Below are 53433 nucleotides of genomic sequence, written 5' to 3' on the forward strand. Positions count from 1 at the left end.
CGGCAGCCGCCGTGGTGATGGTCTTCATCATGCTCCTCATCTCCCTGTACTACGTGCGCCAGACGCTCAAGGAGGACGACTGACCATGGCTGCCTCCACCCTCACCGCCGGACCCACGGCACCGGCGGCCCCCGTCGTCGTCACCACCAAGCGGCCGGTCCCGCCGGGCCGCATCGCGGCGAACGTCCTGTTCGGCGTCCTCGGCGCCGTCGTCTTCGTCTGTTCGGCGTTCCCCGTCTACTGGATGGTCTCCTCGTCGTTCCTGCCGACGAACCTCGTCCGGGCCACCGTCCCGACGTTCTTCCCCGGCTCCGACTTCACGGTCGACAACTACGTCCGGGCCGTCACCGACGACACCCGTGCGGACTTCCTGCCCGCGCTCCAGACCTCGCTCACGGTCACGTTCCTGACGCTGGTCGCGGCGCTGGTCATCGCGTTCCTCGCCTCGGTCGCCATCGGGCGGTACCGGTTCCGGGGACGCAAGCAGTTCATCGTGGCGATCCTCGTCGTGCAGATGATCCCCGGCGAGGCGATGCTGCTGACGTACTTCCAGCTCATCGACGGCTGGGGCATGCTCAACATGGTCTTCGGCCTGACCATCCTCTACGTCGCGATGGTGCTGCCCTTCACCGTCTGGACCCTGCGCGGGTTCGTGACGGCCGTGCCGGTGGAGCTCGAGGAGGCCGCCATGATCGACGGCTGCTCGCGCACCAGGGCGTTCTGGAAGGTCACCTTCCCGCTCCTCGCCCCGGGCCTCGTCTCGACCGGTGTGTTCGCCTTCATCCAGGCGTGGAACGAGTTCGTCCTCGCGCTGGTCATCATGTCGAGGCCGGAGTCGATGACGCTGCCCGTGTGGCTGCGCACGTTCCAGCAGGCCACCAAGGCGACGGACTACGGGGCCCTGATGGCAGGATCGGTGCTCGTCGCGATTCCCGTGATCGTCTTCTTCCTCTTCGTGCAGGGCCGCATGACCGGTGGACTGGTCTCGGGAGCGGTGAAGGGCTGACGTGAGCAACATCGCACCGGCGACACCGATGGTGTCGCCCCGCCTCAGCGTGGGCCTGGACATCGGGGGCACCAAGACCCTCGCCGTGCTGCTCGGCAGCGACGGCGAGGTGCTGGCCCAGTCCCGGCTGAGCACCACCCTCGGCCCCGTGGGCGTCGTCGACGGCGCAGCCCGGGCCGTGCAGGGCGTCGCCCGGCAGGCCGGCGTGGCGCTCGACGCCGTGACCGGCGTGGGGGTCGGGGTCCCCGGCCTCGTGGACGCCGACGTCGGCACGGTCCGGCACGCCGTCAACCTCGGGCTCGACGGTGCGGCGCTCGACCTCTCGGCCCTGCTCTCGGCACGTCTCGGGGGAGTCGGGGTGGCGGTGGAGAACGACCTCAACGTGGCCGCCGTCGGCGCCGCGCACCTGGTCGAGGCAGAGGGCGACAGCACGCCCGCCGACCTCGCGTTCCTGGCGCTCGGCACCGGTCTCGCGGCCGGCATCGTGCTCGACGGACGACTGCGGCGGGGGAGTCACAGCGCCGCCGGGGAGATCGGCCACGTCCCCGTCGACCCAGCGGGCCCGCCGTGCGCCTGCGGGCAGCGTGGCTGCCTGGAGCTGTACGCCTCCGGCTCGGCGGTGACGGCCCTGTGGCCGACGACCTCCGGCCGGCCGGCTCCGGTCGAGCTCTTCGAGGCGGCGGCCGCCGGTGACCCCGACGCCGTGGCGGCCCGCTCGACGTACGCGCGAGCCGTCGCCGCGGCGGTGCGCATGCTCGTGCTGACCGTCGACGTCCAGCACGTGGTGCTCGGTGGCGGCGTGTCCCAGCTCGGGCAGCCGCTGCTCGACGCGGTGCGCGACGCCCTGACCGACGAGTCGGCGGCGTCCGGCTTCCTGCGGTCGCTCGACCTGCCCGGACGGGTGCGGCTGGCCCCCGGCCGGGTCGCCGTCGGTGCGGTGGGCGCCGCCGTCGTCGGGCGGGGCACCGTCCTGCGGGCACGCGACCTCGCCGGCTGACGGCTCGGCCCAACCCTGCGTCACGACCGAGAGGAACCCCTGTGACCCGACGACGCGCCGTCGCCGCTCTGACGGCGGCCCTGGCCCTCGTGGCGCTGACCGCCTGCGGCACCGAAGAGGTCGTCCCCGAGACCTCCGAGGACATCGTCCTCTGGCTGGTCGGTGCCGACACCGGTGACGACCTGCGCGAGCACCTCGTGGCGACCTTCGAGGAGCGCAACCCGGGAGCGACGCTGACGATCGAGCAGAAGGAGTGGCCGACCCTCGTCGACGACCTCGAGGCCTCGCTCGGCGACCCGGCCCTGACCCCCGACGTGGTCGAGCTCGGGAACACCCAGGCCCCGACGTTCACGGGCTCCGGGGCGTTCCGCGAGATCTCCCCGGAGCTGTACCAGGAGCTCGGCGGCGACGACCTGCTGCCGTCGTTCGTGGAGGCCGGGTCGGTGGACGGCACGGTGTACGCCCTGCCGTACTACTTCGGGTCCCGCTACGTCTTCTACCGCAAGGACGTCTGGAAGGAGGCCGGCGCCGAGGTGCCGAAGACGCTCGACGAGTTCGGCGAGACCGTCAAGTCCCTCCGGGTCGGCAACCAGGCCGGGTTCGCGATGGGCGGGCAGGACTGGCGCAACGGCATCTCGTGGGTGTTCGCCCACGGCGGCGAGCTGGCGGTCAAGGAGGGCGACCGCTGGGTGTCGACCCTCTCGGACCCGAGCACGATCGCCGGTCTCGAGGCTTGGCAGGACGTCTACCAGAACGCCTCCTACCTGCCGGCCACCGAGGTCGACGTCGCCTACTGGGACTTCCTGAACGACGGGCTCGTGAACGGTGAGCCTGCCGCGGCCACCATCATGGCGCCGTCCTGGGCGCGGTGGTCCATCGGCGACCTCGTGCGCAACGAGGACAACGAGGAGGTGCGCGACGGCATGGCGGACTCCGACAGGTTCGGCATCTTCGCGCTGCCCGGCGTGGACGGCGGCGTCGCGCCGGTGTTCGCGGGCGGCTCCAACATGGCGATCTCCGCGCTCACGCGCAACGCGGACCTCTCCGAGGACCTGCTGCGTATCGTCTACTCCGACGAGTACCAGACGATGCTCGCCGAGTCGGGCCTCGGGCCGGCGAACACCCGGTTCACGCGGCTCATGACGGGGGACAAGTTCGGCCGGACCCTCGTGGCGACCGCGGAGGCATCCAAGCTGACGCCACCGGCGCCGGGCTGGGCGGACGTCGAGTCGCAGGGGATCTACGAGGAGCTGTTCAAGGAGATCGCCCGCGGTGGCAGCGTCCCCGCGCTGGCACAGAAGTACGACGCAATCATGACCCCCATGCTCGACGGCACCGTCGAGGACGAGTGACCAGTCGCCGTCGGGCCCGCCGACGGCGACGAACAGGAAGGAGACGACGATGGAGGTTGTCATCGCTCCGGCGCGGGAGCTGGCGGTGCTGGCGGCGGACGCGGTCGAGGTGCTGCTGCGTGGTGGGCAGGCGGTGCTGGGGCTGGCCACGGGGTCGAGTCCGTTGCAGGTGTACGACGAGCTGGTGCGGCGCCACGAGGTCGAGGGGTTGTCGTTCGCGCGGGCGCGGGGGTTCATGCTCGACGAGTACGTGGGGCTGGCGGGTGATCATCCGCAGCGTTACCGCAACGTGGTGGCCAGCGAGATCGCCGAGCGGGTCGAGTGGCCCGCCGATCAGGTGCACGGCCCGGACGGGCTGGCCGAGGACGTGGTGGCGGCGTGCGCCGCCTATGAGGAGGCGATCGCCGCGGCGGGGGGTGTGGACCTGCAGCTGCTGGGGATCGGGACCGACGGGCACATCGGGTTCAACGAGCCGGGTTCGTCGCTGGCCTCGCGGACCCGGATCAAGACGTTGACCGAGCAGACGCGGCTGGACAACGCGCGGTTCTTCGACGACGACGTGGCCCAGGTGCCGCGGCACTGCCTGACCCAGGGGTTGGGCACGATCATGGAGGCCCGCCACCTGGTGCTGCTGGCCACGGGTCGGCACAAGGCCGAGGCGGTGCACCAGCTCGTGGAGGGGCCGGTCTCGGCGATGTGGCCCGCCACGGTGATGCAGTGGCACCCGCACGCCACGGTCCTGGTCGACGAGGCCGCCGCCTCTCGCCTCCAGCTCGCCGGCTACTACCGCCAGACCTACGCCTCCAAGCCCACCTGGCAAGGGCTGTAGCGGTCGTGCGCGCCGTCGGTGTCGGTGGCCGGCACGTAGGATGGACGCCATGAGCGAGCCCCTCTCCTCCCCTCCCTCGCAGCCTGCCGCAGCGCCTTCGCAGGACACCGGATCGGGTACCAGCGTCCTCGAGCGCCCCGACACGCGGGAGCAGTCCGCGGAACCGGGCGACCACGAGCGCTTCGCGCACTACGTGCGCAAGGAGAAGATCATGCAGTCGGCGATGTCCGGCAAGCCGGTGATCGCCCTCTGCGGCAAGGTGTGGGTCCCGGGACGTGACCCCTCGAAGTTCCCCGTGTGCCCCATCTGCAAGGAGATCTACGACGGACTGCGGGAACCGCAGGACGGCGACGGCGACTCCGAGAAGTGAGCGCGCCGCTCCCCGAGCCCGAGTCCGTCGATCTCTTCGCAGCCGTCTCCGAACCGCAGGAGGCGGCCAAGCCGCTGCCGCAGTCGCCGTCGGTGGCGGCGGCGTCCCAGCTCAGCCCGGCGTTCCCGCGCCGGGCACCGTGGGGCACGGCGTCCAACCTGCGCGCCTGGCAGGCCGAGGCGCTCGAGCTGTACCACGAGCGTTCGCCCCGGGACTTCCTGGCGGTCGCGACCCCGGGAGCCGGCAAGACGACCTTCGCGCTGCGGGTCGCCACCGAGCTGCTGGACGCCGGGACCGTGCGCCGCGTGACCGTCGTCGCGCCCACCGAGCACCTCAAGCACCAGTGGGCGGACGCCGCCGCTCGCGTGGGCATCCGCATCGACCCGTCGTTCAAGAACTCCCAGGGCCGCCACGGGTCCCACTACGACGGCGTCGCGCTGACCTATGCCCAGGTGGCGGCCAAGCCGGCCCTGCACCGGGCGCGGACGCAGGCTGCCCGGACGCTCGTCATCCTGGACGAGGTGCACCACGGCGGCGACGCGCTGAGCTGGGGCGACGCCGTCCGGGACGCGTTCGAGGACGCCACCCGGCGCCTCGCGCTGACGGGCACGCCGTTCCGCAGCGACACCGCCTCGATCCCGTTCGTCACGTACGAGGCGGACCACGAGGGGATCCGGCGCTCCCGGGCGGACTACACCTACGGCTACGGCGAGGCGCTGCGGGACCACGTCGTGCGGCCGGTGCTGTTCATGACCTACTCGGGTGAGATGCGCTGGCGCACGCGGGCGGGCGACGAGGTCGCGGCGCGGCTCGGCGAGGCCATGACCAAGGACATGCACGCCCAGGCCTGGCGTACGGCGCTGGACCCGAACGGCGAGTGGATCCCGTCCGTGCTCGCCGCGGCGGACAAGCGCCTCACGGAGGTGCGCCGCGCGGTGCCCGACGCCGGGGGACTGGTCATCGCGTCCGACCAGACGGACGCCCGCGCGTACGCCGGGCACCTGGCCCGCGTGACGGGCCAGAGCCCGACCGTGGTGCTCAGCGACGACGACGGCGCGAGCGCGCGCATCGACGAGTTCGCGGCGGGCACGCAACGCTGGATGGTGGCGGTGCGGATGGTCTCGGAGGGCGTGGACGTGCCGCGCCTCGCCGTCGGCGTCTACGCCACCAGCACCTCGACGCCGCTGTTCTTCGCCCAGGCGGTGGGCCGGTTCGTCCGGGCCCGCAAGCGCGGCGAGACGGCGTCGATCTTCGTGCCCAGCGTGCCGCTGCTCCTCGAGCTGGCCAACGGCATGGAGATCGAGCGCGACCATGCGCTGGACCGCCCTCGGACCGCCGAGGAGCAGGGCATCGAGTACGACCCGGAGGCCGCGCTGCTCGCCGCGGCCAACTCCGAGGAGAAGGCCTCGGGGGAGCTCACGGGCTCCTTCGAGGCGCTCGAGGCGCAGGCCTCGTTCGACCGCGTCCTGTTCGACGGCGGCGAGTTCGGCACCGGCGGCGAGGTCGGGTCGGCGGCCGAGCAGGACTTCCTCGGCATCCCCGGTCTGCTCGACGCCGACCAGGTCACCACGCTGCTGCGCCAGCACCAGGCCGCCCAGGCGAGCGGACGCTCCGGGGCGCCGTCGTCCGAGGCGGCGCTGGAGCAGTCCGAGCAGGAGCACCGCCGCGCGGCCGCGCTGCGCAAGGAGCTGTCCAAGCTCGTCTCGGCGTGGGCGCGCAAGTCCGGGCGACCGCACGGGTCGGTGCACACCGAGCTCCGGCGTCGCTGCGGCGGGCCGGAGGTGCCCCTGGCGACGGCGGACCAGCTCACCGAGCGGGTCGAGATGGTGCGCGGCTGGTTCGTGGGCAAGAAGTAGGGTCGCCCGTCTCGATCCGCACTGCTGGGTGTAGGGCGGGCGCCGTGCCGGTCAGCCGAGCTGACGTCGCCGCCCGGCGCGCCCGTGGTGGACGGCGCCGCCCGCAGGAGCGCCGGAACGAGAGATCCGGCCTCAGATTGAACGTTAAACGATTCGGTTCTACCGGTCGCACCGGTCGTCGGGCAGGATGTTAGCGATCACAAAGTGGGGCCACGACGACGTCGCCCCGAACCAGGAGGAGTGAAGGATGAAGAGGTCCAGAGTCCGCCTCGCACTGGGAATGGCCGCCGCGCTGGCGCTGGCACCAGTGCTCGCGGCACAGACCGAGGCGCCCGCCGTCGCCGACGACGGTGGCAACCTCGTGAGCAACGGAGACATGGAGGACGGCACGAACGGCTGGACGTCCTTCGGCTCCGGATCCGTGGACCCGGGCTGGTACCCCGTCCACTCGGGAAGCATGGCCCTGCGGTACACGGGACGGACCGCGTCCTGGAACGGCCCGGCCCAGGACGTCACGGCCGCCGTGTCGAACGGCGCGACCTACTCCACGAGCGCCTGGATGCGCACGGAGACCGGGACCCCCGACGCCAAGGTGACGTTGAGCGTCACGGCCGGCGGCACCACCGACTACCTCACGCTCGCGCAGAGCACCGTCAGCCCCGGATCCTGGACGGAGCTCACCGGCGAGACCACCGTCTCCTGGACGGGAGCGCTCGAGTCCGCGACCCTCTACGTCGAGACGACCGGCGGCACCGACGACTTCCGCATCGACGACGTCGAGGTCCTCGGCGAGAGCGGCGACGGCAACGACGACGGCGGCTCCTCGTGCGACCTCCCGTCGTCGTACAGCTGGACGTCGTCAGGACCGCTCGCTCAGCCAGGCTCCGGGTGGGCGTCGCTCAAGGACTTCACCACCGCCCCGTACGACGGCGGTCACCTCGTCTACGCCACGACCCACGACTTCGGAGACTCGTGGGGATCGATGAACTTCGACGTCTTCGGTGACTGGTCCCAGATGGGGTCGGCGGGCCAGAACGGCATGCAGTCCTCGACCGTGGCGCCGTCGCTGTTCTACTTCGAGCCGGACGACACGTGGGTCCTCGCCTACCAGTGGGGCGCGTGGCCGTTCATCTACCGCACGTCGGACGACCCGACGAACGCCAACGGCTGGTCGCAACCGAGCGCCCTGTTCACCGGGTCCATCCAGAACTCCGGCACCGGGCCGATCGACCAGGCGCTGATCGCCGACGACACCCACATGTACCTGTTCTTCGCCGGCGACAACGGCAACATCTACCGCTCGCAGATGCCGATCGGTGACTTCCCGGGCAACTTCGGGTCGTCGTACGACGTCGTCATGAGCGACACCACGAACAACCTGTTCGAGGCCGTCCAGGTCTACAAGGTCGACGGCTCGGACCAGTACCTCATGATCGTCGAGGCGATCGGTGCGAACGGCCGCTACTTCCGCTCGTTCACGGCCGACAGCCTCGACGGGCAGTGGACGCCCCAGGCCGCGACGGAGTCCGACCCGTTCGCCGGGCGGGCGAACAGCGGCGCCACGTGGACCGACGACATCAGCCACGGCGAGCTCATCCGCACCAGCGCCGACCAGACGATGACGGTCGACCCGTGCAACCTGCAGCTGCTCTACCAGGGCCGTGACCCCGGCTCCGACGGTGTGGACTACGGGCTGCTCCCGTACCGCCCGGGCCTGCTGACGCTGCAGAACTGAGGTACTCGCGCCGCGCCGTGCCGGCCGGCCCCGCCCCGGTCCCGGACGCTCACCACCCAGGTGGGCGAGGGATCGGGGCGGGGGCTGCGCTCCGCCCGTTCGCGCACGGCCGCGGCTCAGAGCTGCCAGGTGACCGTCGGGACCGCCGCGTCGCCGTGGGACAGCCGCCGTGCCCCGCGCGGCAGCTCCGCGCGGGACGTCCGGTGCTGGGTGGCGGCGTTGGCCACGCCGTAGGCACCGACCCAGCGCGAGTCCACCGCGCCGTCGGTCACCAGCGGCACGTGCAGCCGCCGCAGCCGGCCGTCCTCGTCGCCGCCCTCGCTGCCGTCCGGCTCCCACGTGACGACCTCCTCGTCGCGGCCGGTGACCAGCACCTCCTCGACGGCGCGGCCGTCGCCGTCGAGCCGGCGTGCCGCGGCCTTGCGGCCGCCGCGGCTGGACTTGCTCGCCGAGGCCTTCTCCACCGGCTGCATCCGCCCCGCGCCGTCGGTACGAGCCACCAGCTTGTAGACCATGCCGCAGGTCGGGGCGCCCGAACCTGTCACCAGCGAGGTGCCGACGCCGTAGACGTCCACCGGCGCGGCAGCCAGGCCCGCGATCGCGTGCTCGTCCAGGTCCGACGTGACCACGATCTTGGTGTCCCGGGCGCCCAGGGCGTCGAGCTGCTCGCGCACCTCGACCGCGAGCGCCCCCAGGTCGCCGGAGTCGAGCCGGACGGCGCCGAGCCCCGTGCCCGCGGCCTCGATCGCACGGTCCACGCCGCGCGGCACGTCGTAGGTGTCGACCAGGAGCGTGGTGCCGGGTCCGAACGCCTCGACCTGGGAGGCGAAGGCCGCGACCTCGTCGTCGTGCAGCAGCGTGAAGGAGTGCGCGGCGGTACCGATGGTGTCGAGGCCGTAGCGGAAGCCGGCCTCGAGGTTGCTCGTGCCGGCGAACCCGGCGACGACGGCGGCGCGCGCGGCGGCGACGCCGGCCTGCTCGTGGGTGCGGCGCGAGCCCATCTCGAGCACGGGGCGGTCGACGGCGGCGCTCGTCATCCGCGACGCGGCCGAGGCGATGGCCGAGTCATGGTTGAGGATCGCCAGGACGAGGGTCTCCAGGAGCACCGCCTCGGCGAAGGTGCCCTCCACCTGCAGCACCGGCGACTGGGGGAAGAACGTCTCGCCCTCGGGGTAGCCCGTGATCGTCCCGGTGAAGCGGTACCCGCGCAGGAAGTCGAGGGTCCGGTCGTCGACGACGCCGGCGCGTTCGAGGTAGGCGAGCTCGGTCTCGCCGAACCGGAACGCGGGCAGCGCCTCGAGGACCCGGCCGGTGCCGGCGAGGACGCCGTACCGGCGGCCCGCGGGCAGGCGGCGCGTGAACACCTCGAAGACGCAGTGCCGGTGCGCCGTGCCGTCGGCGAGCGCCGCCTGCAGCATCGTCAGCTCGTACCGGTCGGTCAGGAGCGCGAGCGAGGGTCGCAGCGTCGGCAGCGGTGCGGCCGGCAGCGACAGCGGAGAGGCGAGGGACTCGGGCGCGGAGGCGCCGTTGCCCCGGTTCGCGTCGTTCATGCCCCTACCGTATGGTGCGGCGGGCTCGGGAGCAGCATGAGCACCTACGCTGGTGCCGTGGTGATGACGAGCGCGGCGACGCAGGAGGACACCCGCACCGAGGAGGCGTCCCGGCTGGCGGACCCGTGGGTGACGATCGTGTGGAACGACCCGGTCAACCTCATGAGCTACGTCGCCTACGTCTTCGAGAGCTACTTCGGCTATCCGGAGGCCAAGGCCCACCAGCTGATGATGCAGGTGCACTCCGAGGGTCGGGCGGTGGTCTCGACCGGTCCGCGGGAGCGGATGGAGGTGGACGTGCAGGCGATGCACGGCTTCGGGCTGTGGGCCACGCTGCAGCAGTCCGGCGCGCCGGGGGAGGGCGCATGACGCCGTTCCGCTCGACCCCGGCCGGGTTCGTCGCCCGCTGGGAGCCGGTCGAGCGTGAGGTGCTGGCGCGGGTCGCCCGGGACGTCGCCGGCCTGCTGCGTGCCGACGCCGGTCTCCCCGACGACGTGACGGACGCCGGCGTGGCGTTCACCGGGGTGGCTCGCGTCCCGCGGGACCCGGCGGTGCAGCGGCTCCTGCCGGACGCCCACCGCGAGGACGCGGACGTCGCCGCCGAGTTCCGCCACCTGACGCAGACGGACCTCGCGGCGGGGAAGGTCGCCCGCCTCCTCGCGTTCGCCGACGCGGTGGCCGACGACGGCGGTACGGACGACGCGCCGTCCGACGGTCAGGTGGTGGTCGCCCGCGAGGCGGCCCAGGACTTCGCCGGCGCGCTCACCGACGTCCGGCTGGTGCTCGGTGAACGGCTGGGGCTCGACGACGACGCCGACGTCGAGCACCTGCACCACGAGGTGCTCACGGGACTGGGGATCGTGGACGACGCGGACACCGCGGACCCGGACGAGACGGACGCCGCCGGCCTGGACGCCGAGCAGCGCTCCTACTGGGGCGGGGTGTTCGTGGCGGCCGGGTTCGCCCAGGAGTCCCTCATGGACGAGATGCTGGCCGAGCTGCGGGCCCGCGGCCGAGGCGCCGGCGAGTGACCCTGTGGCCCTCACCACGCGTGTCACGGGTCACGAACCCGGTGCTCAGCGCCCTGCGCGGTTAGGCTGCCAGCCGTGAACGACGCCCCCATCGGGATCTTCGACAGCGGGGTGGGCGGTCTGACGGTCGCCCGCTCGGTGCTCGACCAGCTCCCGCACGAGCAGCTGCACTACATCGGCGACACGGCCAACGGCCCGTACGGGCCCAAGCCGCTCGCCGCCGTGCGCGCGATGGCGCTCGCGGTCATGGACCGGCTCGTCGACGACGGCGTGAAGATGCTCGTCATCGCGTGCAACTCCGCCTCGGCGGTCGCGCTGCGCGACGCACGCGAGCGGTACACCGTGCGCCGCGGCATCCCCGTGGTCGAGGTGATCCTGCCGGCCGCCCGCCGCGCCGTCGTCGCCTCCCGCTCCGGACGCATCGGCGTCATCGGCACCAAGGCGACGGTGGACTCCCTGGCCTACGACGACGCGTTCGCCGTCACCCCGGGCCTGCAGCTCACGAGCAAGGCGTGCCCGGAGTTCGTCCGACTGGTCGAGGAGGGGACGACGTCCGGCCCCGAGGTGCTGGAGATCGCCGCGGAGTACCTCGGGCCCGTCAAGGCCGCCGGCGTGGACACCCTGGTGCTGGGCTGCACCCACTACCCGTTGCTGACGGGCCCGATCTCCTACGTCATGGGCCAGGACGTCACGCTGGTGTCCTCGGCGGAGGAGACCGCCATGGACGTCTACCGCAAGCTGGTGGAGCACGACCTGGAGCGTCCCCTCGACGCGCCGGCGCCCGTGCACCGGTTCGCCACCACGGGGCACCCGGAACAGTTCGAGCAGCTCGCCCGGCGGTTCCTCGGGCCGGAGGTCGCTCTCGTGGAGGCGGCATGAGGCTCGTACCCGTCGGGGTGTCCGGCTCCCTGCCCGGCCCGGAGTCGCCCGCCTCCTGCTACCTGGTCCAGGCGCACGACGGCGAGCGGTGGTGGAGCCTGGTGCTCGACCTCGGCTCGGGCGCGCTCGGCCCGCTGCAGCGTCACGTCGACCCGTTGGACGTGGACGCCGTCGGGATCTCGCACCTGCACCCCGACCACTGCGCCGACCTCTCCGGGCTGTACGTCTACCTGCGGTACCACCCCGAGCGGGGCTCGCACCGCACCGGCCGGCCGCGCCACCTGGTGGTCCACGGGCCGTCGACGACGCGCGAGCGTGCGGCGGCCATGTACGGCCTGGAGAGCGGCGAGACCATGGACGCCGAGTACGCGTTCCGGACGTGGCAGCCCGGCGTGCCGGTGCAGGTCGGCCCGCTGACGGTGGAGCCGTTCGTGGTCAACCACCCCGTCGAGGCGTACGGCATGCGGGTGACCGGCCCGTCGTCGGACCGCCCGGGGGAGCGGGCGACCCTCGTGTTCTCCGGGGACACGGACCACTGCGACCGGTTGGTCGAGGCCTCGCGCGGGGCCGACCTGCTGCTGTGCGAGGCGGCGTTCCTCGAGGGCCGGGACGACGGCGTCGACGGGATCCACCTGACCGGGCGGCGTGCCGGGAAGGTGGCGGCGAAGGCCGGGGCCGGACGCCTGCTGCTGACGCACCTGACGGTGTGGACCGACTCCGCGCAGACCCTGGCCGAGGCGCGCGAGGAGTACGACGGGCCGCTGGACGTGGCCCGCCCAGGAACGGTCTACGAGCTCTGATGCCGGTGCAGGAGCGCCGCGTCTGGCCCGCCGCCGTCGCCGACGCGGTGTGCGTGCTCGTGTTCGCCGTCGTGGGCACCGCGAACCACGCCTCGGGCGGGTCGGTGGCGCACCTGCTCGCCGTGGTGGCGCCGTTCGCCGTCGGCCTGGTGGTCGGCTGGGTGGCGAGTCGCGCCTGGCGCGCGCCGGCGCGGCTCTGGCCGACGGGGGTGGTGGTCTGGTTCGCGACCGTGGCGCTGGGGCTCGTGCTGCGACCGCTGGTGGTGGGCGGGTTCGCCTGGTCGTTCGCCCTGGTGACGGCGGGCTTCCTCGGCGCGACGATGCTCGGCTGGCGGCTGCTCGTCACTCTCGTCCAGCGCCGCTGAACGTCCAGCCCCACCGAAAGTTGTGGGCGCGATTTCTGGCCCGATGTGTCCCTTTTGACCAGGTATTCGGCCCAGAAATCGCGCCCACAACCGTCGCCGGTGCGGGTGGATCAGTGGGCGGCGGCGATCTGTGCGGCCAGTGCCCGGAACGCCTTGCCGCGATGGCTGATCGCGTTCTTCTCCTCCGGGCTCAGCTCGGCCGACGTGCGCGTGCCGGGCCGGCCGTCCGGCCCCGGGCCCTGCTCGGCCGGGACCAGGATCGGGTCGTAGCCGAACCCGTTGACGCCGCGGGGCTCGTGGACCAGCACGCCCGGCATCTCGCCGAGGCACACCTCCTCGCGGCCGTCCGGGGTGACCAGCGCCGCCGCACAGACGAACGCCGCGCCCCGGTGCGCGTCCCGGACGTCACCGAGCTGGGCGAGCAGCAGGCCGAGGTTGGCGACGTCGTCGCCGTGCCGGCCCGCCCACCGCGCCGAGAAGATGCCCGGGGCCCCGCCGAGCACGTCGACGCTCAGCCCCGAGTCGTCGGCCACGGCGGGCAGACCGGTCGCCGCGGCCAGCGCCCGCGCCTTGATCAGTGCGTTCTCCGCGAACGTCACCCCGTCCTCGACGGGCTCGGTTGCGCCGAGGTCGCCCGCGGTGACGACCGCGTCGTCCGGCAGGGCGTCGAGGCCGGGCTGCGCCCGCAGGATCGCGAGCAGCTCGCGCAGCTTCTTGCGGTTGTGGGTGGCCAGGACGATCCGGGCCGCCGGGGGGACGGCGACAGGGCTGGTCACCGTGCTCAGAGCTCCTGGGCGAGCGCCGCCTGCTGCAGCGCCGTCAGCTCGGCGGTGCCGGCCGTGGCGAGGTCGAGCAGAGCGTCCAGCTCGCCGCGGTGGAACGGGACGCCCTCGGCGGTGCCCTGGACCTCCACGAAGGAGCCGGACCCGGTGGTCACCACGTTCATGTCGGTCTCCGCGCGCACGTCCTCGACGTAGGGCAGGTCGAGCATGGGTACCCCGTCGATGATGCCGACGCTCACGGCCGCGACCGAGTCGGTGAGCACCTGCTTGCCGCCCTTGACGTGCCCGTGCCGGGTGCCCCAGGCGACGGCGTCGACCAGCGCGAGGTAGGCGCCCGTGATGGCTGCGGTGCGGGTCCCGCCGTCGGCCTGGAGCACGTCGCAGTCGAGCACGATGGTGTTCTCGCCCAGCGCCGTCACGTCGACGACGGCGCGCAGCGACCGGCCGATGAGGCGCGAGATCTCGTGGGTGCGCCCGCCGATCTTGCCCTTGACGGACTCGCGCTGGCTGCGGGAGTTGGTGGCGCGGGGGAGCATCGCGTACTCCGCGGTGACCCAGCCCTCGCCGGAGCCCTTCTTCCAGCGCGGCACGCCCTCGGTGAACGAGGCGGTGCACAGCACGCGGGTCTTGCCGAACTCCACGAGCACCGAGCCCTCGGCGTTCTCGCTCCATCCACGGGTGAAGGTCACGGGGCGGAGCTGGTCGGGCGTGCGGCCGTCAGAACGAGGGGAAGTCATGCGCCTCACCCTATCCGGGCCGCCGAATGTCGAGGTTCAGCCCGCAACGGGCCCGCAATACGGTCCGGACCATGACACTCGGCGACAGAGGGTCACATGCCGAAGCGGCGGCGCAGCTCGCGCGCGTGGCGCCGCGAGACCTCCACGCGCGAGCGCTGCCGATCCGCCATGACCACCACGAGAGCGCCCTGGAAGTCAGGGACCAGCTCACGCACGTGGTCGAGGTTCACCAGGTACGACCGGTGCGCCCGGAAGAAGTGCCCGCGCAGCCGACGCTCCAGCTCGTTGAGCGACATGGTCACCAGCAGTCGCTCCTCGGCAAGCTTCAGGTAGGAGTACCCGCGCGCCGCGCTGGCGTAGACGATCGAGCCGCCGTCGACCAGCACCGTGCGCCCGTCCTTCTGCACCGGGATGCGCACCAGCGGCTCGACGTCGCCCCGCGGCGCCGAGTCGGCGGTGCCGGCCGACCCCGCACCGGCCGCCGGGGCCACCGCACCCGGGCTCGCGCCGTCCGACGGCGGAGCGGACCCCGCGCTGGCAGGCGTGGCTCCCGCCGGTGTGCCGTCGTCGGGCCGCAGCGCGCGCTCCAGCGCACGCCGCAGCCGGTCCGCGTCGAACGGCTTGAGGAGGTAGTCCGCCGCGGCGAGGTCGAACGCGTCGACGGCATGGTCCGGGTAGGCCGTGGTGAAGATGACCTTCGGCGGGTCGGGTTGCCGGCGCAGCGCGGCGGCGACCTCCAGGCCGGACCCCCCGGGCATGCGGACGTCGAGCAGCACCAGGTCGTAGTCGAGCGACCCCAGGAGGAGCAGCGCCTCCTCGCCGTTGGTGGCCTCGCCCACCACCTGGACCTGCCCGACCTCCTCGAGCAGGAAGCGCAGCTCGGCCCGGGCCGGGGCCTCGTCGTCCACGATCAGTGCCTTGGGTCGCACGGGCGTCACCTTAGCGGGATCCGGAGATCCACGGTGGTCCCCTTGCCCGGCGTGGACGCGACGTCGAACGAGTACCGGTCCCCGAACAGGGAGTCGAGCCGCTGGGAGATGTTCCACAGGCCGACGCCGGAGTGCCGCGGGTCGGTGTCGCCCGGACGCTGACCGGCCAGCAGCCTGTCCAGGACCTCCGGGGCCATGCCCGCGCCGTCGTCGCTCACCCGGATCGACGTGGTGCGCGTCAACGGGTCCACGCGGGCACGCAGGTGCACCGTGCCGCCCGTGACCGAGTCCGCGATCCCGTGCTTGACGGCGTTCTCCACGATGGGCTGGATCACCAGCACGGGCACGCGCGACGTCAGCACCTGCGGATCGAGGTCGTAGCGCACCCGCAGGCGGTCGCCGAACCGCGCCTGCTCCAGCGAGACGTACGTCCGCACGAAGAAGTACTCCTGGCTGAACTCCGCGAAGTGACCGTCCTGGCGCACCGCGTAGCGGAAGAAGTCGCTCAGGCGCAGCAGCAGCTCGCGGGACTCCTCCGGGTCGGTGCGCGACTTCGAGGCGATCGTGTTGAGGATGTTGAACAGGAAGTGCGGGTTGATCTGCGCCCGCAGGGCGTCCAGCTTGGCGTCCGACGCGAGGTGGCGCTCGCGGTCCATCTCCGCGAGCTCGAGGTGCAGCGAGAGCATCGAGGCCATGTCGTCGACGAGCACGCGCGGCGCCGGCTCGTCGTGGACCCGGTAGACCTTCAGCGTGCCGACCACGCGATCAGCCACGGCCAGCGGGGCGACGACGGCGGTACGCAGGGGGCAGCCCGGCTCGGGGCAGCCGATCCCGTCCCGGGCGTGCACGACGACGGTGCGCTTCTTGCCGAGCGCGAGGCGCGAGACCCGGGTCTGCAGCGTCCCGCCCACGTGATGGTGGTCGGATCCCGGCCCGACGAACGCCAGCACCTGCGCCGTGTCCGTGATGGCGATGGCGTCGCCGCCCAGCAGCGGGCGGATCAGCTGGGCGGTGCGTCGGGCGGCGTCGGGCGTGAGGCCGTTGCGCAGGGGCATCGACCGGCCCGCGGCGGCGATGGTGAGCCCGTCGCGCACCCCCCGAGGGTCCTGGGGCCGGCGGGCGGGACGCCACGACCGGCCGTGGGCGGCGGGGCCGGCGAGCGAGCCGCCACGGGGCCCGCGCAGCGCGGACGGGTAGCCGAGAACGACGACGGTGCTCACCACGAGGCCGGACGCCAGGGTCGGCAGGACGCCGAGCGGGGGAGCGACGAGCACCTGCGTGACCAGGTAGACCGCCGCCCACGCCGCGACGAGCACGCCCGCCAGCAGCCGGCTACCCCCGCGCACGTCGGGTCCTCCGTGCGCCGCGCCGGCGCCGGTTCTCGGCCACGACGAGCCGGGCCAGCCGCTCGGCGTGCCGGTCGGCGGCCGTGCCGTGCATGATGACCCACGACTTCTCCACGTCCGGCGGCGGCGTGGTGCGCAGGGAGACCAGCACGGTGACGGCGGCGGCCAGCGGGGCCGCGACGAGCGTCGGGGTGACCAGCGCGTCCCGCAGCAGGCCGCCGTCCGCGAACAGTCCCGCGGCCAGCATCCCCACCGCGACGGTCATGCCCGTGAGCATGCCGGAGACTGCGCCGCGCGCGGTCGTGCGCGGCCACCAGATCGCCAGCAGGAAGACGGGCGTCAGCGCCGAACCCGCCACGGCGAACGCCCACGTGACCATGGTCGCGACGATCGAGGGCGTGGCGGCCACGAAGGTCTCGGGGCGCAGCGCCAGGCCCAGGCAGGCGGCGGCGCAGGCCGTGAGCAGCGTGGTGATCCGCCCGGCCAGGACGGCCTGACGCTGCGTGGCCCGCGGGTTGATGTGCCGCTCGTAGACGTCGTGGCCCCAGGACGCTGCGGCGGCCAGGAGAAGCCCCGCGATGGTCGACATGACCGCGATGAGCGCTCCCGCGGCGACCACGCCCAGCCCTGCGTCACCGCCGTAGATCCGCCCCAGCACGGGCAGCGCGTGCTCGGGGACGAGCAGCACCCCGTCGACGGTGAGCTCCGCGAGCCACGGATGGTCCGCGACGGCGGTCGGCACGATCTCGCGGGCCGCCGTCCCGAGCATGACCGCCAGCGAGTAGAAGAGTCCGGCCAGGCACAGCACCCACACGGTGGTGGTGCGTGCGGCCGCCCCGGTCGGGGACGTGAAGTAGCGGTTCATGACGTGCGGCAGCCCGGCGGTGCCCATCGCGAGGGTCACGATGAGCGCGAACTGGCCGAGACCGCCGTAGCGGGCACCGGGCTGGCCGAAGACCGCGGCGTCGCCCGGGTGCAGCGCGTTCTGCTCGGTGGCCAGGACGCCGTCGTCGGCCGGGTTCACCAGCGGTGCGGTCGACAGGTCGGAGACGGCGTCGCCGTAGTGGAACCCCTCGCCCAGCACGGTCGCGGCGAGCCAGACGAGGGCACCCAGCAGCAGCAGGAACTGCACCGCCTGCGTCCAGGTGGTCCCGCGCATGCCGCCGAACGCGACGAGCCCCGTGACCACCGCCGTGGAGACCAGGATCCCGGTCGCGTACGGCGAGAGACCGAGGATCCCGGACCCGACGAGGAGCTCCCACGTGATGCCCGACCCGACGGCCTGCGGCACGAGGTAGGACAGGATGACGAGCTGGACCACGCCGACGGCCACGAGCCGCACCTTCTCCGAGCCCAGGCGGCGCCCGAGGAAGTCCGGGATGGAGAACTCGCCGAACCGGCGCAGCGGTGCCGCGACGAAGAGCAGCACGGGGACGAACCCGGCGGCGAACCCGACGGCGTACCAGGCGCCGTCGAGCCCGGTCGCGTAGACGGCGGCGGCCACCCCGAGGAACGACGCCGCCGAGAAGTAGTCGCCACAGATGGCCCACGCGTTGGTCGCGATGCCGACGCGCTGGCCGGCGAGGTAGAAGTCGACGGTGGACGCGCCGCGAGGGCGCATGACGACGGCGACCACGGTCAGCAGGACGAGAACCGCCGCGAGGATCAGTGCGCTGGGCCCGGTCACGGGAGGTCACCGGGGGGTTCGTCGGCGGCGGAGAAGCCGTCGTCGCGCGTGTCGTCGAGCATGCGGTGCTCGACCGCCGACATCAGGCGCGCCACCGCGACCCCGAGGACGGCGAAGAAGAGGTAGAGGCCGAACGCCGCGACGAGGAAGCCGGGGCTCATCCCGCCGACCAGGCGCGCCTCCGACCACCAGTCCGACGTCAGCGAGAGCACCGGGAAGGCCGCGACGGCCAGCAGGAACACGACGAAGTAGCCCACTGCCACGCGCCGCAGCGTGCGGAAGGTGGCGTCGACCTCCGCAGGCGTGTGCCGGGCACCGACGTCGTCGTCCATGGACGAGCACCTTACGGAGCGCGGGCCCCGGGGGCCAGTGCCGCCCCGGGTCATGCCCCCGACGAGGGCCCGCTCACGACGACGGCGCGGTTCACGGCGACGCGACGGGACGCGTCCGGACGAGCCGTACGCCCGTGGTCAGCAGGATGACGGCCCCACCGAGGCTCATCACCAGCCCGATGCCTGGCATCGCCTGCCCCCAGGCGTCGGTCGCCTCGCTGATCTGGACGAGTCGCAGGAGCTGCCAGCCGGCCACGAAGGCGACGGCGCCGCCGGCGAGGAAGCTGTGCGACACGGCGACCCACCGCCGGGGGATCAGCGCGCCCGCCACGGCGATGAAGCCGCCGCACAGGGTCCACAGCCCCGGGCCTGCGGTACCGCTGATGTTCCCGAGCGGGGTGATCACCCACGGCAGCATGCTGCCGACGATCACGGCCAGTGCACCGACCAGGAGCCCGACGCTGCCGGGGTGCATGATCTGCTTGCGCGGCTTCCGTGCCCGGCCGCCCGCTGCGAGCAGGTTGCCGAGGGATGCGCTCGTCGTCGAGGCCATGGACCGACTGTAGGCGCGTCCGCCCCGTCTGGACCCCCGCGGGTCGGTGAACGGTGCCGTTCGTCCGGCGAGCGGTCGATCGGGCCTGACGAACGGTCACCGGCCGGCCGTGCGCCGGTCGCAGCGCTCTGGGCGCCGTTCGCGGGACGGTCCCCGCCGTCGGGCGGCGAAACCTTGTGAGCAGCACGAACGGTGCGATTCGCTCGGCCGGTACGGGGACGTTCTCCGGGCGACGGTGCCCGGGGTGAACGCGATGAAGGGAGCGTCCGATGACCGATAGCGTGCGCGAGAGCTCACCAGATCCTGGGCCGCCGCCGGCGAACGGCTGGCGGCAGGAGTACTGGAAGAAGAACCTGCGGCTGATGGTGGTGCTGCTCAGCATCTGGTTCGTGGTCTCGTTCGTCTGCGGGATCCTGCTGATCGAACAGCTGAACAACATCGTCGTCTTCGGCTTCCCGCTGGGCCTGTGGTTCGCCCAGCAGGGATCGATCTACACCTTCATCATCCTGATCCTGGTGTACACGCTGCGGATGGACCGGCTCGACGACGAGTACGGCGTCGCCGAGCGCGACGGAGAGGGGAATCGGCTGTGAGCGAGATCCAGGTCTGGTCCCTCGTCTTCGTAGGTATCTCGTTCGCGATCTACCTCACCATCGCGTGGCGCAGCCGCGTGAAGGAGACCAAGGGCTTCTACGTGGCCGGCCAGGGCATCCCTGCGGTCGCCAACGGTGCGGCCGTCGCGGCGGACTGGATGTCCGCGGCGTCGTTCATCTCCATGGCGGGGCTCATCGCCTTCATGGGGTCGGACGGCTCGGTCTACCTCATGGGCTGGACCGGCGGCTACGTGCTGCTGGCCCTCCTGCTGGCGCCCTACCTGCGCAAGTGGGGCAAGTTCACCGTCCCGGAGTTCGTCGGTGACCGGTACTCGGAGTACGTGCGGCTCATCGCCGCGGTCGCCGCGATCATCGTGTCCTTCACGTACGTGGTGGGTCAGATGCGTGGTGGCGGCATCGTGTTCAGCCGCTTCCTCAACCTGTCCATCGAGGGTGGCGTGGCCGTGGCCGCGGCGATCATCTTCCTGTACGCCGTCCTGGGCGGCATGAAGGGCATCACCTGGACCCAGGTGGCCCAGTACACGGTGATGATCGTCGCCTACCTCATCCCGGCGTGGACCATCGCGCAGAAGATGACGGGCTTCCCGGTGCCGCAGGTGACGTTCGGCCAGATCCTGGCCGAGCTCGACGCCCTGAGCGAGAAGTTCGGGCTCGCGCAGTACACCGAGGCGTTCGCCGCTCGGCCGCAGATCGACGTGTTCCTGGTGACGATGTCGCTGATGATCGGTACGGCCGGCCTGCCGCACGTCATCATCCGGTTCTACACGACGAAGTCGGTGCGCGGCGCACGGTTCTCGGCGTTCTGGGCGCTGTTCTTCATCGGCCTGCTGTACACCACGGCTCCCGCCGTGGGGGCGTTCACCAAGCTGAACCTCATGCAGTCCGTCGACGGCGTGGCGGTCGCCTCGCTGCCGGCCTGGGTCAACAACTGGGCCGCGACCGGACTGGTCACCGTCTCCGACAGCGCATCGACGATCGGCACGTTGAGCAACGACCCGGAGTCGGGTGCCGACCTCATCGTGAACAACGACATCCTCGTGCTCGCCACGCCCGAGATCGCCGGCCTGCCCGCGCCGATCGTCGGCCTGGTCGCAGCGGGCGGTCTGGCCGCGGCGATGTCCACGGCGGCCGGTCTGCTGCTCGTGATCTCCTCCTCCGTCTCGCACGACCTGTACTTCCGGGTCGTCAAGAAGGAGGCCTCGGAGTCGCGGCGTCTGCTCGTGGGCCGCATCGCCATGGGTCTCGCCGTCGTGGTCGCGATCTACGGCGGCATCAACCCGCCGGCGTACGTGGCTCAGGTGGTCGCGTTCGCGTTCGGTCTGGCGGCGTCGACGTTCTTCCCGATCCTCGTGCTGGGTATCTTCTGGAAGCGCGCCAACGCGATCGGTGCCGCGTCGGGCATGATCTCCGGCCTGGTGTTCACGGCGTCCTACATGATCTACACGCTCGACGTGTTCGGGACGTCGGAGCACGAGCACATCCTGGGCATCTCGCCCGAGGGCATCGGTGCTATCGGTGCGCTGGTGAACATCATCGTCACCGTGGTGGTCTCCAGGCTCACGGCGCCACCGTCCGAGCACGTCCAGGAGATGGTGGAGGGCATCCGGTACCCGGCCGCCCGGAAGCAGGTGACCGCTGACGAGTAGTTCTGGGTACGGACGGGGTTCCCTGCTCCGCGCGGTCGCGCTCACGGGCGCTGCGCGCCCTCCGCTTCCGGTCTGACGACCGCGCGGAGCAGGGAACCCCGTCTTTTCGTCCTGCTGGCGGTTCGTGGGACAGGGGTGCGCGAGGCCGGGCACTTCGCGGCGCGGCACGGGAGGGGATGGTGGGTACGTAGGCTGGTCCGGTGCATCTCGTCGCCTCCGACCTCTCCTTCGGCTACCCCGGACGCCCCGTCCTGACGGGCGTCGACCTGCGGGTGTCCGACGGCGTCCGGCTCGGTGTCGTCGGTGAGAACGGGTCGGGCAAGTCCACGCTGCTGCACCTGCTCGCCGGTGATCTCGTCCCGTCGTCCGGCGAGGTGCGTCGCAGCGGGACCGTCGGCATGGTGGAGCAGGAGCTCGCGGTGCCGCCGGGGCTGACGGTGGGCGACCTGGTCGACGCCACGCTCGCGGACCTGCGGCGGCTTGCCGCCGACCTGGAAGCGGCCGCGGAGGCGTTCGACCACGACGGCGGTGACCTGCGCGAGCTGGGCGACCTGCTGGCCCGGGTAGAGCACCTCGCGGCCTGGGACGCGGACCGGCGCGTGGACGAGGCACTGACCCGGCTCGGCGCCGTGCGTGACCGCGACCGGGCGCTCGAGACCCTGTCCGTCGGGCAGCGCTACCGCGTGCGCCTGGCCTGCCGGCTCGCCGAGCGGGCCGATCTTCTGCTCCTCGACGAACCGACCAACCACCTCGACGACTCCGGGCTGGAGTACCTCACCGAGGCCGTGCTGGGCTGGCACGGCGGGGTCGTCCTCGTCACGCACGACCGCGAGCTCATCGACGACGTCGTCACCGCCGTCTACGACCTCGACCCGTCGATGGACGACTCACCCGTGCTCTACGGGCAGCCCGGGTACCTCTCCTACCGGTTCGCGAAGAACCAGGCGCTGCAGCGGTGGAAGCAGCGCTACCGGTCCGAGCAGAAGCGTGCCGCCGAGCTCGCGTTCCGCCTCGACCGCTCCTACGAGGGCCTCTCGGACGAGTGGCGACCGCCCAAGGGATCGCAGAAGCACCGCCGTGGGACGCGCGCCCGTATCCACGTCAAGGCTGCCGACCGGCTCGTCGAGAAGCTGAAGGCCGAGGCGGTCGACGTGCCGCCCCCGCCGCTGGAGCTCGCCTTCCCGGACCTGCCCGCCCTCTCACCGCGCTGGGACCCCGCCGAGCCGCTGGTGGACCTGCGCTCGCCCCGCGTCGAGGCGGCCGACGGCGGGGTGCGGCTCGACCTTCCCGGCACGCGGCTGGCCGTCCCGCCGTCGGGCCGGCTGCTCGTCGTCGGCCCCAACGGCACCGGCAAGTCGACGCTGCTCGGGGCGTTCGCCGGCACGTTGCCGCTCGCCCGCGGGACTCGGACGTCCCGGGAGGGCATGCGGATCGGCGTCGTCGGTCAGGAGGGGCGGGTGCCCGACGGCGGCGACGGCGCGAAGCGGTCCGGGTTCGACGCGTACGCGGTCGAGGCGCTCGCCCTGCTGGACCGGGGCGAGCTGGACCCCGACCACCTCGTTCCGGTAGCGGCGCTGGGCCTGCTCACCGAGGACGAGCTCGAGCGGCCCCTGCGCGAGCTGAGCGTGGGGCAGCGGCGGCGCTTCGACATCGCGCTCGCGCTCCTGCACGCACCGCACCTCCTGGTGCTCGACGAGCCGACCAACCACCTGTCGGTGGACCTGGTCGACGCGCTGACGATCGCGTTCGAGCGGACGTCCGCGGCCGTCGTCGTCGCCACGCACGACCGGCGGATGCGCGCGGACCTCGCGGGCTGGCCGGTCCTGGCGCTGGGATAGGGCGCAGCTCAGTCGAGCCGGCCGACGTGCGCCATCGCCTGGCGGACCAGCGCCCCCTGGCCGTTGACCATCTCGGCCTGCACGGTGTCGCTGCACGCCTCCTCGGGCGTGAGCCAGGCGAGGTCGAGCGCGTTCTGCTGCGGGCGGCAGTCACCGTTGACGGGCACCACGTAGGCCAGCGAGATCGCGTGCTGGCGCGGGTCGTGGAACGGCGTGATGCCCGGCGTCGGAAAGTACTCGGCGACGGTGAACGGCTGGGGTGACGCCGGCACCTGCGGCAGCGCGACCGGGCCGAGATCCTTCTCGATGTGCCGCAGCAGCGCGTCGCGCACCCGCTCGTGGTACAGCACCCGGCCGGTGACGAGCGCACGGGTCATGCTGCCGAGCGGGGTGGCGCGCAGCAGCAGGCCGACGGCGACCACGTCGCCCGACTCGTCGACCCGCACGGGCACGGCGTCGACGTACACCAGCGGCAGCTGGGCACGGACGGCGGCGATCTCCTCAGGGGTCAGCCATCCGGCCCGCCCGGTCGGGTGCTCGTGCTCGTCGTCCGGAGGGAACTCGGCGGTGTCGGTCACCCTTCGTTTCTATCAGCCCGACGGCGGTCGCGGCCTGCGCTGGAGCCTCGGCCCGAGTGACGTGGGCCACGCCCGGTCCGCCTCCGGCGGAATACCTGGACGAGCCGGGACGCTGTGCTCAAGAGGCAACCCCCACGAGAGGACTTCGTATGGCTACCGTCGAGCTCACCGACACCACCTTCGAGCAGGCGATCAAGGACAACGACATCGTGCTGGTGGACTTCTGGGCCTCCTGGTGCGGCCCGTGCCGCCAGTTCGCGCCGGTGTTCGAGGCGTCGAGCGAGGAGAACATCGACGTCGTGCACGCCAAGATCGACACCGAGGCGCAGCAGCAGATCGCGGCCGCGGCGGGTGTCACGGCGATCCCGACGCTCATGGCGTTCCGCGAGGGAGTCCTGGTCTTCAACCAGGCCGGTGCCCTCCCGGGCCCGCAGCTCAAGCAGGTCGTCGAGGCCGTCAAGGGCCTCGACATGGACGAGGTGCGCACGCAGATCGCCGCCGCGTCCAACGGCGAGCAGCAGGGCTGAGCGCGCAGGGCGCGCACGCAGGGCCGAGCGCCCCTCAGCGCAGGACGGGCGCCGCCGGGCTCCGGGCCCGACGGCGGCCGTCGTGCGTCACCGCTCAGGAGAACCGCCGGGTGAGCGTCGACGCCGCCCCGGTCGCGACCGAGGGACTCGCGCTGCCGAGCACGCTCCACAGCTCGACCCGCACCGTGCCGCCGTCGAGGTCGCCGAGGGACCCGTCCGCCGAGGCGAGGCGCCCCGTGGCGGTGTAGGTCTCGTCGCCCGGCACCGGGTCGGTCGCGAAGTACGCGTACGTCTCGGTGCGCTCGACGTCTCCGTCGCCGTCCAGGTCGTAGGTCACGCGGGCCTGCACGGCCAGCCCCACCGTGGACCCCGCGTCGACACCGAACGAGAACGCCGTGTCCTGCCCGGTGTACGACCCTGTCAGCCCGGTCGCCTCGAAGACGGCCGGCTGGTGGGGTGTCCCGTCGCGGTTCTGGCCGCCCGCACCGGCGAGCTCTACGCGGCCGTCCGTCGCCGCCGTCGCGCTCAGCGAGCCGTCCGGGCCGAGGTGCCGGACCGGCTGGAGGTCACCCGGCTCGGGGTCCGGCGTCGGGTCGGGGTCCGGCTCGGGGTCCGGGTCGACCGGGCCGCCGGTCGCGCCGCCACCGGTCCAGGAGCGGGCGCCGGTCGCCACCGTCTTGCCGGCGGGGACCTCCACGACCGTCCCGTCCGCGAAGGTCACGGACACCGGGGCCGCCGTGACGTTGGACGCCACGTAGGTGCGCCCGTCCTCGCCGTCGAACGCCGCGGCGAGCGCGTGGTCCGCACCGACGCCGGCCACCGTCCCGAGAGAGGCCAGGTTGGCCACCCAGTGGTACGTGTGGGCGCGGGTCTCGCCCTCCTCGGGCTCGAAGGACGACGACGTCAGCAGGTCGAGCGCGCGGGGTCCGTCTCCGAGGGCCAGGTAGCTCCACAGGATGTCCTGCCACACCGTCGGCGGGCCGCCGTTGACCCCTTCCATGTGGTCGTACGCGGCACGCACGGTGGACGGCGACTCGCCGAGGTACAGGTGGGACCCGGTGATGGGCAGGGTGTTGATGCCCTGGATCATCTCCGGCTCGGCGCTGAACCAGGTCGAGTAGGAACCGCCGTCGCCCCAGACCATCCCGACCGCGGGGTGCTCGAACTCGTCGGGGTAGGTCGACCCGTCGACGTCGAACCAGTAGCGCTGGATCGCGGCCGCCTGCGTGGCGTACAGGTAGACGCCCGCGTCGCGGACCTCCTGGTCACCGGTCGCCTCGCCCCACTGGATGAGCGCCCCGGCGAAGTTCATGCCCTCGGAGCTGGACTCCTGGTTGTTCCCGGCGGCGAACGCGCCGTGGCCGGAGGCCCAGTCGTGGCCCGCGTAGACGTCGAAGTCACGCAGGTACGGGAACCGGGTCTCGTCGCGGTCGTAGCCGTTGGCGTCGCGGATGAGCAGGTCCACCATGCCGCCGTACTCGGCGGCCCACTGCGGGTCGAACCGGGCCAGCGTGGCGGCCGCGGCCACGTAGTAGCCGTAGTGGAAGTGGTGGTCGTTGAGCTCGGTGTCCGCACCGTAGGAGGCGGGGTAGCCGATCAGGGTGCCCCACTGCTCGTCGTAGGCGAAGACCTGCTCGGTCTTGCCCGGCGTGGCGGTGAACCAGTCGGTCAGGACGTCCCGGACGGCGTCGAGCGCCTCGTCGCGCTGGGCGGTGCGGCCGAGCTGGTCGGCGATCTCCACGACGCGGGTGGCGCGGCCGAGGGCCTTGCCCGTCCAGTAGGTGTCCGATCCGCGCTGGTCGAGCGGGTCCCCGACCTCGTCGAGGTAGGCCTCCAGGGTGGCCCGGTCGGCGCCGGACGACGTCGCCACCGCGGGCAGCTCCGGCAGCACCCCGCCGTACGGCGTGGTGGTCGTGAACTCGGTGGCGTCGGTGAGGATCGCCATGTCGCCGCGCGGCGAGACGTAGGTGGGCCCGGCCGGCTCCGTCCCGGTGAGGTAGGCGCTCTGGTGCGGGTACAGCGCGGCGACCGTGCCGCCGTCGGCCGCTCCGGGCCAGGGCGTGGTGTCGAATGAGTACGTGGTGCGCACCGCGGCGTCGGTGGCGTCGTAGGTGTAGTCGGCGCGGGTCCCGGTGACGGGCGAGCGGCCGGCCGCGGTGTAGTCCTCGACGAGGGCGGCGCGCTCGGCCGTGGACCCGTCGGGCAGGACGGCGACGGCGAAGCGGTCCGTGCCCGCGGTCGCCGTGGTGCCGCTGAGGGACCAGGAGACGTCGGCGGGGACGACGGCGAGGTAGTCGGACCCGCCGACCCGCACGCCGAGACGTCCGGGCTCGTCGAGCCACACCTCGGGGCTGCCGGAGAACGTCAGCTGCGCGTCGCCGCCGGTCGCCTCGAACCAGGCGAGCGGCATGCCGTGGCCGATGGTCGCGTGCAGCGAGCGGGCGCCGTCGTCCCACACGGGCGTGACGGTCCAGTCGGTCCAGCCGGCGACGGCGACGTGGGGGGCGTCGAGCCCGACGACGCCTGCCCGCAGGTCCTCGGTGTAGGGGTAGTGGTACTCGCTCACGCCGGCACCGCTGCCGCTGATGGCCGGCTGCGTGGTGTAGGAGATGCCGAGGCCGCCCGCGGACGGCTGGTAGGAGGCCGGGTGGGCGTGCAGGGGTGCGCTGAAGGAGCAGTCGAACACCTTGTACGCCAGCGACGTCCACCAGTCGTTGGTGGGCAGCGGGGTGTCGGGCGCCTCGTCGGTGACGAAGGCTCGCGGGTCGGCCTCCACGGCGTCGCATCCCTGGGGACCGGGGCCGACGGGGTCGGTGGTGTAGCTGCCGGAACCGACGTCCACGACGTCGGCGGTGGCCGGGGGAGCGCTTGCGGTGATCGCCCCGCCGGCGATCAGGGCGAGCGCCGCGACACGGGCGGTACGCCGGTGTCGCGCGGGTTGTGAGAACGTCATCGTTCACCTCGCGGGTCGGTCGCCTCGTCGAGCACGTCGGCCCGCGTCCCACGGCCGACGTCCTTGATCGGCCCCGAGCAGACGTGTGGAAGCGATCCCAACACCATGGCGTAGATAGGTGACACGTGCAACCTCCGGTCATGAGGTCGCGCGGTCGATCCGTGCGCGAGGCGGGACTCGAACCCGCACGTCCGAAGACACCAGGACCTAAACCTGGCGCGTCTGCCTGATTTCGCCACTCGCGCGTGCGCCCCGAGTCTACGACCCGGGTCGGCGCGTCAGGAGAGCCCGAGCGCCTTGCGCAGCCGTGCCACGTGCCCCGTCGCCTTGACGTTGTACTGGGCGAGCGCCACCTTGCCGTCGGTGCCGACCACCACCGTCGAGCGGATGACGCCGACGACGGTGCGTCCGTAGTTCTTCTTCTCCCCCCAGGCGCCGTAGGCCTCGAGGACCTCACGCTCCGGGTCGGAGGCCAGCGGGAACGTCAGGGCGTCCCGCTCGACGAACTGCGCGAGCTTCGCCGGCTCGTCGGGGGAGATGCCCACGACCGCGTAGCCCGCGCCCTGCAGCGCGGCCAGCGAGTCGCGGAAGTCGCACGCCTCGGTGGTGCAGCCGGGCGTCATGGCGGCGGGGTAGAAGTAGACCACCACGCCACGCTCCGCCTCGAGGCGGAGCTCCTCGAGCGAGACGGTGCCGCCGTCGGCGGTCGTCAGGGTGAAGTCGGGTGCGGTGTCGCCGACGGCGAGACGGGTCACGTGGAGCTCCTCGAACGGGTCTGCTGGGCCGCCACGAGCCTAGCGCCCGCCCGGCACGGTGCCGGTCCGACGGCGTCGCTCGCGTAGCGTAGGGACCGTGAGCCCTGCAGCATCCAGCACCCCGTCCAGCACCGCGTCCCCCGCGGGCGCGTCCCCCCGCCGGCCGGCCGAGCCGCTGCCCATCCGCATGCTGCACGACCGCGTGCTCGTCGACCCGGAGACCGACCGTGCTGAGCGGCAGTCGTCGGCCGGCCTCGTCATCCCGGCGACGGCGGCGGGCCCCAAGCGGCTGACCTGGGCCACGGTGGTCGCCAAGGGCGAGCACGTGCGCCAGGTGGCCGTGGGCGACCGGGTGCTCTACGACCCCGAGGACCGGGCCGAGGTCGACCTCGGCGGCACGGACTACGTGCTGCTGCGCGAGCGTGACGTGCACGCCGTGGCGGAGCTCTCCGACGACGCGGGAACCACGGGCCTGTACCTGTGAGGATGGCTGTCGTGCAGGTCACAGCCCTCCGCCGGGGATCCGAGTACCGGTCGTGCGTTCCGGCCTGGTAATGTTTCACACCGCTACGCGCCATTAGCTCAATGGGTAGAGCAGCTGACTCTTAATCAGCGGGTTCGGGGTTCGAGTCCCTGATGGCGCACCAGCGAGGACGACGAACCGACCGCCTGCTCATCGTCCGCGCTTGTTCGCGCGCCATTAGCTCAATGGGTAGAGCAGCTGACTCTTAATCAGCGGGTTCGGGGTTCGAGTCCCTGATGGCGCACCAGCGAGGCCCTCGTCGCAGCAGCGACGGGGGCCTCTGCCGTTGGCGTTCAGGCGGCTCGCGGCGGCACGATGGACGGATGATCTCCACCGAGCTCGCCGCCCGCCTGCGTGACGCCGGGCTGACCTGGAAGCCCACGGACGGGGACAGGTTCCACATCGACGCCCCGGAGCTGGCCGCGGAGGTGTTCACCGTCTCCACGTTGACCATCGAGCCGCACCACTACCCGACGGGCACGGTGCTCGGCTTCAACGGGACCACCGAGTGGGCCCTGGACTCCGTGGACATCGAGGACACGCTCTGGCTCCCGGGCGAGGACCAGCTGCGCTCCTTGCTCGGGCGCACCTTCCGCTCGTTGGTGCACGACGGCGATACCTACGTCGTCGAGGTCGACCTCCTCGGAGAGCGGCGCACCTTCGCGGCCCCGGAGGCGGCCGACGCCTACGGGCAGGCGCTGCTCGCCCTGGTCGAGCTGGCGGCGGAATAGGGGCAGGCCCGTGCTGCGCCGTACCCTGGGGCGGTGTCCGAGACCCCGCCCAGCTCTACCGAGCGTCCGCACGAGGCCGACGAGCCGCGCCACGAGAACTTCCTTCGTCGGCCGCGCAGCTATGTGCGGCGGACCGAGCGGCTGACCGCCGGGCAGCAGCGTGCCTGGGACGCCCGCCGTCATCACTACCTGGTCGACGTGCCGCGCGAGCGCCGTGAGCTGTCCGTGCACCCGGACTGGCGGTTCGACGCGGCGGCGGAGTTCGGGCGGACGGCGCCCGTCGTGCTCGAGATCGGCACGGGGCTGGGCGAGTGCATCGTGCATGCCGCCGCCACCCATCCTGAGCGCGACCACGTGGCCGTCGAGGTCTACACGCCGGGCGTCGCGCAGGTCATCGTGCGGGCGGGCCACGGCGGCGCCGACCCGGCAGACGCCGGCGGGGCACCCGGCCAGGTGCTCGACAACCTGAGGATCATGCAGGTCGACGCCGCCGAGCTGCTGCGCCACGGGCTGCCGGAGGCGAGCCTCGACGAGGTGTGGGTCTTCTTCCCGGACCCGTGGCCCAAGCAGAAGCACCACAAGCGGCGCCTGGTCGACCCGGAGCTCGCCGACCTCGTCGCGCGGGTCCTGCGGCCGGGCGGCCGCTGGCGCCTGGCCACCGACTGGGCCCAGTACGGCGAGGTGATGCTGAAGGTGGGCGACGCCGCCGAGGGCTTCCGCAACGCCCACGGACCGGGAGGACGTGCCCCTCGGTTCGAGGGCCGCGTCATGACGAGCTTCGAGCGCAAGGGCCGCAGCGCCGGCCGCGAGGTGACGGACCTGGAGTTCGTCCGCGTCTGAGCGGACCGCCTGGCGGCTCAGTCGTCCAGGCCGCGCGCCCGGAGCGCCTCGCCGAGCGCGTCCGCCTGCCGCAGCGCACCGACGACCAGCGGGACCGCGAACGCCCGGACGTCGTGCTCGCGCCCGCGGGCCCGCTGCGCGTCGCGCACCGTCCCCGCCAGGGCCGTGAGCACGGGGACCGAGCGGACGGCCAGCGCCAGCACCAGCGCGGCCCGCTCGGCGTCGAGGCCCACGCGGCGCAGCGGGCCCAGAGCCCGTTCGAGGGCGGCCAGGAGCAGGGAGGTCGGCGTCGTGGCCGTGACGAGACCGGCCAGGGCGACGAGCGCCACCAGGCGGGTGGTCAGCACGCACGCGGCGAGCGGCCCGAGCGTGGCCCACTGCACCGCGACGACGCACGGGACGAACCAGCGCAGCGGCCGCACCTGCGACCACACCGCGCGCGGGCCCAGCCGCGCCAGGGCGTAGAGCCCGAGGACGCCGACGACGGCGGCACCCGCCCCGACCGGCGAGCGCACGGCCAGCAGGGCGAGGGAGCACACGCACAGCGCGGCCAGCTTGGTCCCGGCCCCCAGCCGGTGCACCGGGCTCACGCCATCAGCCGACGGTAGGCGGGCACCGCGGCCGCGGGGACGTCGTCGACCACCACCCGGCCGCCGTCGACGACGAGCACGCGGTCGAAGCCCGACACCAGGTCGAGGTCGTGCGTCACCAGCACGACGTGCTGGTCGAGCGCCGCGAGCCGGTCGGCGACGGCCCGGGTGTTGCGCAGGTCCAGGAGCGTGGTCGGCTCGTCCGCGACGACCAGCCGTGGCGCGGTGACCAGCACGCTCGTCAGGGCCAGGAGCTGCTTCTGCCCGCCGGAGAGCAGGTGGGCCGGGTGGTCGGCGTGGTCGGCGAGGCCGTGCCGGTCGAGCTCGGCGGCGACCCGCGCCGCCACCGCCGCCCGCGACAGCCCCGAGCGGCGCAGGGAGTAGGCGACGTCCTCGGCGACGGTCGGCATGATGATCTGCGCGTCCGGGTCGGTGAACACGAACCCGACGCGTCGTCGCACCTCCCGGCCACGGCGGCGGGTGTCCAGCCCGTCCACCAGCACGCGGCCCGACGTCGGCACGATCAGCCCGTTCAGCAGGCGTGCGAGGGTCGACTTGCCCGACCCGTTCGCACCGATGACGGCGACCCGGCGCTCGGTGAGCCGCAGCGAGACGCCGTGCAGCACCTCGCGTTCGCCGTGGCGCACGTGCACGTCGTCCAGCACCACCTCGGTCATCGGACCACCTCGACGAGCAGTGCGACGCCGAGGCCTCCCGCCGCGGCAGCCGTCGCCAGCCCGAGCGTGCCGGCCGGCGCACCGGCGGTGACCAGGCGGGCGTACAGCCGCACCACGGCCACCGCACCGCTGGCCCCGAACGGGTGGCCCAGCCCGAGCGTGCCGCCGTCGGTGTTCCAGCGGGCGTCGTCGGCGCCCAGCTCCTCGGTGACCGCGAGCGCCTGGACGGCGAACGCCTCGACGAGCTCGACCGCGGCGACGTCGCCCAGCGCGACACCCGCCCGGGCGCAGGCCGTCCGGACCGCCGCGACCGGGCCGACCATCGGGCGCGACGGGTCGGTGCCGCAGGTGACCGCGGCCCGGACGCGCAGCCCGGGGGAGCCGTCGGGCACGACGGCGACGGCGGCCGCGCCGTCGCCCGAGGGGGCCGCCGAGAGCGCCGTGACGGAGCCGTCCGCGCCGAACGCACCGGGCAGCCGGTCGAGCACCCGCGGGTCGAGCCTCCGGGCGTGCTCGTCACGCCGGAGCCCGCCGACCGGCACGGTCTCGGCGGCGAAGCGACCGGCGGCGTGCGCCGTGCGGACGCGCTCGTGCGAGCGGACGGCCCAGGCGTGCTGGCGCTCGCGGGCGGTGCCGCGGGCGCGCGCGAGCCGGTCGGCGGCGTCGCCGAGGTCGGGGTCGGCCCAGGGTGGTGGTGCGAACGACGCGCGGCCGTAGGCCAGGGGGCCGTGCGACCGGCGGGGCGCGTGCGAGCCGCTCTCCACCCCGCCGGCGAGCACGGCGTCGGCCTGCCCGGAGTCGACGAGCGCGGCACCGACGGCGATCGCCGCCAGCCCGGAGGCGCACTGCCGGTCCACGGTGAGCCCCGGTGCCGTCAGGCCGGCGGCGAGCGCGGCCCGCCGGGCCACGTTGCCGCCGTGGCCGGCCGCGTTGCCGAGCACGACGTCGTCCACGGCGTCCACCCCGGCGTCGCGCGCCGTGGCGGTCAGGACGGCGGCGGCGAGCGCCGTCTCGTCGACGCCGCGGTGACCGCGGCCCGCCACCCCGATCCAGGTGCGGCGCGCGGCGACGACGACGCTCACCGCAGCACCCCGAGCTCGCCCACCCGGGCGGCCGGGTCGGTGCCGGCCACGGCGGCCCCGAGCGCGGCACGCGCCACCTTGCCGTCGGCGGTGCGCGGCAGCGCGTCGACCCGGTACCAGCGGCGTGGTCGCTGGGCGGGGGCGAGGGTGGCGCGGGCCACCCGTTCGAGATGCGCGCGCAGGCCGGGCCGGTCGTCGGCCTCGACCACGGCGACGACCACGGCACCGAGCCGGCGGTGCGGCGCCCCGGCCACGACGACGTCGCGCACGCCGGGCACGGGGCGCAGGGCCGCCTCGACGTCCTCGGGAACCACGGTGGCCCCCGCGGTCAGCACGGCCCCGTCGCCGCGTCCGCGCAGCACCAGCGGCCCGCTGCCGGAGCCCAGCGGGACGGCGCTCGTCGCGGGGGCCGGGCCCGCGCCGTCGGGCAGCTCGGCGAGGTCGCCGACGGTGGCCCACGCGCCGTCGCGGCGCAGCGGTCCGCGGGCACCCGCGAGGTAGCCCTGCGACACCCACGGCGAGCGCACCCACACCTCGCCCAGGCTGGTGCCGGGCTGGGGCCGCACGGCGACGTCCACCTCGGGGAACGGTCGCAGCCCGTCGCCGGTGTCGACGGCGACGAAGCTGAGCTCGACCGCGCCGTAGTAGGCGACCAGCTCCAGGCCGGACGCAGCGGCGCGCTCGCGCTGGACGGGGTCGAGGCCTGCACCACCGACGACGGCGGTCCGTAGCCGCGACGGCATCCCGGCGACCAGGGCGTCGAGCACGTCGTCCAGCCGGGAGGGCACCAGGTGGACCACGTCGCTCGCCGCGAGGGCCGCCGTCGTCGCGGTCGGTCCCGGCGCCAGGTGTGCGCACGCGCCCACGGCGAGCGCGTGCACCGCGGCGAAGCAGTGCAGCGAGCTGGCCAGCGGCCCGGTGACCAGCACCGTGTCGGTGGCCCGGGTGCCGGTCAGTCGGCTCACGTGGTCGAAGGACCGGGTCCAGGACCCGCGGTCGCGGACCACGGCGCGCGGGCGACCGGTGCTGCCGGAGGAGAACCCGGCCCACGCGGTGTCGGCGTCGTCGGGCGGCGGTCCGGCACCCCTGTCCGCGTCGCCGAGCCCGACCGTGCCGGGCGCGGCGCGCGGCAACGGCACGTGGACGACGACGGCGGGCGTCAGGGCGCGCAGCACCTCGGCGCGCTGGTGCACCGGCCAGGCGGGGTCGGCCACCAGGCCGGTGGCGCCGGCGAGGTCGACGGCGAGCAGACCGACGAGCGCGTCGAGCGGGTCGTGCAGCAGCAGCGCGACGAGGTCGCCGGGGCGGGTGCCGGTGGCCGTGAGGTGCTCGGCGCCGGCGCGCACGTCGGCGGCCAGCTCCGCGTACGTGCGGTCGCGTGTCGCATGGCGCAGCGCGGGCCGGTCCCGGCCCGGCCCGGCCGCGTGCCGCAGGACGTGGTGGGCGACGGGCACCCTCAGCCCTCCCGCGTGCGGTACCGCAGGGCGGCCGGGTAGGCGCGGGCCACGGCGACGGTGATGCCCGCGCACGCCAGCGCCTTGAGCAGGTCCCCGGGCAGGAACGCCAGGGACAGCCAGGCGGTCTGTGCCAGCGGGACGCCGGTCACGACCGCCTGCACCGGCAGGCCGAACGCGTACACGACGCCGACGCCCCCGACGAGCGCCGCGACGAGCACCCCGGCGAACGTGACCCGCCGGAGCCGCTGGACGAGCAGGCCCACGACGAACGCCCCGGCGGCGAAGCCGACGAGATAGCCGGCCGAAGGTCCCACGAAGGCACCCAGCCCGCCGCGGCCCCCGGCGAGCAGCGGCAGCCCTGCGGCAGCCAGGACCAGCAGGGTCAGCACCGCCAGGGCGCCGCGACGGGCGCCGAGCACGGTGCCCGCGAGCATCACCCCGAGGGTCTGCAACGTGATCGGCACGGCGTTGCCGAACAGGCTGAGCGAGCCCGGCAGCCCGAGCACGGCGACGAGGGCGGCGAACGTGGCCACCCGGGCGGCGTCGGCGGCGTCCAGGGCTCCGCGGCGCCCGCTGGCGGTGCTCGGTGCGGTCTCGGTGGCCTCGGTCATCGGTTCTCCTTCGCGCGGCGGTCGGGCGTGGTCGGGTACCACTCTGGTGGCCGGGCGTCCACGGGGCGCCGGGCAGCGTACCCACCCGCGTCGCGCCGTCGTGCACGAATCGCACAAGCGGTTGCCGGAAGCTCCAAACGAGGCACGCCGGGGCTGGCGGGTGCGGCTATGGCGGTGACGCGGTGGCGGGTGCCGGCGAGGCGCGACAGGATGCCCGCATGGACCAGACGTACGACGTGATCGTCATCGGCGCGGGCCCCGTCGGGGAGAACGCGGCCGGCCGGGCCGCCGCCACCGGGCTCTCGGTGGCCGTCGTGGAGGCGGAGCTCGTGGGCGGGGAGTGCTCGTACTGGGCCTGCATCCCGTCCAAGACGTTGCTGCACCCCGGCGCGGCACGCGCCGCGGCCCGTGCCACGCCCGGCGTGGCGGACCCGGGCCCGCTCGATGCCCGCGGCCGTGCTGGCCTGGCGCGACAAGGCGACCGGGGAGGGCGACGACACCGGCCAGGTGGAGTGGCTCGCATCGGCCGGCATCGCGCTGGTGCGCGGTCACGGCCGGCTGGTGGGGGAGCGGAAGGTCGAGGTCACACCGGCGCTCGGGTCCGTGGACGGCGGCGGCACCCACCTGCTGCACGCCCGGTGCGCCGTCGTGGTGGCCACCGGCAGCGCACCGGTGCTGCCTCCGGTCCCGGGGCTGGGCGCCGCGAACCCGTGGACGTCGCGCGAGGCCACGGCCGCCGAGGCGGTGCCGGAGTCGCTCGTGGTGCTCGGCGGTGGTGTGGTGGGCTGCGAGATGGCGACCGCCTACTCCGACCTGGGCGCCCGGGTCACCCTCCTGGCGCGCAGCGGCCTGCTGACCGGTGCCGAACCCTTCGCCGGTGAAGCCCTCGCCGACGCCCTGCGCGAGGCCGGGGTCGACGTCCGGCTCGGCAGCGAGGTGACGGAGGTCTCCCGCCCCGAGGTCGGCGGCCCGGTCACCGTGACCGTCGAGGACGGTCGGGGGACGCAGCAGGTGACGGCGGCGGAGCTGCTGGTGGCGACCGGGCGGCGGCCCCGCACGGGCGAGGTGGGCCTCGACAGCGTGGGGCTGGCGACGGACGCGCCGCTGCGCACCGACGACTCGATGGTGGTCCAGGGCGTGAGCCGGTCCGCCGGGGGCAACCCGTGGCTGTTCGCCTGCGGCGACGTCACCGGCCGAGCCCCGACCACCCACCAGGGCAAGTACGAGGCACGCGTCGCCGGCGACGTCGTCGCCGCCCTGTACGGCCCGGACGACAGCTCCTCACGGATGCCACCGCCGCACGCCCGAGCCTGGACGAGGTACGCGGCCAGCGCGGACCACGTCGCCCGGACCCAGGTGGTCTTCACCCGCCCGCAGGTGGCGTCGGTGGGTCCCACGGAGACCGAGGCGCGCGACGCCGGCCTGCCGGTGCGCGCCGTCGCCTACGACCTGTCCGCCGTCGCCGGTGCGAGCGTCACGTCGCCCGACTACGCGGGCCGGGCGCAGATCCTCGTGGACACCGAGCGCGAGGTGATCGTCGGCGCCACGTTCGTGGGGCCCGACGCGAGCGAGATGCTGCACGCGGCCACGATCGCCGTCGTCGGCGAGGTGCCGCTCGGCCGACTCTGGCACGCGGTGCCCGCGTTCCCCACCGTCTCGGAGGTGTGGCTGCGGTTCGCGGAGGAGTACGGGCTGTGAGGCCCAGCGGTTAGGCTCTGGGCCGTGACCACGACGCCGAAGCGAGTCGGACTCGCCACCTGCTCCGTCCTGCCCGACCTCGACGCCGACGACCGCCCGCTCGTCCCCGCTCTCGCCGGCCGCGGCGTCACGGCCGAGCCGGTCGTGTGGGACGACCCCGACGTCGACTGGGCGGAGTACGACCTCGTCGTCGTGCGCTCCACGTACGACTACTCGCCCCGGCGCGACCAGTTCGTCGAGTGGGCGCGCTCCGTGCCGCGGCTGGCCAACAGCGCCGACGTCATCTCGTGGAACACCGACAAGACCTACCTGCAGGCGCTCGACGCCGCCGGGGTGCCCGTCATCCCCACGATCTGGCTCGACCCCGAGCGCCACCTGTCGAAGCGCGCGATCCACACCCGCATGCCCGCCTTCGGCGACTTCGTGGTCAAGCCGGTCGTCTCGGCGGGCGCCAAGGACACGGGGCGCTACCAGCCCGTCAGCTCGGCGTCGCGGGCGCTCGCGATCCAGCACGCCAAGTCCCTGCTCGACGACGGCCGGGCCGTGATGATCCAGCCGTACGTGACCAGCGTGGACACCCAGGGCGAGACCTGCCTGATCTTCGTCGACGGCGAGGTGCGCCACTCCGTGCGCAAGAACGCCCTGCTGACCGGGCCCAGCCGTCCCACGCAAGGGCTCTACGCCCGCGAGAAGATGCGGCCGGTCGACGCCACCGACGCGGAGATCGACGTAGCGCGTCGGGCGCTCGCCGTCGCGCACGAGAAGCTCGGGGTGGAGCAGCCGTTCCTCTACGCGCGCGTGGACCTGGTCGGCCGCGAGGACTCGCCGGCCGTCATCGAGCTCGAGCTGACGGAGCCGTCGCTGTGGCTCAAGCACGACGGCGGGGCCGGGACCGCGGAGGCGCTCGCGGACGCGATCGTCGCCCGTCTGGGCTGAGCCCGCGGTCCCGGGCGGCTCAGCCCAGGTCGTTCTCCGCGAGCCAGTCGGCAGCGATGTCCTCGCTGGAGCGTCGCTCCTCGGTGGACTGGACGTTGAGGTCGACCAGGCCCTCGGGGGTGAGGGCGGCGCTGACCGGGTCGATGGCGGCGGCGACCTCGTCGGCCACCTCGGCGCTGACCAGGGGGACCACGTTCGAGGCGAGGAACAGGCCCTCGGGGTCCTCGAGGGTGACCAGGCCCTCGGTCTGGATGCGCGGGTCGGCACTGAAGACGTTCGCCACGTTGACGGTGCCGGCCACGAGGTCCTGGACCGTCGTGTCGCCGGTGGCCTCGAACGACACGTCGACCCCGTAGACGTCCGCGAGCCCCTGCGGACCGTAGGGCCGCTCCTCGAGCTCGGCGGGGCCGCCGACCACGATCTCCTCCTCGGCGTCGGCGAGGTCACCGATGGTGGTCAGGCCGTTGGCCTCGGCGAAGTCGGCCGTGACGTTGTAGGAGTCCTGGTCGGTGGCAGCCGACTGGTCGAGGACGGCCAGACCTTCCGGCAGGGCGTCCTGGAGCGCCGCGTAGACGTCGTCGGTCGACGTCGCGGTGGTCTCCGGGTCGAAGAACTGCAGCAGGTTGCCCGTGTACTCGGGGAAGACCTGCACCTCGCCGTTCTCGAGCGCCGGCATGTAGGCGTCGCGCTGACCGATGGAGAAGTTCCGCTCGACGGTGAAGCCGTCGGCCTCGAGGGCCTGGGCGTAGATCTCCGCGATGATCTCGTTGGAGTAGTACGCCTGGGAGCCGACGACGATCGTGCCGGCGGCCGCGGTCTCCTCGCCGTCACCGGTGTCCTGCTCCAACGGGTCGGAGCCGCCGCCGCAGGCCGTCAGGGTGAGGAGCGCGGCCGCCGCTCCGGCGACGAGGGTGATGGTTCGTCGGGTGCTGCGCATGGTCTGCCTTTCGTGGGCGTTCGTGGGTGTTCGATGGACGGGGTTCAGGTGTCGCGGGCGCGTCCGGCGGAGACCCCCGCCGGCACGACGAGCCGCTCGAGGACGGCGAACAGGGCGTCGAGCACCACGGCGAGCACCACGATGACGAGCGCCGCCCCGAGTATCTGCGCGAAGTCGCGGATCTGGATGCCCTGGACGATGTAGAAGCCGAGACCCCAGCTGCCGACGTAGCCGGCGAGCGTCACGGTGGCCACCACCTGCAGCGTCGCGGACCGCAGCCCGCCGATGAGCAGCGGCAGCCCGAGCGGGACCTCGACCTTGCGCAGCACCTGCGTCGGGGTCATCCCCACCGACCGGGCGCCGTCGACCACCCGCCGGTCGACCGCCTCGACCCCCGAGTAGGCGCCCGCGAGGACGGGCGGGATCGCCAGCAGCACGAACGCCGTCGTGGATGCGCCGACCTTGTGCGTCACTCCCAGCACCAGGACCAGGAGCAGGACGAGCCCGAACGACGGCACCGCCCGTGCGGCGCCGGACAGCGCCACCGCGACCTCGCGGCCCCGGCCGGTGTGCCCGATCAGCCACCCGGCCGGCACCGCGACCATCGCGGCGAGCAGCACGGAGACGGCCGTGAAGGCGACGTGCGTCCAGACGGCCTCGGAGAGCGGCAGGGAGCCGGTCTGCCGGTCGGGGGAGAAGATCCAGGCGATCGCGTCGGCGAAGAGGTCCATCACGCCCCCTTCCGGTTCCAGGGCATGAGCAGCCTGCCCACCAGGACCAGCAGGGCGTCGATCAGGAGGGCGATGACGACGACGGCCACCACGCCCGCGAGGATCTCGGGGACGATCTGGCGCTGGTAGCCGTTCGTGAACAGGTAGCCCAGGTTGTCGATGCCGATGAGGATCCCGACGGTCGCCAGCGAGATGGTGGACACCGCGGTGACGCGCAACCCGGCCAGGACGACGGGCCCCGCCAGGGGGAGGTCGACCTGCCAGAACCGTCGCCAGCTCCCGTAGCCGACGGCGACGGCGGCCTGCCGGACCGACGGCTCGACCGAGGCGAGCGCGTCCGCGACGAACCGGGTCATGATCGCCACGGCGTAGATCGTCAGCGCCACCACGAGGTTGACCTCGCTGAGGAAGCTGATGCCCAGCACCGGGGGCAGCAGGGCGAACAGCGCGAGCGACGGGATCGTGTAGAGCAGCCCGACGAGGGTCAGCACGAGCCCGCGGGTGAGCCGGAACCGGAACGCGAGCCAGCCTGCCGGGACGGACACGAGGAACCCGAGCAGGATGGGCAGCGCGCTCTGGCGCAGGTGCTCGACGGTGAGGCGGCCGATCAGGTCGAGGTTGTCCAGGACCCAGGTCATGCGCCGCCCTCGACGAGGACTCCCTGCGTCCGGCCGGCGGCATCGACGAGCACGGTGCCGCGACCGGTCTGCTTGGTGTGCAGGGCGCGGGCGCCGCGCTCGGCACCGATGAAGCTCGCCACGAACTCGTCGGCGGGATTCTCGATGATCTCGCTCGGGGACCCGATCTGTGCGACCTGGGCACACTTCTCGAGGATCACGACCTGGTCGCCCAGCAGGAACGCCTCGTCGACGTCGTGCGTGACGAACACGACGGTCTTGTTCAGCTCCTGCTGCAGACGGAGCGTCTCGGTCTGCAGCTCGGCGCGGACGATGGGGTCGACGGCGCCGAACGGCTCGTCCATGAGCAGGATGTTCGGGTCGGCGGCCAGGGCGCGCGCCACGCCGACGCGCTGCTGCTGACCGCCGGAGAGCTGGCCGGGGTACCGCTCGGCGATCGCCCGGTCCAGGCCCACCGTGTCGAGCAGCTCGAGCGCACGGTCGCGCGCGGTGCGTCGCGACGTGCCCTCGAGCCGCAGCACGGTCGTGACGTTGTCGACCACCCTGTGGTGGGGGAGCAGCCCGCCGTTCTGCAGCACGTACCCGATGCTGCGCCGCAGCTTCACGGCGTCCCGGTCCTGGATCGGCTCGCCGTCGATCTCGATGACCCCGGACGTCGGGTCGACCATCCGGTTGATCATCCGCAGCAGGGTCGTCTTGCCGCAGCCCGACGATCCCACCAGGACCGTCGTCTTGTGCGGCGGGATGACCAGGTCGAAGTCCGCGACGGCATGGGTGCCGTCCGGGTACGTCTTGGTCACCGAGCGGAACTCGATCATGGGCAGTGCCTCCGGAGGGCGGGGGTTCCGACGTCCTACCCGACCACAATCCTGCACGCGGCGCGAGAGAACCCGCCGGTCGCGCGGCGATCTCGCGGCCCGGCCGCGAACCCCTGCAGGCAGATCAGCTCGTGAGCATCTGGCGGAGCACGTAGGGCAGGATCCCTCCGTGGCGGTAGTACGCCGCTTCGGCGGGGGTGTCGATCCTCACCCGCGCCGTCAGCTCGCGGACCTGATCGTCCGCCTCGACGCGGACGGTGACCTCACCGGGCAGCTCCTCAGCACCCTCCAGCCCGATGATGGAGTAGGTCTCCTCCCCGGTCAGGCCGAGATCCTCGGCCGACTCCCCGTGCGTGAGCTGCAGCGGCAGGACCCCCATGCCGATGAGGTTCGATCGGTGGATCCGTTCGAAGGAGGTGGCCAGCACGGCCTTGACGCCGAGCAGCATGGTGCCCTTGGCGGCCCAGTCCCGCGACGAACCCGACCCGTAGTCCGCGCCGGCCACCACGATCAGCGGGACGTCGTCCTCGGCGTACGACTGGGCGGCGTCGAAGATGCTCTCGGGTTCGCCGTCGGGCAGGCGGCGCGTGTACCCGCCCTCGACGCCGGGGACGAGCTTGTTGCGCAGCCGCACGTTGGCGAAGGTCCCGCGGATCATCACGTCGTGGTTGCCGCGGCGCGAGCCGTAGGAGTTGAAGTCCTTCGCCTCCACCCCGTGCCCGGTGAGGTACTTCCCGGCCGGGGAGTCTGCCCGGATCGCCCCGGCCGGGGAGATGTGGTCGGTGGTGACCGAGTCCCCCAGGTGGGCCAGCACCCGGGCGCCGATGATGTCGCGCACCGGCTCTGCCTCGGTGGGCATCGAGTCGAAGTAGGGCGGGCGGCGCACGTAGGTCGAGGCGGCGTCCCAGTCGAAGGTCTGGGACTGCGTCAGGGTCATGCCCCGCCAGTTCTCGTCCCCCGTCAGGACGTCGGCGTAGCCGTCGGTGAACATGCGCGCCTCGACGTTGGCGTCGATCGCAGCCTTGATCTCGGCGCTGGTGGGCCAGACGTCCTTGAGGAAGACGTCGTCGCCCTGCTCGTCCTGGCCGAGCGGCTCGCGCAGCAGGTCGACGTGCATCGACCCCGCCAGGGCATAGGCGATGACCAGCGGCGGTGAGGTCAGGAAGTTCATCTTCGTCTCGGCGTGGATACGGCCCTCGAAGTTCCGGTTCCCGGACAGCACCGAGGCCACCGTGAGGTCGTGACCGGTGACGGCCTGGCTGACCTCGGGGATCAGCGGACCGGAGTTGCCGATGCACGTGGTGCAGCCGTAGCCCACGAGGTGGAAGCCGAGCTGTTCGAGGTACGGGGTGAGTCCGGCGCGCTCGTAGTAGTCGGTCACGACCCGCGACCCGGGAGCCAGGCTCGTCTTGACCCACGGCTTGGAGCGCAGCCCCCTCTCCACGGCGTTCTTCGCCAGCAGACCGGCGCCGAGCATCACCGACGGGTTGGAGGTGTTGGTGCAGGAGGTGATGGCCGCGATGACCACGTCACCGTGGTCGATCTGCGCCGGGGTGCCGTCGAGGTCGATCTGCGTCGGGTCCGAGGGCCAACCGTCGACCTGGCCGTAGCCGCCCGTCCGGGGCGGCGCGTCGCGGTCGACCCCGGTGCCGACCGTGTAGGGGTCGCTGGCCGGGAAGGAGTCCGCCGACCCGTCGTCCACCCCGCCCCGGACCGCCTCGGCGTGCGTCTGCCCGGCCAGCAGCCCACGCACAGCGCGCTGGGCGGCCCGCAGAGGGATGCGGTCCTGCGGGCGCGTCGGCCCGGCGAGGGACGGCTCGACGGTCGACAGGTCCAGCTCGACGACCTGGCTGTAGTCCGGGACGTGGTCCGGGTCGTGCCACAGGGCCTGCTCCTTGGCGTACGCCTCCACCAGCTCGACCTGGTGGGTCGAGCGGCCGGTCAGGCGCAGGTAGTCCAGCGTCTCGGCGTCGACGGGGAAGATGGTCGCGGTCGAGCCGTACTCCGGGCTCATGTTGCCCAGGGTCGCGCGGGTGGCCAACGGCACGTTGGCGACACCAGGGCCGAAGAAGTCCACGAACTTGCCCACCACGCCGGTCCGGCGCAGCAGCTCGGCCACGGTCAGGACCAGGTCGGTGGCCGTCGTGCCCTCGGTCAGCTCACCAGTGAGCTTCAGCCCCACCACCTGCGGGATGAGCATGCTCATCGGCTGGCCCAGCATCGCTGCCTCGGCCTCGATGCCGCCGACCCCCCACCCCAGCACACCGAGCCCGTTGATCATCGGGGTGTGGGAGTCGGTACCCACGACCGTGTCGGGGTAGGCCACCGGGCGCTGCGCACCCTCCTTGGTGAAGACCACCCGTGCCAGGTACTCCAGGTTGACCTGGTGACAGATCCCGGTGTCGGGCGGGACGACCCGGAAGTCGTCGAAGGCCTGCTGGCCCCAGCGCAGCAGCTCGTAGCGTTCGTGGTTGCGTTCGAACTCCAGGTCCGCATTGACCCGGAAGGCGTCGACGCGGCCGAACACGTCGGCGATCACCGAGTGGTCGATGACCAGGTCGGTGGGGATGAGCGGGTTGATCTTCGCCGGGTCCCCGCCCACCGCCGTCATGGCGTCACGCATCGCGACCAGGTCGACCACGCACGGCACACCCGTGAAGTCCTGCATGAGCACCCGCGCGGGGGTGAACTGGATCTCCGTGCTGGTCTCCGCCGTCGCGGCAGGGTCCCAGGCCGCGAGCGCACGGACGTGCTCGGCGGTGACCACCCGCCCGTCCTCGTTGCGCAGCAGGTTCTCCAGGAGGACCTTCAGGCTGTACGGCAGCCGGGCCGAGCCCTCGACCCGGTCCAGCCGGAAGATGTCGTAGGTGGCCTCGCCCACGGTGAGCTGGTCGAGGGATCCGAAGCTGTTGGTGCTCATGTCGATACTCCGTCCTCACGACAGCGACGTGCCCGTCTCGTGCACGCTACAGGTTTCCTCCCGGCTCGCAGTGGGCGCGGGCGGGGGCCGGTCACCCGGAACGAGAACGAGGCCCGGATCTCGTCCAGGAGTGCATCCTGGACGAGATCCGGGCCTCGTTCGGTGGGGTGGCTAACCGGGCTTGAACCGGCGACCTCCTGGACCACAACCAGGCGCTCTACCGACTGAGCTATAGCCACCATGGCTTCGACAGACGAATGACAACGAGTGCCTCAGCCGTCGAAAAGTGTACATGCTCCGTGGGGCGATCAGGACATCGCGGGCCGGGTCGTGACCGAGGTCTCCTTGATGCGCTCGGCCACCGCCCGAGCTGACTTCGTGTCGGGACCGGGCTGCGGGACGAGCAGCGCCTCGCGGTAGTACCGCAGCTCGTCGATCGACTCCAGGATGTCGGCGAGCGCGCGGTGCCCGCCGTTCTTCTGCGGCGAGGCGAAGTACACCCGCGGGTACCAGCGCCGCGCCAGCTCCTTGATCGAGGAGACGTCGACGATCCGGTAGTGCAGGTGACCGACCAGCTCGGCCATGTCCCGCTCCAGGAACATCTTGTCCGTGCCCACCGAATTGCCCGCCAGGGGAGCCTTGCCGGGCTCGGGGACGTACTCACGGACGTAGGCCAGCACCTGCGCCTCGGCGTCGGCCAGGGTGGTGCCGCCGTCGAGCTCGGTGAGCAGCCCGGAGGTCGTGTGCATCTGGCGCACGAAGTCGTTCATCTGGTCGAGCGCCTCGGCCGGCGGTCGGACGACGACGTCGACCCCCTCGCCCAGGACGTTCAGCTCGGAGTCGGTGACGACGGCGGCCACCTCGACGAGCGCGTCGGCGCGCAGGTCGAGGCCGGTCATCTCGCAGTCGATCCACACGATGCGGTCGTTCGGGTTGCTCGGGCTCACGGGAGCCAGCCTACGTTCTGCCGCCGACGGCGGTTGCCAGGCGTCCCGGTGCCGACGCAGAGAGCCCCGGCGGTCTCGACGCGGTGGTCGTGACGGCCGGGGCTCCCGGTGTCGTGCTGTCGTGCAGTCATGCGACTCGCCATCCTCGGGCGTTCCCGGGGACGGTGAGCTGGAGCCTCGGGCGCCGGCGAAGCCGTAGCCGGAAGCGACGGCGACGCCGCTGGCCCCGGGAGGACGGAGCGCCGTCCCGGGCGTCCCGCTGGCGGCGCTCACGCCGGGCACGCTCGGCCTCGGCGAGGCGTTCGTGGTGGATGGCACGCGCGACGGCGTGCGCTTCGATCGGGTGCATCGTTCGTTCCTTCGTGACGTGGGTTCGTCGGTCCGGGCCAGGGACCACCCGACCGTCCGGCACCTGACCGGACGGGCGTCACCGCGGTGTGCTCCGAGCATGCCTCGGCAGCGGGGGGAGATGCACGATCTTTTCGCTGGCAGCGTCGACCGGTCCGGTTCGCCTATCGTGTGGCGGTGACGATGTCGAAGCGGTCGCCCGTCGCCGCGTTGCGCACCGCGCAGTTCCGGACGCTGACCGCCGGCTGGGCGCTGACCAACTTCGCGGACTCGGTGCTCGTGCTGATCCTTGCGGTCTGGGTCACCGACCTCACGGGCAGCGCGGCCCTCGGCGGTGTCACGTTCGCAGCGCTCGGCGTTCCGGCGCTCGCGGCACCCTTCCTCGGCCGGCTCGCCGACCGCGTGTCGCGCCGTCGGATGCTGGTGTGGACGTACGCGGCCGGGGCACTGGTGCTCGTCCCGCTGCTGGCGGTCTCGCGCGCCGAGCACGTCTGGATGGTGTACCTGGTGACCGTGCTCTACGCGACGATCGCCTACGTGACGGCTGCGTGCCAGTCCGGCCTGCTCAAGGACCTGCTGCCCGACGAGGCCCTGGGCCACGCCAACGGCCGGCTGGCGGCCATCGACCAGGTGTTCCGGATCGCGATGCCTGTGCTCGGTGCGGCCGTGTACGCCTGGATCGGCCCGGTTCCGCTGGTGGTGGCGGCGATGATGGCCTTCGTCGGGTCGGCCGCCGTGTTCGCCGTCGTGCGCATCACCGAGTCGCAGCCGCACGGCGTGGTGCCGACCGGGTTCTGGGCCGAGGCCACCGAGGGGTTCCGCTACCTGGTCTCGACGCCGCCCCTCGGCCGCATGACCACGGCGATCCTCTGGGCGATGGCGGCCGTCGGCCTCGTCAACGCGGTCGCCTTCGCGATCCTGGAGCACCTGGGCCTCGAAGCGGCTCTGCTGGGCCCGCTGACGACGCTGCAGGGCGTCGCCGGGCTGGCGGCAGGGCTCGTCGTCGGCAGGCTCATGGTGCGGTTCGGGCGGCCGCGGGTCTTCTCGCTCGGGCTGGTGGGCCTGGCGCTCGGGCTCGTGCCGCTCGCCGGCTCGTGGGTGCTGCCCGCCGTGCTCGGCATGGGCGTCGTCGGCTTCACCGCCACCAGCGCCGTGGTCGCCTACGTCACCGAGCGGCAGGTGCTCACGCCGACCCGTATGCAGGGTCGCGTCGGTGCTGCGAGCCACGTGGTGCTCAACCTGCCCGGAGTGCTCGTGACGCTGGCCGGGGCGACCGCGCTCGCGGTCGTCGACCACCGGGTGCTGGTGGCTGTGAACGTGGCCGTGTGCCTGGTCTGCGGGTTGCTCGCGCTGCGGGTGCGGGCGCCGGCCCTGCTCGAGGATTGACTACCATGGGCCCGCGCCTCCGTAGCTCAATGGATAGAGCAACGGCCTTCTAATCCGTAGGTTGCAGGTTCGAGTCCTGCCGGGGGCACTCCGACACGGCGAGCACAGCGACGTGGGTGAGTCACCCGCAGCCGACGTCACGAGGTGCGACGGCGGCCCTCCATCCCTATATGGACATCGGGACGGACCGGAGCGGCGGCACGGCAGTGCTCGCTGTCCTGGCCGGTCCCGAGATGCTGTGCTCCGAGCACGCGGACGTCGTGAAGGCCTGAGAAGCGTCGCTGCACGAGGTCCGGGCACAGAACCGCGGTCCCCTCGCGGAGGCGATGCGGACCGTTCGACCTGACGCTTCGTCGCTGAGGCCCAGGAGGCAACCCGACATGGCTGTCGCTCAGATCAAGAGCTCGCACGGTCGAGCCCTGACGTCGAACCCCGGCTTCGTGCTCCGCACGGACGCCGCCGCCGCGTGGGACCGCGCGGTCGAGAAGTTCGGCAAGAACGTGCTCATCACGGGCGCATGGCGCTCGTACGAGACACAGGTCAAGCTGTTCAAGGAGCGGTACCGGGCCGGGGCGCGCTCCCCGTACGGGGACTACCGCTACTGGAACGGCACGCGGTACGGGCGGGTCAAGGGTGCGGCCGCCGCCGTGCCGGGCACCTCGAACCACGGCGGCGGGGTCGCGGTGGACGTCAAGACGGCGCGGTCGGCGGGTGACCCGGGCCGCGCCCGCGCCGTCGTGTTCACCTCGTGGGAGGACCGTGACCGCCAGCGGTTCCTCAAGGTCGCCGCCGGGTGCGGGTGGGGCGACGACGAGGGCCGCCGCGTCAAGGAGCTGTGGCACCTGACGTACTACCCGGACCGGGACAAGGCCCGGGGCTCCGGTACCGGGGGCGGCACGAGGCGCAAGCCGCACCGGATCGGCACGATCCGACAGGGCTCCACCGGCTGGCGCGTCGGGCTCCTCCAGCACCGCCTCCGTGGCGTCGGCGCGTACCGGGGGAAGGTCGACAAGAAGTTCGGCCCGAAGACCGCGGACGGCGTGCGGACGTTCCAGCGCAAGCGGCGCCAGCTCACGGTGGACGGCGTCGTCGGGCCGCAGACCTGGTACCACCTCGGCCGCGGGGCCAAGCGGGGGCGCAGTGGCCGCTGGCGCAACGAGATCGCTCAACGCGTCGTCGGGCTCCAGGGCGAGAAGGTGGACGGCGTCATCGGGGCGCAGACGGTCGAGCGCATCCGCGAGGTGCAGCGCTGGCTCGGCATCCCCGACGACGGCGTCTACGGCAAGGCGACGGCTCGTGCGCTCGTGAGGAAGGGCTGAGGCGGCGCCCGGGGTGCTGCGGCGGGGGTACGGTCGGAGCGACCGCGCAACGCCTCCGGACTGCCGAAGAGAGGACCGCCATGGCGAGCTCCGAGCTCAAGCTCCAGGTCGACCTGCCCAGCGAGCACGAGACGGGGGTGCCGGCGGACTTCGCGTCCGTGTGGCACACGTCCACGTCGTTCGTCCTCGACTTCGTGGCCGCGAAGTCGCCGGCCAAGCCGGCGGTCGACCAGTCGACCGGCGCCCAGACCGGTGGCCGGGTGATGCCGGCGCGGGTCGTGTCGCGGGTGCGGATCCCGCCGCAGCAGGTCTTCGAGCTCGCCCGGGCGCTCACCCAGCAGCTCGACGCCTGGGAGCGCGAGACCGGCCGCAAGGCGGACGGCTCCGGGCCGAAGGCCTGACGGGAGCGGCGCCGTCGTCCCCGCGGACGGAGAAGTCGTGGTGCCCACGGCGCGCGCGTTTGGCACCGACCGCCGGGCACGCCAGGATGAGCCCGTGACTTCCTCCACGCGCGCCTCCCGCTTCCGCGGCGGGCGGCCGGACGCGGCTGCGGCCGAGGAGCTCGGCCTCACCGTCCACGACGTCGCCCGCGACCTGCGCCGCGACGTCGCCGACGTGCGCCTCCCCCTGCCGGTCGACGGCGCGGACGAGGCCGGCGCGTCGCGCGACCGGCTGCTCGCCCAGCTCGACGAGCACCTGCTGCCGCGCCTCGCCGAGCTGAGCTCGCCCGCCGTCGTGGTCGTGGCCGGCTCGACCGGGGCCGGCAAGTCCACCCTGTACAACTCCCTGCTCGGCGAGGAGGTCTCCGAGGCCGGGGTGCTGCGGCCCACCACCCGCGAGCCCGTCCTCGCCTTCAACCCTGCCGACGCGGACGTGATCGCCGAAGGGCCGGTCACCGAGCTGTCCCGCGTGATCCACCACGAGGGCGTACCGCGCGGCACCGCGCTGCTGGACGCACCCGACCTCGACTCGTTCGTGCAGGAGAACCGTTCGATCGCCCAGCAGCTCCTCGAGGGCGCGGACCTGTGGCTCTTCGTCACCACGGCGTCCCGGTACGGCGACGCGCTGCCCTGGCAGGCGCTCGCGCGGGCCACCGAGCGCGGCGCCTCGGTGGCGATGGTCCTCAACCGCGTCCCGCAGGCCGACCTGACGACGATCCGCGGCGACCTGATGGCGCGGCTGCGCTCCCACGGCATGACGGACACGCCGCTCTTCGTGGTGCCGGACGTCGGCCCGCACGAGGGGCTGCTCGACGAGTCGGTGGTCCGCCAGATCAAACGCTGGCTCAACATGCTGGCCGGGCCGGACCGGTCCCGCGCCGTCGTGGTGCGCACCCTCAAGGGGTCGCTCGCTGCGCTGCCCGGCTGGGTCACCTCGCTGGCCGACGCGATCGAGGCGCAGGCCGCGGCCGCCACCACCCTGCGCCGCCTCGTGGACGGCGAGCTGGCCGCCGCGGAGAAGCTCGCGCGGGACGCGGTCGGGGCGGGCGTCGTCGCCGGGGCGTCGGTCGAGGCGCGGTGGCGCGAGCTCTCCGGAACCGCCGGAGTCGACCGCGTCAAGGTCCGCGGGCACCGCGCCCGCAGCTCGCGCCGAGCCGGGCGCACCCGCTCGGAGGCGCTCGAGGTGCTGCGCGACGACGTCGAGGCCGCCGCCCGGCGGACGCTGACGGCGTCGGGCGCGAGGGTCGAGGAACGCCTGCGCGCGCTGCTCGACGGGTCGGCGGCTCCCGCCGGCGGTCCGTACGCGCTGCCGGACCCCGAGGAACGCACCGCGGCGCGCGGCGAGGCCGCGGGCACGACGGTCGCGGAGTGGGCCGCAGGCGCGGACGAACAGGTCGGCGCCCTGCTCGGCCCCGACGCCGCCGCCGCCGTGCGGGCTGCTGCGAGAGCGTTCGGCGAGCGAGGTCTGGCGACGCTGCTCCTCGCCGCGGCGGCGGGCAGCGACGACGCCAGGCGACTGCTCGACCGGGTCGTGGCGGACGTCGCCTCGGAACCGGTCGCCGCGCTGCGCGAGGACCTCGCCGACCGCGCCGCCGTCGTCGTCGACGCCGAGATCGACGCGGTGCGTGCCCGACTCGACTCACCCGACCTGGTGGACGACGCAGCCACCGCGCTGCGCCTGCGGCTCGCCGAGCTGAGGAGGCTCACATGACGACGACCTCGCACGACGCGACGCTGCGCGCACGCACCGAGGACCTCGCCGAGGCGCTCTCGCTCGCCGGGCCCCGCCTCGACCGCGCGACGGGCCAGCGGGTGGAGACGGCCGTGGAGGGCGTGCGCCGGCGGCTCGAGCTCGGCGTCGACCACACGGTGGTGGCCTTCGCCGGCGGCACCGGGTCCGGCAAGTCGAGCCTGTTCAACAAGATCTCGCGCCTGTCGTTCGCGGACGTGGGGGTCAAGCGGCCGACGACGGCGCGCGTCACCGCCTGCTCCTGGTCCGAGGGCGCTGAACCGCTCCTGGACTGGATCGGCGTCGACCGGGAACGGCGGATCACGCACAGCGAGGACCTCGAGGGCGACGGAGCCGCCGGGCTGGCCGGGCTCGTGCTGCTCGACCTGCCCGACCACGACTCGGTCGAGCCGGCGCACCGCGAGGTCGTGGACCGCGTGCTGCCCCTGGTCGACCTGCTCGTGTGGGTGGTGGACCCGCAGAAGTACGCGGACGACGCCCTGCACACGGGGTACCTGAGCGCGCAGGTGGGCTCGGAGTCGTCGATGGTGCTGGTGCTCAACCAGGTCGACACGGTGCCCGACTCCCAGCGGGAGAACCTCGTCGAGGACCTCGGCCGGCTGCTGGCCGACGACGGCCTGACCGGCGTGCACGTGCAGCCGGCATCGGCCAGGACGGGTGAGGGGATCGGGCACGTGCGCGAGATCCTCGAGGAGGCGTGCGCACGGCGATCCGTCGCCGCCGGGCGCGCAGCCGCCGAGCTGGACTCCGCGGCAGCGGCCCTGCTGTCCCAGATCCCGGCGGACGTCCCCTGGCAGCTCGACGCCGCGGTGGACCGCGAGCTCGAGCCCGTGGTGGGTGCCACCGGGCTGGACGCCGTCGCGAGCCAGGTCGGTGCGGCCGTGCGCAACGGCTACGGCATGCCCGAGATCCCTGCTGCGGACCGGGACACGATCGCGCTCTCCCGGGCGCGGTGGCTGACCCGCGCGGGGGCGGCGCTGCGGCCCGGGTGGCAGCGCTCGCTCGCGGAGTCCGTCGCCGGTGCGGACCGGCTGCGGGCCGTGGTGACCGAGGCGCTGCGCAGCGTGGACCTGGACGTCCGCGGCCCTGCGTGGTCGCGTCCGGTGCGCCGCACGGCCTGGGCCTGCGCGGTGCTCGGGGTGCTGCTGGTGATCGCCGGCGTGCTCGCGCTCACCGGCGTGCTGGCCGTGCCGGGGCCGTGGGACCAGGTGCTGGTGGGCGTCGGTGCGGGCCTCCTCGTCGTCGCCGTCGTGCTGGCGGTGGTGCGGGCCGTGGTGCGCCGCCGGCTCGCCGCCCGGCGGCGGGCGGAGGTGGCCCGACAGGGTCGCGAGGCGGTCCGCGACGTGCTGGTGCGCCACCTGGGCGAGCCCACCCAGCGGGTGCTGGTGGACCACCGTCGGGTGCGCGAGCTCGCCCGTTCGGCGCGCGACCTGCCGTCGTCCCGACCGCTGACCGGGGCGCTGAGGCTGCCCACAGCCGGGGCGCCGTCCACAGGATCGCCGGAGAAGGACGACAAGGCCGCCACGTCCGCCTGAGCCTGGGTGCACGGCCGGCACGGTGCCGGCCGCAGATCTCAGGAGGACGTATGAGCGAGGCCACGGTGACCGTGACGGGCTACGTCGGGACGACCCCGGCACTGCACCTGTCCCAGAACCAGGTCGCATGGACCAGCTTCCGCGTGGGCAGCACGCGCCGGGTGCGCGACGCCGTCACGGGGGAGTGGCGCGACGGCAGGACCACCTGGTTCACGGTCAAGGCGTTCCGCGGTGCGGCGCGCACCGTCTGCGAGTCCCTGGTGCAGGGGCAGCCGGTGGTCCTGACCGGGCGGCTCTCCGCCGAGGAGTGGACCGACCGCGACGGCCGCGACCGCGTCAACCTGGTGGTGGACGCCGACGCGATCGGGCCGGACTCCACCCGGGGCATGACGCGGTTCAGCAAGGTGATCCACGAGTCCGGCCCCGCGCCCCAGGACCGCACCGGCCAGGTGGAGGCATCCCCGTGGGAGACGGCGGCGCCGGACGACGCGAGGTCGTTGACCGGGGAGGACGACCTGGCGGCGGACGACGCGGACGCGGCGGGTGGCGACGTCGTCGACGACCTGACGGGCGAGGCGGAGCCGGTCGCCGGTTGAGGGGCGGTGTCGCGTAGGCTGGGGGACCGGCTGCACGCCGGTCCTCCGCCGTGCCCGCCGGTAACCCTCAGACAGCGCGATCGAACGGTGGAAACGAGCCAGTGGCTGAGTTCATCTACTCCATGTACAAGGCGCGCAAGGCGCACGGCGACAAGGTCATCCTCGATGACGTCACGCTGAACTTCCTGCCCGGCGCCAAGATCGGCGTCGTCGGCCCGAACGGTGCCGGGAAGTCGACGATCCTCAAGATCATGGCCGGCATCGACCAGCCGTCCAACGGTGACGCTCGGCTCTCGCCCGGCTACACCGTCGGCATCCTCCAGCAGGAGCCGCCGCTGAACGAGGAGAAGACGGTCCTCGGCAACGTCGAGGAGGCCGTCGGGCCGATCAAGGCGAAGGTCGACCGCTTCAACGAGATCTCCGCGCTGATGGCCGAGCCCGACGCGGACTTCGACGCGCTCATGGCGGAGATGGGCGAGCTGCAGGAGGCCATCGACGCCGCCGACGCGTGGGACCTCGACAGCCAGCTCGAGCAGGCGATGGACGCGCTGCGCTGCCCGCCGCCGGACGCCGACGTCACCGTGCTCTCAGGTGGTGAGCGCCGTCGTGTCGCGCTGTGCAAGCTGCTGCTGGAGAAGCCCGACCTGCTCCTGCTCGACGAGCCCACGAACCACCTCGACGCCGAGTCTGTGCTGTGGCTCGAGCAGCACCTGGCCACCTACCCCGGCGCCGTGCTCGCCGTGACGCACGACCGCTACTTCCTGGACCACGTCGCCCAGTGGATCTGCGAGGTCGACCGTGGCCGTCTGTACCCGTACGAGGGCAACTACTCCACCTACCTGGAGAAGAAGCAGGCTCGGCTCGAGGTCCAGGGCAAGAAGGACCAGAAGCTCGCCAAGCGCCTCAAGGACGAGCTCGAGTGGGTGCGCCAGAGCGCCAAGGGCCGCCAGACCAAGTCGAAGGCGCGACTGGCCCGCTACGAGGAGATGGCCGCCGAGGCCGAGCGCACGCGCAAGCTCGACTTCGAGGAGATCCAGATCCCGGCAGGCCCGCGCCTGGGCAGCACGGTGCTCGAGGCCAAGAACCTGCAGAAGGGCTTTGGCGACCGTCAGCTCATCGACGGGCTGTCGTTCACGCTGCCGCGCAACGGCATCGTCGGCGTGATCGGCCCCAACGGCGTCGGCAAGACGACGCTGTTCAAGACGATCGTGGGCATGGAGCCGCTCGACGGCGGTGACCTCAAGGTCGGCGACACGGTCAAGATCTCCTACGTGGACCAGTCCCGGGGGGGCATCGACCCGGACAAGTCGCTGTGGGAGGTCGTCTCGGACGGGCTCGACTTCATCCAGGTGGGCAACGTCGAGATCCCCTCGCGAGCGTACGTGGCCTCGTTCGGCTTCAAGGGCGCCGACCAGCAGAAGGCGGCCGGTGTGCTCTCCGGCGGTGAGCGCAACCGGCTGAACCTCGCGCTGACGCTGAAGCAGGGCGGCAACCTGCTGCTGCTCGACGAGCCGACCAACGACCTCGACGTCGAGACCCTGGGCTCGCTGGAGAACGCGCTGCTGGAGTTTCCGGGCTGTGCCGTCGTGGTCTCGCACGACCGGTGGTTCCTCGACCGCGTCGCCACGCACATCCTCGCCTACGAGGGCACCGACGAGAACCCGGCGAACTGGTACTGGTTCGAGGGCAACTTCGCGTCCTACGAGGAGAACAAGGTCGAGCGGCTCGGTGCGGACGCCGCCCGCCCGCACCGGGTGACCTACCGCCGCCTCACCCGCGACTGACCCCCGTCCCGCCCCCCTCCCCGTTGTGGGCGCGATCTCTGGCCCGTTCTGCCCGGTATGGGCAGAGTTCGGCCCCAGAGATCGCGCCCACA

51 protein-coding genes, 5 tRNA genes and 1 pseudogene (1 of these 57 cut by a window edge) are annotated in these 53433 nt (G+C 73.0%); 32 read left to right on the plus strand and 25 right to left on the minus strand.

The genetic code is table 11. The annotated features are described in order from the left end of the window. The 8 genes from ACH5HR_RS08720 to ACH5HR_RS08755 all read left to right on the plus strand — a co-directional run. Positions 1-83: the 3' end of a carbohydrate ABC transporter permease gene (locus ACH5HR_RS08720; protein WP_402376185.1), read on the plus strand. The gene continues 874 nt to the left of window position 1, outside the view; only the last 83 of its 957 coding nucleotides appear in the window; the start codon falls outside the window, past its left edge; it ends in the stop codon at positions 81-83. A 2-nt stretch (positions 84-85) separates the two neighbouring features. Then, positions 86-1006, plus strand: coding sequence for a carbohydrate ABC transporter permease (locus ACH5HR_RS08725; RefSeq protein WP_402376187.1), 921 nt, complete (start codon positions 86-88; stop codon positions 1004-1006). 1 nt (position 1007) lies between these two features. Further along, positions 1008-2003 (plus strand): ROK family protein, encoded by a 996-nt coding sequence (locus ACH5HR_RS08730; RefSeq protein WP_416477419.1) that lies wholly within the window; start codon positions 1008-1010, stop codon positions 2001-2003. A gap of 41 nt (positions 2004-2044) precedes the next feature. Next, positions 2045-3355 (plus strand): extracellular solute-binding protein, encoded by a 1311-nt coding sequence (locus tag ACH5HR_RS08735; RefSeq protein WP_416477421.1) that lies wholly within the window; start codon positions 2045-2047, stop codon positions 3353-3355. A 49-nt stretch (positions 3356-3404) separates the two neighbouring features. Further along, positions 3405-4184, plus strand: coding sequence for a glucosamine-6-phosphate deaminase (gene nagB / locus ACH5HR_RS08740; RefSeq protein ID WP_402376196.1), 780 nt, complete (start codon positions 3405-3407; stop codon positions 4182-4184). A 49-nt stretch (positions 4185-4233) separates the two neighbouring features. Further along, positions 4234-4554 (plus strand): DUF3039 domain-containing protein, encoded by a 321-nt coding sequence (locus ACH5HR_RS08745; RefSeq protein ID WP_402376197.1) that lies wholly within the window; start codon positions 4234-4236, stop codon positions 4552-4554. 74 nt (positions 4555-4628) lie between these two features. After that, a complete protein-coding gene (locus ACH5HR_RS08750) occupies positions 4629-6410 on the plus strand; it encodes a DEAD/DEAH box helicase (RefSeq protein WP_402376374.1) in 1782 nt (593 codons plus the stop codon). A 247-nt stretch (positions 6411-6657) separates the two neighbouring features. Further along, positions 6658-8145: a non-reducing end alpha-L-arabinofuranosidase family hydrolase gene (locus ACH5HR_RS08755; protein ID WP_402376200.1), complete on the plus strand. Its 1488-nt coding sequence runs from the start codon at positions 6658-6660 to the stop codon at positions 8143-8145. A gap of 116 nt (positions 8146-8261) precedes the next feature. Here the strand turns inward: ACH5HR_RS08755 and ACH5HR_RS08760 are convergent, their stop codons facing one another. Beyond that, positions 8262-9695, minus strand: a complete 1434-nt coding sequence (locus ACH5HR_RS08760) for a nicotinate phosphoribosyltransferase (RefSeq protein WP_416477423.1) — start codon at positions 9693-9695, stop codon at positions 8262-8264. Between the two features lie 63 nt (positions 9696-9758). Between ACH5HR_RS08760 and clpS the strand changes: the two genes are divergently transcribed. The 5 genes from clpS (at position 9759) to ACH5HR_RS08785 (ending at position 12770) form a co-directional block, all read left to right on the plus strand. Next, entirely contained in the window at positions 9759-10064 is a 306-nt protein-coding gene (gene clpS / locus ACH5HR_RS08765) for an ATP-dependent Clp protease adapter ClpS (protein WP_416477503.1), read from the plus strand. Then, positions 10061-10726: a DUF2017 family protein gene (locus ACH5HR_RS08770; RefSeq protein WP_416477425.1), complete on the plus strand. Its 666-nt coding sequence runs from the start codon at positions 10061-10063 to the stop codon at positions 10724-10726. Before clpS ends, ACH5HR_RS08770 begins: the two co-directional genes overlap by 4 nt. A gap of 75 nt (positions 10727-10801) precedes the next feature. Further along, the gene (gene murI, locus ACH5HR_RS08775) at positions 10802-11605 is read left to right on the plus strand and encodes a glutamate racemase (RefSeq protein WP_402376209.1); all 804 of its coding nucleotides are present in this window, start codon (positions 10802-10804) and stop codon (positions 11603-11605) included. After that, the gene (locus ACH5HR_RS08780) at positions 11602-12405 is read left to right on the plus strand and encodes an MBL fold metallo-hydrolase (protein ID WP_416477427.1); all 804 of its coding nucleotides are present in this window, start codon (positions 11602-11604) and stop codon (positions 12403-12405) included. The genes murI and ACH5HR_RS08780 overlap by 4 nt, the downstream gene beginning before the upstream one ends. After that, the gene (locus tag ACH5HR_RS08785; protein ID WP_416477429.1) at positions 12405-12770 is read left to right on the plus strand and encodes a DUF3054 domain-containing protein; all 366 of its coding nucleotides are present in this window, start codon (positions 12405-12407) and stop codon (positions 12768-12770) included. Before ACH5HR_RS08780 ends, ACH5HR_RS08785 begins: the two co-directional genes overlap by 1 nt. A gap of 110 nt (positions 12771-12880) precedes the next feature. Here the strand turns inward: ACH5HR_RS08785 and rdgB are convergent, their stop codons facing one another. The 7 genes from rdgB to ACH5HR_RS08820 form a co-directional block, all read right to left on the minus strand. Then, a complete protein-coding gene (gene rdgB, locus ACH5HR_RS08790) occupies positions 12881-13546 on the minus strand; it encodes an RdgB/HAM1 family non-canonical purine NTP pyrophosphatase (RefSeq protein WP_416477431.1) in 666 nt (221 codons plus the stop codon). Between the two features lie 5 nt (positions 13547-13551). After that, the gene (gene rph / locus ACH5HR_RS08795; RefSeq protein WP_416477433.1) at positions 13552-14289 is read right to left on the minus strand and encodes a ribonuclease PH; all 738 of its coding nucleotides are present in this window, start codon (positions 14287-14289) and stop codon (positions 13552-13554) included. A 92-nt stretch (positions 14290-14381) separates the two neighbouring features. After that, positions 14382-15218, minus strand: coding sequence for a LytR/AlgR family response regulator transcription factor (locus tag ACH5HR_RS08800; protein WP_402376222.1), 837 nt, complete (start codon positions 15216-15218; stop codon positions 14382-14384). A gap of 5 nt (positions 15219-15223) precedes the next feature. Continuing rightward, the gene (locus tag ACH5HR_RS08805) at positions 15224-16564 is read right to left on the minus strand and encodes a sensor histidine kinase (protein ID WP_416477435.1); all 1341 of its coding nucleotides are present in this window, start codon (positions 16562-16564) and stop codon (positions 15224-15226) included. After that, the gene (locus ACH5HR_RS08810; protein WP_416477437.1) at positions 16551-18251 is read right to left on the minus strand and encodes a sodium/solute symporter; all 1701 of its coding nucleotides are present in this window, start codon (positions 18249-18251) and stop codon (positions 16551-16553) included. Before ACH5HR_RS08810 ends, ACH5HR_RS08805 begins: the two co-directional genes overlap by 14 nt. After that, complete coding sequence (locus tag ACH5HR_RS08815) at positions 18248-18583, minus strand: hypothetical protein (RefSeq protein ID WP_402376228.1); 336 nt, start codon at positions 18581-18583, stop codon at positions 18248-18250. The genes ACH5HR_RS08810 and ACH5HR_RS08815 overlap by 4 nt, the downstream gene beginning before the upstream one ends. Positions 18584-18674: 91 nt before the next feature. Continuing rightward, positions 18675-19136 (minus strand): hypothetical protein, encoded by a 462-nt coding sequence (locus tag ACH5HR_RS08820; RefSeq protein WP_402376230.1) that lies wholly within the window; start codon positions 19134-19136, stop codon positions 18675-18677. Between the two features lie 269 nt (positions 19137-19405). Between ACH5HR_RS08820 and ACH5HR_RS08825 the strand changes: the two genes are divergently transcribed. From ACH5HR_RS08825 to ACH5HR_RS08835, 3 genes are all read left to right on the plus strand, one after another. Continuing rightward, on the plus strand, positions 19406-19729 hold the full coding sequence (locus ACH5HR_RS08825) for a DUF4212 domain-containing protein (RefSeq protein WP_402376232.1): 324 nt from the start codon (positions 19406-19408) through the stop codon (positions 19727-19729). Next, entirely contained in the window at positions 19726-21396 is a 1671-nt protein-coding gene (locus tag ACH5HR_RS08830; RefSeq protein WP_402376234.1) for a sodium:solute symporter family protein, read from the plus strand. The genes ACH5HR_RS08825 and ACH5HR_RS08830 overlap by 4 nt, the downstream gene beginning before the upstream one ends. 200 nt (positions 21397-21596) lie before the next feature. Then, a complete protein-coding gene (locus ACH5HR_RS08835; protein ID WP_416477439.1) occupies positions 21597-23234 on the plus strand; it encodes an ATP-binding cassette domain-containing protein in 1638 nt (545 codons plus the stop codon). Between the two features lie 8 nt (positions 23235-23242). Here the strand turns inward: ACH5HR_RS08835 and ACH5HR_RS08840 are convergent, their stop codons facing one another. Further along, entirely contained in the window at positions 23243-23812 is a 570-nt protein-coding gene (locus ACH5HR_RS08840; protein WP_402376240.1) for an NUDIX hydrolase family protein, read from the minus strand. A 149-nt stretch (positions 23813-23961) separates the two neighbouring features. Here ACH5HR_RS08840 and trxA point away from each other — a divergent pair, with 149 nt between their 5' ends. Continuing rightward, positions 23962-24339 (plus strand): thioredoxin, encoded by a 378-nt coding sequence (gene trxA, locus ACH5HR_RS08845; RefSeq protein WP_416477441.1) that lies wholly within the window; start codon positions 23962-23964, stop codon positions 24337-24339. Between the two features lie 94 nt (positions 24340-24433). Here trxA and ACH5HR_RS08850 read toward each other — a convergent pair whose 3' ends face one another. The 3 genes from ACH5HR_RS08850 to bcp all read right to left on the minus strand — a co-directional run bounded on the left by ACH5HR_RS08850 (position 24434) and on the right by bcp (position 28047). Beyond that, positions 24434-27292, minus strand: coding sequence for a glycosyl hydrolase (locus tag ACH5HR_RS08850; RefSeq protein WP_416477443.1), 2859 nt, complete (start codon positions 27290-27292; stop codon positions 24434-24436). Between the two features lie 162 nt (positions 27293-27454). After that, positions 27455-27537: transfer RNA gene (locus ACH5HR_RS08855), tRNA-Leu, on the minus strand. 33 nt (positions 27538-27570) lie between these two features. After that, on the minus strand, positions 27571-28047 hold the full coding sequence (bcp, locus tag ACH5HR_RS08860) for a thioredoxin-dependent thiol peroxidase (RefSeq protein ID WP_416477444.1): 477 nt from the start codon (positions 28045-28047) through the stop codon (positions 27571-27573). Positions 28048-28234: 187 nt separating this feature from the next. Here bcp and ACH5HR_RS08865 point away from each other — a divergent pair, with 187 nt between their 5' ends. The 5 genes from ACH5HR_RS08865 to trmB all read left to right on the plus strand — a co-directional run bounded on the left by ACH5HR_RS08865 (position 28235) and on the right by trmB (position 30141). Continuing rightward, positions 28235-28531, plus strand: coding sequence for a GroES family chaperonin (locus ACH5HR_RS08865; protein ID WP_416477504.1), 297 nt, complete (start codon positions 28235-28237; stop codon positions 28529-28531). A gap of 87 nt (positions 28532-28618) precedes the next feature. Continuing rightward, positions 28619-28694, plus strand: a tRNA-Lys gene (locus tag ACH5HR_RS08870). A gap of 47 nt (positions 28695-28741) precedes the next feature. Next, a tRNA-Lys gene (locus ACH5HR_RS08875) sits at positions 28742-28817 on the plus strand. 76 nt (positions 28818-28893) lie between these two features. Further along, positions 28894-29301: a pilus assembly protein CpaE gene (locus ACH5HR_RS08880; RefSeq protein WP_416477446.1), complete on the plus strand. Its 408-nt coding sequence runs from the start codon at positions 28894-28896 to the stop codon at positions 29299-29301. Positions 29302-29334: 33 nt separating this feature from the next. Further along, positions 29335-30141: a tRNA (guanosine(46)-N7)-methyltransferase TrmB gene (trmB, locus tag ACH5HR_RS08885; protein ID WP_402376253.1), complete on the plus strand. Its 807-nt coding sequence runs from the start codon at positions 29335-29337 to the stop codon at positions 30139-30141. Positions 30142-30158: 17 nt separating this feature from the next. Here the strand turns inward: trmB and ACH5HR_RS08890 are convergent, their stop codons facing one another. From ACH5HR_RS08890 to ACH5HR_RS08910, 5 genes are read right to left on the minus strand one after another with little or no spacing between them, the layout of a single operon-like run. Next, the gene (locus ACH5HR_RS08890; RefSeq protein WP_402376256.1) at positions 30159-30731 is read right to left on the minus strand and encodes an energy-coupling factor transporter transmembrane component T family protein; all 573 of its coding nucleotides are present in this window, start codon (positions 30729-30731) and stop codon (positions 30159-30161) included. Next, positions 30728-31408 carry an energy-coupling factor ABC transporter ATP-binding protein gene (locus ACH5HR_RS08895; protein WP_402376259.1) on the minus strand — a complete coding sequence of 227 codons (681 nt, stop codon included), beginning with the start codon at positions 31406-31408 and terminating at the stop codon, positions 30728-30730. The genes ACH5HR_RS08890 and ACH5HR_RS08895 overlap by 4 nt, the downstream gene beginning before the upstream one ends. Then, positions 31405-32490 (minus strand): acetyl-CoA C-acyltransferase, encoded by a 1086-nt coding sequence (locus ACH5HR_RS08900; protein ID WP_416477447.1) that lies wholly within the window; start codon positions 32488-32490, stop codon positions 31405-31407. Before ACH5HR_RS08900 ends, ACH5HR_RS08895 begins: the two co-directional genes overlap by 4 nt. After that, entirely contained in the window at positions 32487-33944 is a 1458-nt protein-coding gene (locus ACH5HR_RS08905) for a class I adenylate-forming enzyme family protein (protein ID WP_402376264.1), read from the minus strand. The genes ACH5HR_RS08900 and ACH5HR_RS08905 overlap by 4 nt, the downstream gene beginning before the upstream one ends. A 2-nt stretch (positions 33945-33946) precedes the next feature. Continuing rightward, positions 33947-34558 (minus strand): biotin transporter BioY, encoded by a 612-nt coding sequence (locus tag ACH5HR_RS08910; protein ID WP_402376267.1) that lies wholly within the window; start codon positions 34556-34558, stop codon positions 33947-33949. Between the two features lie 218 nt (positions 34559-34776). On the opposite strand from ACH5HR_RS08910, the pseudogene ACH5HR_RS08915 reads away from it, so the two are divergent. Both ACH5HR_RS08915 and ACH5HR_RS08920 read left to right on the plus strand, forming a co-directional pair. Next, positions 34777-36256, plus strand: a pseudogene (locus ACH5HR_RS08915) (dihydrolipoyl dehydrogenase family protein). A gap of 24 nt (positions 36257-36280) precedes the next feature. Next, positions 36281-37192: an ATP-grasp domain-containing protein gene (locus ACH5HR_RS08920; RefSeq protein WP_416477449.1), complete on the plus strand. Its 912-nt coding sequence runs from the start codon at positions 36281-36283 to the stop codon at positions 37190-37192. A 19-nt stretch (positions 37193-37211) separates the two neighbouring features. On the opposite strand, the gene ACH5HR_RS08925 is transcribed toward ACH5HR_RS08920, so the two are convergent. From ACH5HR_RS08925 to ACH5HR_RS08960, 8 genes are all read right to left on the minus strand, one after another. Then, positions 37212-38129, minus strand: a complete 918-nt coding sequence (locus tag ACH5HR_RS08925) for an ABC transporter substrate-binding protein (protein WP_416477451.1) — start codon at positions 38127-38129, stop codon at positions 37212-37214. A 44-nt stretch (positions 38130-38173) separates the two neighbouring features. Beyond that, the gene (locus ACH5HR_RS08930; RefSeq protein WP_416477453.1) at positions 38174-38860 is read right to left on the minus strand and encodes an ABC transporter permease; all 687 of its coding nucleotides are present in this window, start codon (positions 38858-38860) and stop codon (positions 38174-38176) included. Then, on the minus strand, positions 38860-39498 hold the full coding sequence (locus ACH5HR_RS08935) for an ABC transporter permease (RefSeq protein ID WP_416477455.1): 639 nt from the start codon (positions 39496-39498) through the stop codon (positions 38860-38862). The genes ACH5HR_RS08930 and ACH5HR_RS08935 overlap by 1 nt, the downstream gene beginning before the upstream one ends. Next, a complete protein-coding gene (locus tag ACH5HR_RS08940; protein ID WP_416477457.1) occupies positions 39495-40316 on the minus strand; it encodes an ABC transporter ATP-binding protein in 822 nt (273 codons plus the stop codon). The genes ACH5HR_RS08935 and ACH5HR_RS08940 overlap by 4 nt, the downstream gene beginning before the upstream one ends. A 124-nt stretch (positions 40317-40440) precedes the next feature. Continuing rightward, positions 40441-43236: an aconitate hydratase gene (locus tag ACH5HR_RS08945; RefSeq protein ID WP_416477458.1), complete on the minus strand. Its 2796-nt coding sequence runs from the start codon at positions 43234-43236 to the stop codon at positions 40441-40443. Between the two features lie 163 nt (positions 43237-43399). Further along, positions 43400-43475, minus strand: a tRNA-His gene (locus tag ACH5HR_RS08950). Positions 43476-43544: 69 nt separating this feature from the next. After that, the gene (gene orn, locus ACH5HR_RS08955; protein ID WP_416477460.1) at positions 43545-44183 is read right to left on the minus strand and encodes an oligoribonuclease; all 639 of its coding nucleotides are present in this window, start codon (positions 44181-44183) and stop codon (positions 43545-43547) included. Between the two features lie 127 nt (positions 44184-44310). Continuing rightward, complete coding sequence (locus ACH5HR_RS08960) at positions 44311-44532, minus strand: hypothetical protein (protein WP_402376291.1); 222 nt, start codon at positions 44530-44532, stop codon at positions 44311-44313. A 182-nt stretch (positions 44533-44714) separates the two neighbouring features. On the opposite strand from ACH5HR_RS08960, the gene ACH5HR_RS08965 reads away from it, so the two are divergent. The 8 genes from ACH5HR_RS08965 to ettA all read left to right on the plus strand — a co-directional run bounded on the left by ACH5HR_RS08965 (position 44715) and on the right by ettA (position 53341). Next, positions 44715-45917 (plus strand): MFS transporter, encoded by a 1203-nt coding sequence (locus ACH5HR_RS08965; protein WP_416477506.1) that lies wholly within the window; start codon positions 44715-44717, stop codon positions 45915-45917. Between the two features lie 15 nt (positions 45918-45932). Beyond that, a tRNA-Arg gene (locus tag ACH5HR_RS08970) sits at positions 45933-46005 on the plus strand. 292 nt (positions 46006-46297) lie between these two features. After that, positions 46298-47236: a peptidoglycan-binding protein gene (locus ACH5HR_RS08975; RefSeq protein ID WP_416477462.1), complete on the plus strand. Its 939-nt coding sequence runs from the start codon at positions 46298-46300 to the stop codon at positions 47234-47236. A gap of 80 nt (positions 47237-47316) precedes the next feature. After that, the gene (locus ACH5HR_RS08980) at positions 47317-47637 is read left to right on the plus strand and encodes a DUF3467 domain-containing protein (RefSeq protein ID WP_416477463.1); all 321 of its coding nucleotides are present in this window, start codon (positions 47317-47319) and stop codon (positions 47635-47637) included. Between the two features lie 94 nt (positions 47638-47731). Beyond that, positions 47732-49387 carry a GTPase gene (locus ACH5HR_RS08985; protein WP_402376299.1) on the plus strand — a complete coding sequence of 552 codons (1656 nt, stop codon included), beginning with the start codon at positions 47732-47734 and terminating at the stop codon, positions 49385-49387. Then, entirely contained in the window at positions 49384-50961 is a 1578-nt protein-coding gene (locus ACH5HR_RS08990) for a GTPase (protein WP_416477465.1), read from the plus strand. The genes ACH5HR_RS08985 and ACH5HR_RS08990 overlap by 4 nt, the downstream gene beginning before the upstream one ends. 50 nt (positions 50962-51011) lie before the next feature. Further along, a complete protein-coding gene (locus ACH5HR_RS08995; RefSeq protein ID WP_416477467.1) occupies positions 51012-51557 on the plus strand; it encodes a single-stranded DNA-binding protein in 546 nt (181 codons plus the stop codon). 101 nt (positions 51558-51658) lie between these two features. Continuing rightward, positions 51659-53341 carry an energy-dependent translational throttle protein EttA gene (ettA, locus tag ACH5HR_RS09000; protein WP_402376308.1) on the plus strand — a complete coding sequence of 561 codons (1683 nt, stop codon included), beginning with the start codon at positions 51659-51661 and terminating at the stop codon, positions 53339-53341. Positions 53342-53433 lie beyond the last annotated feature (92 nt).

Source organism: Isoptericola maris (assembly GCF_048065335.1).
Taxonomy (GTDB): domain Bacteria; phylum Actinomycetota; class Actinomycetes; order Actinomycetales; family Cellulomonadaceae; genus Isoptericola; species Isoptericola rhizosphaerae.

Excerpts from the sequence above, each read along its gene's own strand:
- ACH5HR_RS08725 (WP_402376187.1), top strand. The coding sequence starts at position 86 with ATGGCTGCCTCCACCCTCACCGCCGGACCCACGGCACCGGCGGCCCCC.
- nagB (WP_402376196.1), top strand. The coding sequence starts at position 3,405 with ATGGAGGTTGTCATCGCTCCGGCGCGGGAGCTGGCGGTGCTGGCGGCG.
- ACH5HR_RS08745 (WP_402376197.1), top strand. The coding sequence starts at position 4,234 with ATGAGCGAGCCCCTCTCCTCCCCTCCCTCGCAGCCTGCCGCAGCGCCT.
- ACH5HR_RS08755 (WP_402376200.1), top strand. The coding sequence starts at position 6,658 with ATGAAGAGGTCCAGAGTCCGCCTCGCACTGGGAATGGCCGCCGCGCTG.
- ACH5HR_RS08760 (WP_416477423.1), bottom strand. The coding sequence starts at position 9,695 with ATGAACGACGCGAACCGGGGCAACGGCGCCTCCGCGCCCGAGTCCCTC.
- clpS (WP_416477503.1), top strand. The coding sequence starts at position 9,759 with ATGACGAGCGCGGCGACGCAGGAGGACACCCGCACCGAGGAGGCGTCC.
- ACH5HR_RS08770 (WP_416477425.1), top strand. The coding sequence starts at position 10,061 with ATGACGCCGTTCCGCTCGACCCCGGCCGGGTTCGTCGCCCGCTGGGAG.
- ACH5HR_RS08780 (WP_416477427.1), top strand. The coding sequence starts at position 11,602 with ATGAGGCTCGTACCCGTCGGGGTGTCCGGCTCCCTGCCCGGCCCGGAG.
- ACH5HR_RS08785 (WP_416477429.1), top strand. The coding sequence starts at position 12,405 with ATGCCGGTGCAGGAGCGCCGCGTCTGGCCCGCCGCCGTCGCCGACGCG.
- rph (WP_416477433.1), bottom strand. The coding sequence starts at position 14,289 with ATGACTTCCCCTCGTTCTGACGGCCGCACGCCCGACCAGCTCCGCCCC.
- ACH5HR_RS08815 (WP_402376228.1), bottom strand. The coding sequence starts at position 18,583 with ATGGACGACGACGTCGGTGCCCGGCACACGCCTGCGGAGGTCGACGCC.
- ACH5HR_RS08820 (WP_402376230.1), bottom strand. The coding sequence starts at position 19,136 with ATGGCCTCGACGACGAGCGCATCCCTCGGCAACCTGCTCGCAGCGGGC.
- ACH5HR_RS08825 (WP_402376232.1), top strand. The coding sequence starts at position 19,406 with ATGACCGATAGCGTGCGCGAGAGCTCACCAGATCCTGGGCCGCCGCCG.
- trxA (WP_416477441.1), top strand. The coding sequence starts at position 23,962 with ATGGCTACCGTCGAGCTCACCGACACCACCTTCGAGCAGGCGATCAAG.
- ACH5HR_RS08850 (WP_416477443.1), bottom strand. The coding sequence starts at position 27,292 with ATGACGTTCTCACAACCCGCGCGACACCGGCGTACCGCCCGTGTCGCG.
- ACH5HR_RS08865 (WP_416477504.1), top strand. The coding sequence starts at position 28,235 with ATGCTGCACGACCGCGTGCTCGTCGACCCGGAGACCGACCGTGCTGAG.
- ACH5HR_RS08880 (WP_416477446.1), top strand. The coding sequence starts at position 28,894 with ATGATCTCCACCGAGCTCGCCGCCCGCCTGCGTGACGCCGGGCTGACC.
- ACH5HR_RS08895 (WP_402376259.1), bottom strand. The coding sequence starts at position 31,408 with ATGACCGAGGTGGTGCTGGACGACGTGCACGTGCGCCACGGCGAACGC.
- ACH5HR_RS08910 (WP_402376267.1), bottom strand. The coding sequence starts at position 34,558 with ATGACCGAGGCCACCGAGACCGCACCGAGCACCGCCAGCGGGCGCCGC.
- ACH5HR_RS08925 (WP_416477451.1), bottom strand. The coding sequence starts at position 38,129 with ATGCGCAGCACCCGACGAACCATCACCCTCGTCGCCGGAGCGGCGGCC.
- ACH5HR_RS08930 (WP_416477453.1), bottom strand. The coding sequence starts at position 38,860 with ATGGACCTCTTCGCCGACGCGATCGCCTGGATCTTCTCCCCCGACCGG.
- ACH5HR_RS08935 (WP_416477455.1), bottom strand. The coding sequence starts at position 39,498 with ATGACCTGGGTCCTGGACAACCTCGACCTGATCGGCCGCCTCACCGTC.
- ACH5HR_RS08940 (WP_416477457.1), bottom strand. The coding sequence starts at position 40,316 with ATGATCGAGTTCCGCTCGGTGACCAAGACGTACCCGGACGGCACCCAT.
- ACH5HR_RS08945 (WP_416477458.1), bottom strand. The coding sequence starts at position 43,236 with ATGAGCACCAACAGCTTCGGATCCCTCGACCAGCTCACCGTGGGCGAG.
- ACH5HR_RS08960 (WP_402376291.1), bottom strand. The coding sequence starts at position 44,532 with ATGCACCCGATCGAAGCGCACGCCGTCGCGCGTGCCATCCACCACGAA.
- ACH5HR_RS08965 (WP_416477506.1), top strand. The coding sequence starts at position 44,715 with ATGTCGAAGCGGTCGCCCGTCGCCGCGTTGCGCACCGCGCAGTTCCGG.
- ACH5HR_RS08975 (WP_416477462.1), top strand. The coding sequence starts at position 46,298 with ATGGCTGTCGCTCAGATCAAGAGCTCGCACGGTCGAGCCCTGACGTCG.
- ACH5HR_RS08980 (WP_416477463.1), top strand. The coding sequence starts at position 47,317 with ATGGCGAGCTCCGAGCTCAAGCTCCAGGTCGACCTGCCCAGCGAGCAC.
- ACH5HR_RS08990 (WP_416477465.1), top strand. The coding sequence starts at position 49,384 with ATGACGACGACCTCGCACGACGCGACGCTGCGCGCACGCACCGAGGAC.
- ACH5HR_RS08995 (WP_416477467.1), top strand. The coding sequence starts at position 51,012 with ATGAGCGAGGCCACGGTGACCGTGACGGGCTACGTCGGGACGACCCCG.